The organism is Vibrio sp. Vb0937 (assembly GCF_033338855.1).
In genome coordinates this window covers 1-57671 of record NZ_JAWOTK010000005.1, presented here as the reverse complement: position 1 = coordinate 57671, position 57671 = coordinate 1, and the positions used below count along the sequence as shown (strand labels likewise).

Genomic DNA, 57671 nt, shown 5'->3' with positions numbered 1-57671 from the left:
CAGACATCGCGAAATACCTACATCCTGGCGCGATGAAAAACCCACAATCCGCCAAAGCAGCGCAAGACATGGGTTACGAATCAATGGTGCGCTTATCTGCCTCTCTAGAGCATCTAGAAGTCGAAGACAAGGTTCTATTGGCAACGTGGTTCTTGAGCAAAGCCATCAACCATAACCAGTTCGAACAAGCGCACTGGTGGGCTATGGGTCGCTTGGCATCGCGTACGCCTTTATATGGCAGTCAGCATAACGTTGTTCCTCGTGAACAAGCGGAACAATGGTTGCCTAAGCTGTTAGAGCAGAACTGGCAGAAAGAGCCAATGATCGCTTTCGCAGCCGTAATGATTTGTCGTAAGACGGGCGACCGACTATTCGATATCTCAGACGACTACCGTGAGCAGGTATTGGCTAAGTTGAAGCAAAGCAAGGTACCTGAATCTTGGGTATCACTGGTTGAAGAAGTCAAAGAGCTATCTGAGAGCGAATCGAAGCGTATCTTCGGTGATGCACTGCCAAGCGGTCTGACGCTGGTAAATAACTAGGCTCTCACACTTATAAACGCAACAAAGCCCTTCTCGTGAAGGGCTTTGTTTTATCTGATTCTAATAGCTGACGAAAGACGACTCGTTAGTTCATTTCCGTATTGATCACCACATCACGCGTTTCATTATCCATATCACTGATGCCAACAACTGAGATTTCACGGTCAGATAAATTCTCAATCATGCTGTCTTCTAACCCACCGTCCGTCATCCACGCATAGAATTTTTCCGCAATACGATCCGAACCTTCTCCGACAAACGTTAATGTGACCTTCTTCATTTGTGACACTCCATCAATTTACGATTCAGCCACTTAAGCGTAGTATGTTTCGCAAATATCGACATAAACTAGGACTAACTTCTTTTATGAGTATCGAAAAATTTGACGCGATTTATCAGCGCGCTGCCGAGCGTAAAGGTGGTGAAGATCAACTTGAAGCGCTTTTGTCTCATCCACTAAGCAAAGAAGAGCTGGCAGCGATTCCCGACGACCGTTGGCTGGCCGCTTTTTCGATGAAAGTATTCCAAAGTGGGATTTCGTGGAGCGTGGTTCGCAACAAGTGGCCGAACTTCGAAGAAGTGTTCTTCGGATTTAAGGTTGAGCCGCTGTTGATGCTGTCAGACGAGCAATGGGAAACCAAAGCAACCGACAAACGCATCATTCGCCACCTCACTAAAGTCATGTCGATTCCAGCCAACGCTCGTATGATCCACGAAGCAAAAATCGAATACGGTTCGTTTGGCAAAATGGTTGCCGATTGGCCGCAAGAGAAAATCACCGACCTATGGGCGTATTTGAAGAAACGCGGTAATCGCCTAGGCGGAAATACAGGCCCTTACACACTGCGTCAAATGGGCGTTGATACCTTCATCTTGTCTAGCGACGTTGAAGCTTACCTGCGCAATTGCAAGATCATTGAAGGTGGCAAAGATACGAAGAAATCGCTCGATGCTACCAACAAAGCGTTTGTTCAATGGCAGCAAGAAAGTGGCAGAAGCCTGTCTGAGATAAGCCAAATCATTGCGTTCAGTACCGGCGATAATCGCATTTAATCCAGACTGAACACAAAATAGAAACGGCGCACTAAATAATGTATTTAGTGCGCCGTTTTTATGTTCATTGGTTCAAGTACACATTTACTTTGAAGCCAGTGATTCCCACTCAGTCAGTAGCTGCATAATACGGTGAGAGTCTTCCCATGTTGCACAAGGGTTTTCTAGCGAGGTACGCCCAGCTTCAACCGCTTGGCGGATATTGCGCACTTGATAGTAAAAAGCGTCCCCAGCTGCCGGAACCGACACTTCACGCTTCGACGTCTCGTAAATTTCTACACTAAACTGGTTTTCTTGCGTTGGTAGCCATGGATTTGAATCTAACGTAATACAGCCTTTGCTACCCAGGATGGTGAATTGGTGTTTCAATCCGTGATCTTCGGCAGTGTGTACGATCGCCGTTTGTTGCTCACCGAATTGCATCATCAAACTCGATTCACAGATGTTCCCATCGTTACCTCGTCGACCAATCGCTGTCATTGAACGGTTCTCAAAGGTTTGTTCACCCAACATGGTTTTCACCACCAAATGCACCAATGACATTGGATAACAACCTAAGTTATACAAAGCACCTTTACTGTCTGGATTCACAAACTGTGCAATCGATGCAATATAAGACGTATGGATGGAGCGAAGTTCACCAATCTCTCCCGATTTAAGCACCGAAACCAACTCGCTGATCAACGGGTGATGCAAGTACATTAAGCCTTCAGCAAAGAATACCTTGTGCTTTTCGACTGCTTTTAGTGCCAACTCGGTTTTTCCCATATCTACCGACAGTGACTTTTCACACAGGATCGCTTTGCCCTGCTCAGCCGCTTTAACGATAAAGTCATGATGAAGGTGATTTGGCAATGCTATGTAAATAATGTCGACTTGCTCATCGGCAATCAACGCATCGTAATCGTTGAACGTATTCTCGATGCCATATTGCTCAGCGAATGTCTTTAAGTTCTGCTCCGAACGCCCAGCAACCGCGTACAGTTCACTCTTGTCATCGCCTTGGATTGCCTCAGCCATGACACCTGAGATAAAGCTTGTGCCTAAAATACCCCATTTCATGTTCGCCTCTCCTATTGAGCTTGGGTTTCGAATGCTTGAACTAACTCTGCCATTTCAGCCGCAATAAACGCTTGTGTATGCGGCATAGCAAAATGCGCTTCAATCGCGGCGCGGTTTTCATATCGCTCCCAAAGAATCACACGTTGTGGATCTTTAGAATCGTAGGTCGCATTCGCTTGCAAGCACCCCGCTTCGCTTTGCATATCAAGGCAAAATTGTTCAATGGCTTCAACCACTTGTTGTCTTGGCTTATCGGCATTCATTTTCAGTTCGGCGGTAACAAAAATCGTCTCGCTCATGATGGATCTCTTTCTCCATTCTTAATCATACGCCCACTGTAATTAACCTCATTTGATTGATAAACTCTGCTTTAGTTATTTCTTTATTAACTCTGGGTGTGCAATGGATAAATTAACAAGCATGAAAGTTTTCGCTTACGTGGTCGAACACGGCAGCTTTCGTAATGCTGCACACCATTTTGATATTTCACCGACCATGGTTGGCAAGCACGTGAGCTTTCTTGAGCAAAGCTTAGGTACACAGTTGATTCATCGCACCACGCGTAAACAGTCCCTGACCGAAGCTGGCAGACTCTACTACCAAGAGTGCCACCGCATTATTGAAGACATCACCAACGCAGAGAACCTGATCCAGACGCTGATCAACCGTCCAACCGGAACTGTAAAAGTTAACTGCCCTGTCACGTATGGCAAAAAGGTCATTGCTCCTATCGTGGCTGACTTCTTAGCTGAATTTCCCGATTTGAACGTTGAGCTGATGTTGGACAACAATTTGATTGACCCATATCGAAGCGAAGCTGACGTGATTATTCGAATCGGTGAATTGGTCGATTCGTCGTTAGTCGCGAGAAAATTGGGTGAATACCACATGACTTACTGCGCCTCACCCTCTTACCTTGAGCAACATGCCCCTATCCAATCGCTTGATGACCTTGAACATCATCATTGTTTGGGGTTTCAGTATCACCAAGGAGAAAGCCAACAAGTGGTGAACATGCCATCTAATACCTTTGTAAACAGCAACACCCGATTAACGTCTAATAATGGCGATGTACTTAAGTTTGCCGCGTTAAAAGGCTCTGGTGTTCTTCTGCAACCAAAGATCTTAGTTGAACAGGAAGTCCAATCTGGCGCCTTGGTAGAAATTCTCCATTCACACATTCCCAAGCCAAAACCGATCCACCTGCTTTACCGTTCAAAACAGCTTTCCCTTAAAAATCGCACCTTAGTCGATTTTGTTCTTTCGCATGTGAATCCGTAACGCCCCACATAAAGCGGCGACAATTTAACCATTTAATTAACTTTTATTGTCGATATGACAAATATTATTACTTGTTAATTGTCTTTATTTTTCATGTTGTTAGTCAGAAACACCCATAACTAGGCATAATTTATTGATTCACACCAATTGCATTGCTCTGACAAAGTGACTAGGATTGCCGCCTTTCCTGAGTGAACTATCAAAAAAATATCGAGAAATTTAATCTAATTTCTCTTCCTGTTCGTGTGCAATCACAACATTTACACTCATTTCAAATTGCATAAGCACATTCCTTTGCTTATGAAAACGACATTGATTTCTCAACGCTGTTAGTCACGTATGTGGCTTTTTGGCTTGAGAGAGATTTTTATTCAAGGTAGGTCACAAGGACGCTACCCCTTGACTGCATTTACTGGAGGATAAGATGCCTAAAGGTCTAATGCTGACTGACTTAGCCATCGCTGGCTTACTATTAATTTTGGCAAAAGTCATTCGCGTTCACGCGCCATTATTACAGCGTATGTACATTCCATCGGCGGTTCTCGCAGGATTATTCGGTCTAATTTTTGGACCAGCCCTGTTAGACGTACTGCCTTGGACCGATACGTTTACCGCTAACGCAAGCCTATTAACTGCTGCACTTTTTTCTGCGTTAGGTCTGGCAACGGATGTTCCATCACCTAAAACCGTCGCACAGCGTGCTGGCTCATTGTGGGCGTTTAACCAAATCGCTTCTGTTTCTCAGTGGTTGTTTGCAGCAATGTTTGGTCTAGTTCTCACAACCTTCTTCTGGCCAGAGATTAATCCTGGCTTTGGTGTGACAATGTCTGCGGGCTTTATGGGCGGACATGGCTCTGCATCTGTTGTTGGTGAAATCTTCACGGGGCTTGGCTGGGAAGATGGCTTCACACTTGGCTTAACGTTCGCAACCGTGGGTATTTTCATCTCGATTTCTGTCGGCATGCTCATGCTGCAATTCGCATTGAAGATGGGTTGGATTCGTAGCTTTACGACCTTCGACAGCATGGATGAACACGAACGCAAAGGCCTTGTTAAGCCTGTTGATCAAGAACCGGTAATGAAAGACACCATGTCTTCCCTGTCAGTCGATTCTTTCGCGATTCACGCGGCGTTGGTTGTAGTGGTAACGGCTTTCTCGTATGTAGCGGCTAACTACTTATCTTCTTTCCACGATAAGGTACAAATTCCTACGTTCGTAACTGGCTTCCTTGGCGGCATGCTCGTGCGAATCGTCGCGAAACAAACGAAAGCTTCACGCTATCTTTGTGACGGTGCATTCAAACATGCTGCGGGCATCAGTACCGATTATTTGATTATCTTTGGTATCTCAGCCATCAAGATTACCGTCTTAGCCCAGTATTTAATGCCGATGGTAGTGCTTGCAATCGGCGGTATCGCCTTCACACTATGGCTAATCTTCTGGGTTGCCCCACGTATCATGGGAGAAGATTGGTTCGAGAAAGGCATTTTCTCTTGGGGTTGGTTAACCGGTACAGTTGCCATGGGTATTGCGTTGCTTCGCATTGTTGATCCAAAAATGCGTAGCAAGGTGCTTGATGATTACGCCATCGCTTATGTCCCTGGCTCAATCACTGACATCTTCATCATCTCTTTGATGCCAATCGCGATGTATAACGGCATGCACTGGCAAGCGCTTGGTGTAGGATTAGGTTACATCGCAATTGTCTTATTTATTTGGCGATTCATTTTTAAACGTAACAGCAGTGCTCTGACACACGAATCATAGTCGCTTTACTCGGGAGGATTTTGTCCTCTCGAGTTCATTCCTTGGTTTTTCTCAAAATCACTCCCTACCTCAAAAATAAGCAACTTGTTTTATATTTGAGATTTGCAATCCCGATCTCTTACTATCATTCTTTTTTAATACTTGACCTGAAAGTTTCTATATCAGAATAGCCGCCTATTCGTTTCTAAAACATGGAGAAAGGCTGTGCGTCGCTCTCAAGGATTTACTCTTATTGAACTCATTGTGTGCATCATCATTCTTGGTATTGTAAGCGTCGTTGCATTTCCTAAATTTCTTGGCTTACAAAAAGATGCCAGGGTGTCGGTTCTATATGGAGCCAGAGAAGCACTCATGACCGCCAACAACTTTGTCTACACCAAAGCAGTGATTCAATCTCAAGAGACAGTAGATAGCGGCATACAATATAACATTGATCTAGATAATGACGGCCATAACGACCTAATTGGTTACTTTGGATTTATCAAAAATGTTATTCCAGCAAAAGAGCTAGCAGGCTTTGATCCGCAACTCACTATCAACACTTGGTATGGGGTAGACAGCCCAGACGAGCCCTACTTCCTTATTGGTTTTGCAAACAAGCCTGTTGGTCCAGAACATATGTGTTATGTCGAAGTTTACTACCCAGAAACTCCTGGTGGCCAAGTGAAATACAAAATACAAACTGACGATTGCTAATTCCCATAGAGAGTGGCAGTAACACTTTTACTTTTGGTGTCTTCATCGTTATTGCAAGGTAATGGCTCCAAAACCATCATTAACAACTATTTCACATAATGTCGTCGCACAATGAGCTCATAGAGATAAACCCAGTAATTTGCGCCGACACATGGCTATAATTGAAACAATCTATCGTTTTTAAACCCGCCTATAAGTTGTGCTTGTAAACTCATCATTTCGCTCAATAATAGTTCTATAACAAATTCAATAATTTAAAGCGGGAGGCGTAATGAGAATATTCTGGCAGCTACGTTGGTATTTCCAACAAAAGTGGAGGCACTATGTCGGATCCATTCTGCTTTTCGCTGTGATATCAGCATTACAGCTTGTTCCGCCCAAAGCAGTTGGCATCATAGTTGACGGCGTCGTAGACAACACTTTAGATACAAATACGCTGATTCTATGGCTCTCAGGGTTAACTGTACTGATCTTTACTATTTATGGGTGTCGCATCTTATGGCGAATTTGGCTTTTCGGCGCAAGCTGGGAGCTCGGGACCATTCTACGTAACCGTCTATATAGGCATTTATCGACACAGCCACCTCGTTTTTTTGAACGTTACAAGACGGGGGATCTGATGGCTCGTGGCACTAATGATGTGCGTAATATCGTTATGACAGCCGGCGAAGGGGTTTTAACCGCCGCAGACTCTTTGATCACTGGTATTGCGGTTTTAATCATTATGGTAACGCAAGTAAGCTGGAAGCTCACCGTAATGGCGCTTCTTCCAATGCCATTTCTTGCCATCATCATCTTCTTTATTGTGCGTATCCTACATCAACGCTTTCGTGTCGCTCAGGAAGCCTTTTCTACCATGTCAGACATGACACAAGAGTCACTTAATGGCGTGCGAATGCTGCGTGCTTTCGGATTAGAAAACCAAGAGCAGCAACGTTTTGAAGAGGTTGTGGATGATACTGGCGAAAAGAACATCGCTGTCGCAAGAGTCGATGCTAGATTTGACCCGGCAATTCAGTTAACCATCGGTCTTTCTTTCCTTCTTAGTGTCGCTGCTGGTGCTTACCTTGTTGATAAAGGTGAGATCACGCTTGGTGATCTGACCGCATTTACGATGTATTTAGGGTTGATGATATGGCCGATGTTGGCATTCGCATTCCTATTTAACATTTTAGAAAGAGGCTCTGCTGCATGGAACCGATTACAAGAGATCTTTGATGAAAAGCCAGAAATTATCAGTGGCAATAAGCCAATAGAAAATAAACCACTTCCGTTAAAAATTGATATCGACGATTTCCATTGGTCTAGTGATTTACCGCCCGCTTTGACGGAAGTAAACATCGAACTGGAACCCGGAAAAATGTTGGGAGTTGCAGGGCCGGTAGGAAGCGGAAAATCGACCCTGTTAACACTACTTTTGCGTCAACATGATTTAGAAAACGGCTCAATTAAATTCGGTGATGTCAAGATCAAGGATGCCCTACTTCCACAATGGCGCAACCGTTTTGCTGTAGTTAATCAAAGTCCGTTTCTATTCTCCAAATCTATCTTCGACAATATTGCCTTAGGCAACCCTAATGCAGAGAAAGAAGAAGTCTATAGAGCAGCAAAGTTAGCCTGTATACATGACGATATTGAAAAGTTTCCTGAAGGCTACCAAACAGAAGTTGGTGAAAAAGGCATTACACTCTCCGGCGGGCAAAAACAACGTATTGCGATAGCACGCGCTATGCTGCTGAATGCCCAAGTGTTGGTTTTGGACGATGCACTTTCCGCTGTTGATGGACGGACCGAACATCAAATCCTTAAGAATTTGGAAACACACTACCGTGATCAAGCCCTAATCGTTATTGCGCACCGCCTCACCGCATTGGAAGCAGCAGACGAGATCATTGTCTTGAATCACGGCCACATTACTGAACGTGGGCAACATAGCGCTTTATTAGCGCATCAGGGATGGTACGCCGAAATGTTCGAGTACCAAAAACTAGAACAGGCGATGGAGGAATAATGAATGAACCAGACCAGCACGTTTAAACGGTTAATGTCTTACCCATTATCTCAACCAAAGCCAATGATTAAAGGACTCGCCTTGCTGTTTATTGCAGCGTTAGCTAGCGCCGGCGGCCCTTGGTTGATTCAATATTTCATTGATGAGCACATCGCTAAAGGTGACTATTCACAAAATGTTCTGATTTCGCTAGCAGTAGGTTATATCGCTCTTCAGATCGTATCGGCAACATTCCAGTATTTTCAGTCATTGCAATTTAGCATTGTCGCGGCTAACACGATCAAAGCGATTCGTAAGCAAGTATTTTCTGGCGTGATTAAGCAGCCGTTATCTGCGTTTGATTACACTCCTGCTGGAAAATTGGTGTCGCGAATCACCAACGATACGGAATCTTTACAGCAATTTTATGAGCTTTTGATCGCGACCGTGGTGAAAAACGTGGTCATGATTGTCGTAATGCTTGGCGTTATGTTTTTCATGAGTTGGAAGCTCACACTCGTTGTGCTTGTATTGCTGCCGATCGTCATCGGCTTTATGTACTTGTTTAAGCAGCTAAGTACAGAAAGCTACCGAAAGATGCGTGACCTATTGACCGATATAAATGCGAATCTGAGTGAATCCATTCAAGGGATGAGTGTCATTCAATTAATGCAACAAGAAGAGCGTTTTAATAAACAGTTCAACGAGCTAACCGCAGAGCATCTGGTGGCATCTAAACGAGTGATTCGGCTAAACGGCTATCTGCTAAGACCATTAATGGACTTACTCGCTGGTCTTGCGTTGCTTTGCTTGGTTGCGATCTTTGGTTTTAATGGTATTGAGTTGATTGGTGTGGGGGTACTGTATGCATTTATCAGTTATCTTGCGCGAGTTACTGAACCACTAATTGAGATGACTCAGCAACTTGCTCTACTTCAGCAGGCGTTAGTATCAAGCGAACGTGTTTTTGAATTAATTGACGCGAAAGAACAAACTTACGGGGACAATCATCAACCATTAAGGTCAGGTGCTATCGAACTTAGAGATCTCACATTTAGCTACGATGGTAAACAGGACGTCCTAAAAGACATTTCGTTGAAGGCCAACCACCAAGACTTTATCGCGCTTGTCGGGCATACAGGAAGCGGTAAAAGCACATTAGCGTCACTGTTAATGGGCTTTTATCCAACGCAATGTGGCGAACTGCTCATAGATGGTCGTCCACTTAAAACATTAGGGAAAGACGTACTTCGCAAAGATGTGGCAATGGTCCAACAAGATCCACATATTCTCCCTGCTTCAGTCAGAGAAAACATCTCTCTCAGTCGGGCGGTTGATGACAATCAAATATGGGATGCGTTAGACAAGGTAGGTTTGGCAGAACAAATTCATCGTTACCCTAACGGGCTAGACACGCAGTTAGGTCAAGGCGAAACTAATTTATCTGCGGGTCAGAAACAGCTTTTGGCGTTAGCACGTGTGCTTGTGGTAAAACCTAAGATATTGATATTAGATGAAGCAACCGCAAATATTGACTCAGGAACAGAGGCTTTAATCCAAAAGAGCTTGGCGGTACTCAGACAAGACATGACGCTCGTTGTTATTGCTCATCGGCTTTCAACTATCCTAGATGCAGACCAAATCATTGTTCTTCATCATGGGGAGTTAGTTGAGAAAGGCACACACAAAGCACTCTTAACGCAAAATGGTCGTTATGCTCAAATGTATCAGTTACAGCAAGCAAACCGACATCTACAACAGATTGAAGAAGACACCAAGCAACTCGAAGAAGCGGTGTGATTTTATGCCCGTGCCTTCTTTTTATTTAGTTGGTATGGGCATAATTGGTGTAACTTCAAAATTTAGCCTTGTTAGCTTCCAATTTCTTCATAATGTGAACTAATTTTCTATTTCTTACCTATTATTGACATAACCCCTCGCTATATCACGCAAGGTCGTTGTAAAATCGTACGGTACTTAAGTCTACTGCCTGTGGCATTGGGCTGAATTCCGCTTTCTAATTATGCACATTAATCTCATGACACAAGTCCATGGACAAAGATAAGTTTACTAACATCTATCGCTTGCCTGGTTCGATTCAAATTCGTATCGGTAAATGGCAAAAGACGTTCCGCGGCACCTCTGATTTAGTTTTACATCAGGCGCTAATGGAGCGTAATAAGCAATTTAAGAAGCCAGACTTTTTACCTAAAGGCTGGTGTGTCACTCCTATTGATGAAAACGACATTACCATTACGCATCACGGTAAATATATCCAAACCGTTATGCGCACAATGCTGGACAGAAAGGTCTCATACAAGCGACTGTTCCTATCTCGGATGAGTCTCGAAGATGGTGAAAAAGTGCTCCACAATTACAAGCTGGAGTGGGTAAGAAAACATAACCAGATCGCCAAAAAGTACAATCAAATTAAAAAGAAACAATATATGAACTTTGCAAGAGAAGAAGAGGAAACCCTCTACCCTTCGATTCCAAAGGGTGAGTTTGACAAAACATTATGGAACAAACTTGTCGTATCATCGTTTGGTCCGCAGAAAAAGTACAAAAACCCGCACTTTGTCCGTAAAGCCGATTTCTAAATAAACACCCCTAAAGTTAGGGGTGTTTATTTATACGTTAACTCACCAGTCGTAAGTTAAACTTGCAATAACATTTTGTCGGTCGCCATACCAACAAAAGCCATCACATGTCGCTATGTACTTTTTATCCGCGATGTTTTTAGCTGCGACTTGTAACTTGTAATCGCCGATTCGATAACTGACCGTCGCATCCATTAAGAAATAACTTGGTACTTTTAGTCCCTCTTCATTGTCTCCGTATGACTCACCTGTATAGCGCGCGCCTAAGCCAACAGCAAAGCCATCAAGAGGTCCATCAAAGAAACGATAATGTGCCCAAGCTGATGATACGGTATTCGCCACTTGGGAAGGTGTTTTGCCAACCCATGCCTTATTGATGTCTTCTTTTATCTCTGCATCAACGTACGCAATGTTCCCGATCAATGTTAAGGATGGTGTCACATTAGCTACAGCTTCAAACTCAACGCCGTTATTTTCTATTTTTCCTATTTGCGTTAATTCACTCAAGTAGATACGAGCCAAGTTTTCTTTTGTTGCCCGATACGTTGCAATATTGAAATAACCATCAAATGAATCCGGTTGGTATTTCATACCGATTTCAAATTGATCACCGCTTTCAGGCTTCGCTGGCTTACCATTGCTGTCTTCTTGAATAATTGGATCAAAGTACTGAGAGTAACTAAAGTATGGCGTGAAGCCAGAATCAGAAATATAAGCCGTTCCCACGCTAAACGTCCACTCTCCATTATCGACTTTCGTGCGAGCACCCGTGGTAACATTATGTACTTCATTACTTGTATCGTCGTAACGTGCGCCCAATAACATCGCCCATTTATCGTTGATCAGCATATGATCTTGAAAGTAGACGCCGAGCTGCTGATTATCGATTTTCGTTCTTTGCTTATCGGTTTCGCTCAATGGTTGTAGCGTATTCGGATCGAGTAACATTATGTTATCCGAATAAGTAGGATTAAATACATTAAACCTAGGATCGGGCAAAGCTCCCATTGGTGTGTTTAATAATGCATTACCATTAGCAACGATAGGGTCATTGGCAAAATCTTTACCATCGATACTGATCATTTGAAAATCTATGCCCAACATCAAGTTATGCTCAACACTTCCCCAATTTACTTGGTGCATCAAACGATTATCGATATTAAAAGCATCAGATGACCCATCTTCTGTTGAAGCACCCCGAAGTATGGTTTTGCGTTCATTTGATGGGTCCAAAGCCGGCCCCAACGCAGGCACGTCAGCCGAGTAAACGTACGAATACATTTGTCTTAGCTTAACATCCATTTCGCTGTAACGAGCTGCTTGAACAAATGAAGTGGTATCATTAAATGCATGAGAAAACTCATAGCCTAAAGACACCTGCTCACGCTCAAACGTCTCCCAGTTAGGATTGCCTATCGCTAAACTATCACTGATCTTTCCATTTTTGTTTGGCGTTAACGTTCCTTCAACTGGCAAAAATTGCAGATAAGGATCTGAGTCGTCTTTTTGATAGCTCGTTAGAAAGGTAATTTCAGACGCCTCATTAAATTTGTACGTCATCGATGGAGAGAGAAGAATGCGCTCTGCTTCTACCCCACTAATTCTCGTCCCATTTTTTCTCGCTAACCCTTGAAAGCGGAAAGCTAGCTGCTCACTCACCTCAGAGTTTACGTCAAGAGAAAGTTGTTTACGGTCTTCAGAACCGTACTCCAAAGATACAAGTCCTGACCCCCCATCAAATTGAGGTCGCTTACTGACAACATTGATGACCCCACCAGGAGGGTTTTGCCCATAAAGAACAGACGCTGCACCACGTAAAACTTCAACCCTTTCCAAAGCAAACGGATCTATTTGCCAACTATAAAAACCAGAAGAATATAAACGGGTACCATCTTGATACAGCCCGCTGTTCGCCTGTTTAAAACCACGAATAATAAACCAATCTTGCTTGTTATCTTCGCCGAAATAATTAGTTTGAATACTTGGTGTGTACTGTAGCGCGTCAGAAATGCTAATAGAGGCACGATCATCCATTTGTTCTCGCGTAACAACAGATACCGCTCTTGGGGTTTCATTGATGGCAATATCAGTTTTCGTCGCTGCCCGACTCTTCGCTCCGAGATAACTAAAATCTGGACCAACTGCACTGTCTTGCTGCTGTCCAATCACAACTATATTTTCATCTTCCTGAGCCAAGACATTTGGCGTTGATAAAGCTAATACAACCGCCATCGACGTTGGTGTTAGCATAAACTGCCGAGTCATATTCTTCTCCTTTTTGTCGGCAGCCAAACCAACCCTTCATGACTTCAGCGGTCGCTGAAAGAAAAGCGAGTTACGGCATCGCCAGTTGTTTCCGTAAAAGACAAACCAGAGGTTTTGCATAAAGCACTCGCATAGGTTACGAATGCCACTACGAGTGCTTATTTGTATAAGTACTTTCTTGGTTGAGGCTTAGCTCATCTCTATAAGCGGCGTAAACCCCACATTAAATACAAACCGCCAATGAGAGACGCCATAAGCCCTGTTGGTATTTCTTGCGGGTAAAGGACCTGTCGTCCCAACCAATCAGCCAACAACATCACCCCTGCCCCCAGTATCGCGGCGCATAACATGTGTTGTGACGCTTTGTTAAAACCAAATAAGCGAGCTAAATGCGGAGCCAACAACCCAACAAAGCTAATCGGACCAACAACCAATGTCGCACTGACCGTGAGACAAGCAACTAAAAGAAGCAGTATTGCGCGTGAGCGATCAACTCGAACTCCAAGTGCTTTAGAGGAAGCGGCACCGACAGGAAGAATATCTAGCCATCTTACGCAGAGAAAACTCAACCCTATAAAGACAAGCGCAGATAAAGACAATGGGAGTAACGTTTCAACCGAGACATAGTAGGTAGACCCAGACAACCAAGCTAATGCTTGATAACTTCTTGGGTCACCAGTGGCTAGAATAAAGCTCTGTATTGCATTCATCAGTGCGGTAATCGCAATACCAGTCAACAAAATACGCTCCGGCTGAAAGCCTGACTTACGGTTTAGCAGCACAATGACTGATACCGTCGCTAATGCACCTACGAGCCCGCCTAGAGAAAGAGTGAAAATTGACGAACCAAACCCAGTAAACATCGCGATGATCAATCCCATTGCTGTCCCTGAACTGATACCGATCACTTCAGGACTTGCCATTGGGTTTCCACTTAGGCGTTGAATCATGGTTCCAGCAATCGCTAACATTGCCCCCGCAATTGCTGCTGCAAATAATCTAGGTGCGCGCCACTCCAAAAAAATCCAATTTTGGCTAGCAAATAAGTTTGCCCACCCTTCATTTTGCACAGCAACCGTGGCAAAAAGAACAACAGAAATTAACGTGCCGATCAACGCCAATGAGATCGCTTTAGGGTTTAGCTTGTAAACATTTTCACGATGTCGAGTTAACACTGTTTGAGTATGGCCCTGCGTCTTTTGTGATAAGCGAGGTAACAGCCATAACAGTAGCGGAGCGCCCAGTGCAGCGGTTGCAGCTCCCGTTGGTATAAAACTCGCCATTAGCCCTGGCAGTTGCTGAATAACCAAATCGGTTAAAGTCAATAACATGGCACCAATCAGCATTGATACCCAAAGCTTATGCTGGATTTTATTGATACCTATCAATCGAGTAATCGCTGGCGCCGCTAACCCGATGAAACCGATGATTCCTACCGCAGAAACCACCCAAGAAGTGATTAACACCGCAAGCCCAAGACAGACAAAACGCAACTTAGCTAACGAGACACCTAAACTCTTGGCACCTTGCTCGGAGAGTTCCAACAGACTTAACGGCTTTGCAATCACAAATGCAATGATCGTAGCAAGTGCGATTCGAGGGGCAAGATACGAGAAATCTCCCCATCCACTCTGAACAAGCGAACCCGCTCCCCATATCATTAACCCATTCAGCTTTTCGGTATTCATCATCAGAATAACCGTACTTAATGATGCAAAGTACAGGTTTATCACTAACCCAGAAACGACGACAACCGTTGGAGATAACGCTCGTCGCCATGACAACAGCATCACCAACCCCATCGATATCACACCGCCGATGAGAGCAACCAAATTAGGCGCGATATCCAACATCCAAGGTGCGAATAGCGTAGCTAACATCAAAGCAAAACTTGAACCGCTCGCCACACCAAGTGTCGTGGGTGAAGCGAGAGGGTTACGCAGCACTTGCTGCATCAATACCCCAGCAACCGCTAATCCAGCACCAGATATAATCGTGGTGAAGACTCGAGGCCACCAGCTAAAGTGAAGTAAAACAGAATCGATAGATTGAAAGTTAGGCTCCCATAAACTGATTAGAGCCAACGAAAATGAGCTTACTTGGTACAATTGGAAAGCACCAATAGAAAAGGTAAATGCCGAAAGTAACACCACAAAGCTTAAAGGCATCGTTTTCATTGTGTTAACTCCTCGACCTTACTCGCCGTAACTAACTCTGCGAAACGGAGAGCTGAAGGCATAGAACCAAAACTCCAAACGGGTGCGACTTGCATGACCTTTTCACCAGATTGTTGAACAACATATTGCCAAAATGGGTCTTGAGAGAGCTGCTCCGCTCCACCGTAAGGTAATGGCTCTACGATAACAATTTGAGCTTTTATGCCAGCTAACTTGTCGATGCCAACTAGGCTAAAGCCCCAGCTATTCGTCTTTTCATTCCATGCATTACTCAGCCCAATCTTTTCGATAGCCTGAGAGTAAAGACTATTTTGACCAAAAACACGAACGTGCTTCGTATCCATAAACTGAATAATTAAAAGCGGCGGCTGGTCTTTGTTTATGCGCTGTTTTAATAAAGAGAAACGTTTTTCATATTGTTGGATAAGCGCCTCTGCTTCCGCTTCTCTTCCCAGCTCTTCACCAAACCTCCGAGTGAAACGAGTAAGTACCGACCAATCTGTGATCCCGCTTTCATATAAGTCAATCGTGGTAACGGGGGCAATATCGACTAAACGATGCTTCATTGAGGAGAAGTACGGGGCAATAAAAATACGGTCAGGTCTGAGCTCGTAAATACGCTCTATATTGGGTTGAGTTCTTAACCCTACATCCTTAGTTTGAGGTGGTAACGGTGGCGATTTTACCCAAGCATCGTAATCTTGCCCTTGAGCGACGCCTACGGGCACAACCCCTAACGCCAACATCGTTTCAGTTTGTGTCCAATCAACCGACATCACCCGAGGTGATGCGTCAGCTAGTGCTTGAAAAGAACTGACCAAAAGCGCACTAAGTGAGAGAGCGAAAGAGAAATGTTTAAGTCGAGTGTTTGTACTGCTCATTATTCCAACCTTTAGCTTGGCATCGCCACCGGGTAACCCGCAGGGTGGTCAGAGATCATCATCTCTATCCCATATATGTCCCTCAACTTAGGTTCAGTAAACACCTGTTCAACATTGCCTTGTGCAATCAAATCACCTTGATGTAATGCAACGATGTAGTCGCAAAATCGTGCAGCCAAGTTGATGTCGTGTAATACGATAATAACGCCCAAGCCCAGTTCTTGACTGAGTTTAGAGATAAGCTTCAACATATCGACTTGATGGCTGATATCTAGCGCAGACAAAGGCTCATCAAGAAGCAAATACTCGGTTTTTTGGGCTAACAGCATAGCTAGCCACACACGTTGACGCTCTCCTCCAGATAACGTGTCCACTAAGCGATCTGCGTATTTTAGTGTGCCTGTCATCGCCATTGCTTCTTCAACAATGTCGTGATCTTTCTTACTCAAACGTCCAAGTAAACCATGCCATGGATAACGACCAAAACCGACTAAATCTCGACCTAAAATACTGTCGGTCACTGGAAGATGCTGAGGCAAGTAGGCAATGTGTTGGGCGAATTTTTTCGCTGAGAGATCGTTAATGCTCGTTCCATGCAGAACCACGTCACCAGCGGTGTATGGCTGTTGCTGTGCCAGCAACTTTAACAATGTGGATTTTCCTGAACCATTGTGTCCAACAAGAGCGTATGTTTTTCCGGGTTCAAATGTCACATCAAACGCTTTTAGCAATGACTTGCCTTCAATCTCAAACTGGAGTGCTTTAGCTTCCAACATCCCTACTTCACCTAATAGCCATTTACGAATAACAGTTATTCAGAGCTCTCATTCGTTGATCACGTTTGCCGTTCTTATTCAACAGAACGATTAATAAGGGAGGTTTTATATAACAACAAAGATACAAATGCAAACCGTTGTCATTATCATTACATCAACAAGATCATTGAGAGAATTGCTAAGTGTTAGTGATAATTTGCTCTGCTGAACTTCATTAGTAAATTATAGGCAGGTCAACGAGAGCAGCGGTCTCCCACTGCTCTCGCATAAATTTGAACGAATACTGCAGCGTATGAAGAAATGAAAAATGCCGCAGTGAATACATTAATGACGAGCGTCAGCGCCAAACTCTACTTCTTTATAGATATCGGCCAGCGACTTTTTACCTTGTTTGTCTTTGGCTGAACGCTTTTTCTTAGTTTGATAATGGTATTCTTGCTCCTGAAGTGCTTGTTCGTGCTCTTTTGCTGACTCAACAAACTCAGGATTTGCAAGTGCTTGTTGGCGTAAGCGGTTTACTCTTTCAAGGGTTTCCCACAACATACTTCACCTCCAAACTTATTACTGTATATAAAAACAGTATTGTTTAAATATTCCTCCTCGTCAACATTTCAACTTTGTTACTGCTCTTCACATTAACCCCAAGCCTGTATAGTGCTCGGGATATTTGTGGATGATTTGCTTTATATAACCTTGATGCTCTCGCAGAGCATCAACACATTCTCGAGATAACCATCCCTGATATACCCATTTTTCAAGTTCTAACAATGCGTATGGGATGGACCACGCTTGTCTATACGGATGGTGCGTTGTCATAAAATCAAAGGCATTTGCGGCAGCCGTAATTTGGGCGGCTATTGGTATATCATCACTGGTTAAACCATACGGATAACCAGTGCCATTTAAATTTTCGTACTGATAAATAATCATCTGCAAAAACAAAGTCACACTCGGGTGAACCGGATTTCCGATACGGGCAACTATGTCATCCGCTGAATCGATACAACGCTCAATATGTTGAATCAATATCGCCTCTTGTTCTTGAGAGTAATTTGTTCGGCGGCTAGCAATTTCAACTGGCAGCTGACTATCACCGAGCGCATGGAACTGAGCAAAAATACCAATATCTTCGACCATTTCGTCATTCAGGTGATAACGATCCGCTAACTGCGTTGCGATAATTTGACTGTAGTACTTCATGCGTTTGGTATGCGCGTAATACTCAGGTGAATAGCCTGGCATCATACATTGCATTCGGTTAGCTAGCGTTTCTATCGCATTGACTACTTGAGTTTCTGATTCAACCGCAAATCGAATCATTTCGAAATAAGGTTTAAGACCATTCAGCGCTTCTAAACTAAACGCATCACGTTGAGTGGAGTTCAAAAATACAAAACCAGTAAAAGCTTTATTGTTATAACAAGGAATAGCAGCCGACGACTGATATCCGTGTTTGAGTAAAATTTGAACCCGAGGACAGTGCTTAATATCATGAAGGTCTTCGACGATACGAGGAACCGCGTTTTTAGAGGCAATATTGAGGTGGTGGAGTTTACGGAATGCTGATTCGTGATGGGCTAAACACCAAGTGTCGAACTCACTTTCTGCAAATGATTTGAGCACATCTTGGTCTGGGTGATATTTTGCAAATGACACCCTATCAATACATGGCAAGTGCGCCTGCATCCTGCCTTTTAGCGTTTGCAGTTGCTCGTTAAGCGGTTTTGCAAACGGGTAAAAACTCCGGTGCGCCATGCTTCACCTCCACACCAAAGCAGAGAAACAAGAAAAGCTCATTGTGTTGCAAATTCAATGGTATTTTGAGCGGTTTTCTCCACTTAAATTATCGATATACCACAACTTAAGTGTACGAAATAAAAGCACATTTCTACCAATTTTTTCACCGGATATCTTACGGTAATTTGATCCAGATTAAAAAAGCCAACGAGCGAAACTCGTTGGCCTAACAATACTGATTGATTACGATGGATTCAGTAACTAGAAGTTATTCAAAGAACGTTCTAAACAACTAGCCTAGAGCAGGAAGCACACCCAGCGTAATTAACACCTGAGCGAATACGATGCCAGTGCCAGCGATGCCCGTTATCACTAACGCACCTTGACCACCTGCGACGCGGTACTCCCCAGTAAAATCATCCGATTTACGAACCTTGATCACCATAACCAAAGGCAAAAAGATGGCTAAAATCGCTAAGGCAATCGCTGCATAGCCCAAAGCCATAATAAAGCCTTGAGGATAGAAAAGTGCGAAGCCTAGCGGTGGAGTAAACGTCACTAGTGCCGCAATCAAACGATTAGGCTTATCGTTACTTCCTTTGATGGTATCACCCAAAAATTCGAATAGACCCAAACTCACGCCAAGGAACGATGTCAACAATGCCAAGTCAGCAAACACACCAACAATGCTACCCAAATTTGATTGGTGTACTGTCTGAGATAGTTGACCAATCAGTGCGCTCAACCCTCCGTTCTCAACAAGCGTACTTTGGCTAACCACACCCAACGTCACGATTTGCCAAAAGATATAAATAACGAGTGGAATCGTCGAACCAATAATAACGGCTTTGCGTAAAGAAGAAGTGTCACCGTCTAAGTAATTCACAATTGCAGGTATACTTCCGTGGAAACCAAACGAAGTAAAGATCACCGGAATCGCCGCTACAACAAGGCCTTGTTCGATTGGCATACTTAACAAGTAAGATTCCGTAACGTTTGGAGCAAGAAAAGAAAGCACCGCAACCATCGCAATGAGCTTCATCGCGAACAGAACTCGGTTTACTTTATCGACCGTACCGGTACCCACTGTCACAACTAAAGTCACAATCAAGGTAAAGATTATCGTTGATGTAGGCCCTGAAATATCGAGGTCAAACCATTGTGCAAGGCGGTCTCCGAACTGAGCACCACCGCCAGCGATATACGCTGCACATAATGAGTAGAAAAGAAACAACATCGCAAAACTTGCCACCCACTTGCCTTTTTGACCTAGGATCTGTTTCGCCAAAGTATGAAGTGTAGCACTACTCTCCGCATGTTGATGAAGCTCAAGCATAAGCAAGGCAGTGAAAGCCATCAGAGCCCATAAGCCTAGCATGATGATAATAGAAGTTGAAAAACCAATGCCGGCAGAGGCAAGTGGAAGCGCTAGCATACCAGCGCCTATTGTAGTGCCCGCAATAATTAGCGTACTACCGAATACTTTAGAACGACTCATTGTATATTAATCTTTACACTTTATTAGAAATTATCAGTATTAGATCGGGCAACGGCGGACCGAAACCAACACCATATTTGTATTGCCGTCGATATTGTAGGATCTTTAGCAGAAGATCAAGCAAAGTGTAAGGATAAAAAACCACACATGTAAACTATAATTTACACCTTACTGATATTTAACAATAACTGTGTGCACTCTTCCCTGTTCATGAACTTGGGAACAGGGTAATTCCAGTGCGCCTCTTTCAGAATTAAATCAACAAGCGCATCAGCATCTTCACGTTGAATGAGCGCACTGGTTTGCTCAATATCAATAGTTGAAAACAAGGACTCCAGATTCGCCAAAAAATGCTGAGCACTTGCGTTACCTAACTGCCCCTCGGCCGTCAACTCATCGAGCTTTCTTAGTTGAGGCTCAATCTCTGATAATGAAAAGCGCAGCACAGGCAACAAGGCTAATCCGTTTGCCATACCATGAGGTATTCCATATCTCGCACCGAATGTGTGAGCAAAGGCATGAACATAACCCAAACTCGCTTTGGTAAATGCTAAACCCGCGTAATAGGATGCCATAGCCATTTTATGACGAGCTTCGACATCATCCCCTTGCATCACAGCCCTAGGAAGATATTTAAAAATGAGTTTAATAGCGGCAACCGAATAAGCCATCGTTTCTTGAGTAGCGTTTTTCGATACATAGGCCTCAATAGCGTGGGTTAATGCATCAACGCCAGTATCAGCCGTGATCTTAGGAGGTAAACCAATCATTAAATTCGCATCTAAAGCTGCCATTAGTGGCACCAACTTTGGATCCATTAAAGGGGTTTTAATGTGTGAGGAGGGATCTGACACGACCGCAGCTATAGTAACTTCACTTCCGGTTCCAGCCGTTGTTGGAATAGCAAAAAGCGGCGCTGGCATTCGCCATACCTTCAATAGTCCAGCTAATTTTTTGATTGGCCGTTTATTGGTAACTTTCGCAGCGATGACTTTTGCACAATCCATTGCAGAGCCGCCACCCAAAGCTAATATGCCCTCACAATGAAAACGATGATAAGCCTCTAGACCGCTCTCTACCTGATCATAGGTAGGATCGGGCTTAACTTGCGAGAAAACATCTAACTGTAAATCGAGTTTTGCTGCAGCCTCAAGCACCTTATCTACAATACCGACTTGGACTAACCCTTCGTCGGTAACTAACAAAACGCGTTTAAATCCCAGCTCGGTTATCGATTCTAATAGCTCATTCATCGAACCAGGGCCGGAAAACAAGGTTGGTCTCGGCATAGGAAGGATATGGGCTGCAATTTTTAACCCAGCGGTGTAACTCCGGTATAAACGATGCTTCAACATACGAAATCCTTTTCATTTAGAGCTATCATTCTAGCTACTTTTACTACCTATGCTTACTTTGCAATCACACATTTTCAATAAACTTATCTCACTAAAAGGGCTAGCATCGCTGGGAAACCGTACCATTTCATTATCTTTCCTCAACGACATGAGCTACAGAGAAAATGTTTTCAACGACGCTCTATTGTCATGTAGTTAACAAGCTTCTTTCCCTATTACTCTGTTAGTTACAGAGCGAGCCTCGAAGAAGTCTTCTTATTTTTTGCCAAAAGCAACAATATGAATTCTGTTAATCACACATCAATACCGTGTGTCTCTGGTTGAGCCCGAGCACGATTTACAAAAATAAAAATAAGAATGCGTTACATCATGATTTATTGTCGTTTTCAAATAAGTCAACAAGAGCAACAATAATCTTTCAAAACTTATACTTAGTTCAAATATCTGACTCTTAACCATGAGCTTCAGGTGATATTATTATGCAACTAGGATTATTATCCCGCCCATAATCAAAACTATGTCTAAACGCCCACCTTTTTGGGGTCTATTCGCTGTCGTACCCAATTTTTCCTATCACCTTCTGATTTGGGTTTAGCGTGGGCTAATTAGCAATGTCGGTATAAACCATGAATCATTCTTGCCATTCCCATACGGACATGGGCTTTGAAGTCGATCTGAAACAAGCACTTATCTGGGTTGCTCGAGCACTCGACTATGTAGGTGTTGATGATACGCACCATAGCCATCGTGTCGCTTACATCGCTTACCAATGTGCTCGGGTCATGAACTGGGAACCAGAAAAAGCGGAGTTTTGCTACTTCGCAGGGATGATCCACGATTGTGGAGTCTCCGAAACACAAGAACATAAAATGTTACTTGAGGAGTTGGTGCCACAAGATGTAAAAACACATTGCTTAAGAGGATACCGAAGCCTCAAGCAGTGTCGTTTGTTGCGTCAGTTTGCTACACCTGTTCTTTACCACCATACACATTGGAGTGAACTAAAATATCTTGATTTACCGCCTTTTGAAAAAGAGGTCGCTGCCCTACTTTATTTAGCCGACCGTCTCGATTTTATGCGTTCCAAATACGTCATGAACTGCCACTGTGACATTGTCACACTTCATGAAGAACTAATTGCAGAATGCATCATGGCAAACGCTGGAACTTTGTTTAATCCAGACATGGCTAAGGCAATGATTAAGCTCGTTATGACCGACGCGTTTTGGTTCGCGATGGAGTCTGAAAATATAGAAACCATCGGATTAAACTTTAAAAGCATTGATTGGCTTCAAAAACAGCTCACCATCCAAGATATGAATAGTTTGGGCATGTTTATCGCTCGAATTGTTGACGCAAAAAGCCCATTTACTTATCAACATTCGCAAAAAGTGGCGGAGTTATCTCGGTATCTAGCCATCAAGCTTGGGTTCTGTGAGAACGACCAAGAGATGTTATTTATTGCTGGGTTGGTGCATGATATCGGAAAGTTAAAAACACCAGATGAGATTCTTCATAAAGAAGGATCTCTTAATAAACAAGAGTATACGCGTATCAAACGCCATACAATTGATACTCAGCTCGCATTGCATAAGGTCTTCCCTAACGCGAAAATAGCGGAGTGGGCTTCCAATCATCATGAACGTTTAGACGGGTCGGGCTATCCCTATCACAAAACAGGCGCCGAGCTCGATGTTCCATCGCGTATCATTGCTGTCGCGGATGTCTTCCAAGCTCTGTCTCAGGACCGTCCCTACCGAGGACGAATGGCTCAAGCGCAAATCGCCGCGATTATGGGCGAGCAAGTCGCTAATCAAGAACTTTGTTCTGACGTCTATGCAGTGCTAGAGCGAAACATGACCGAGTGTTACGAGCTATCAACTAATGTTTAATCGATAAAGGGCGTATCTACGCCCTTTGCTGATTTTGTACAGGTTGCAAACCAATCATTTTGCAATATCAAGTACATTGTCTCGCACACCATTGATTCTGAACCAACCTGCAATGCTGAACCGCTCTGCGTTGGTCGGTAAAACCTCATGCGGGAATTGCTCAGATAAGAATAAAAGTAAGCGTCCTGATTGAGGAGGGATGGTTGCTATCTTATTATCATTTAGATCGTAAACCACCAATTCACCTGCATCCTTTTCCGTCCAAGATTCGTTCATGTAAAAAACGGTTGTCAATCGACGGTTTTCATTGCCCTTAAAACAATCTAGATGCTTTTGGTAGAAATCCCCTTCCTCGTACTTGGCAAAGTGAGCTTCATACTCAAAAAGCCCCAGAAACAAGTGACGGTTCACTTCTTGGCGTATTTCTTCCATCTTATCTAAGTAAGAAGTAACCGCGTGCCCCATATTGGGCGATAACCATTGAATTTTGTCACTTCGAATTGACTCAATACGTGTCACATCGTCATTACGACCAATACGCGCTTTTTTCCAGTTACTTGGAATGCAGTCTCGTAATTGAGCCACTTCTTGTTCAGAAAGAAAATCATCCCAGATGTAGTAGCCATGGGTTGCTAACGCATCGATCATTTTATCCATTATTGTCGTTCACTCATATTAGTTGGGCGGTCTATATAAAAAATCTTCAACCCCACAACAAATGCGATTTTTTGTCGAAACGACAACAAAATAAAAGAGAGTAAAAATAGGTGATGACGAATATAAAAATGCCGCTCATATGAGCGGCATTTTTATATTATTGACGAGCTTCTAATCTGGTTGGATGAACTCGCAACGGACTAAGACGTTTAATAGTCGGGCGTTGTTTGTTTTTTAACTGGATATGGCAAAGTTCCAGAATTAAGCCGAATGCCATCGCAAAGTACACATAACCTTTGTTGATATGAATTTCGAAGCCTTCTGCCATCAATAAACCACCTAACAAAACGAGGAATAACAAAGCAAGTGTCTTAAAACCAGGGTAACACGACACCAGGTTATTGATTTTTTCTGCTGTCATGACCATCACGATAGCAGAAGAAACAATCGCTGCGACCATAAGTGGGACATCACTTGTTAAACCAACGGCGGTTATCACCGAGTCCATCGAGAATACAGCATCCACGGCAACAATCTGCAACAGAACTACCGCTAAACCAGTACGGGCGTGAGTTGAGTGAGCAGACTCGTTGTGATTTAACCAACTCCACAACTCTTTCAGGCTTTTAGCCAAGAGGAATGCACCACCCGCAATCATGATGACGTCTCTTCCGGTAAACGCTTGGTTCGCCAAAGAAAATAGCGGTTGAGTCAGTTGCATGATCCAAGAGATTGAAAACACTAAACCAATACGAGCAATAACAGCAAGACCAATACCAAGGTTTCTTGCCAGCTTACGTTGGTGCAGCGGCAGTCTTTCACATAAGACAGAGATAAAAACGACGTTATCAACGCCTAAGACAACTTCAAGCGCAAACAAAGTGGCGAAAATAGCCCAAGCTTCTGGTTGCATAAAAAGTTCTAGCATGAGCATGTCTCCAATAATAAGAAGACATATGGTGAAGGGTTTTGCCGACTAAAGGGGTCGTCCATTAATTATTTATACCTTTGTTACTGAGGGATCATGAGTAAATCACCAAACAATCAACAAAACAATATCTATTTTAATTAACAAGGAACAAGTTTAATTCGTGTACAAATCAATCAACTCCTCCAAATTGATTAAAATTACATAGAAGCTTTAGAATTGAATAAATGAAAGCATTAAAGTCCAACAAAACTAAGATAAATTTCTAGACTTATAAGCACCATCAACCCTTATGCAACCCATTAAATGCATTGAGCTCAAAGAGAAACAGGCGTGTTTCCGAGATAAACAATAGTAAAAATTTGTTTCATGCTGATATACTGCCAAAAATCATAAGAAACCATGCTATTTATGGACTACATTGCTCTTTCGCGTATAAGCCTTAAACATCTAACTGTTTTACATATGTTGTTAACCACTCACAGCGTCACACTTGCGGCAGAACGCTTGTGTGTAACACCATCGAGCGTCAGTAAAACGCTCGGACAGTTGCGCGAAACGCTAAAGGATGACCTTTTTTACCGTGATGGCACTCGCTTAGTGCCGACAGCATTTGCGCTGCATATAGGCCCATCAATCCATGGCATACTCTCCAGTATGAATGGATTATTACATCAAGGCTCTTTCAATCCGGCTTACTATCAAGGTAGTTTTTCATTAGCAATGCGTGAAAGTTCATTTGAGCTCTTTGCGCCAGTTCTACAGCACTTGTCCCAACAACTGAGCAACCACGCGCACTTGAATGTCCATGCGAAAGAGGAAATGAGCTTCGATGCATTAGCAAGAGGTCAAGTGGATTTTTTGTTGCTTCCTCACGATCTCAGCCAACCACCCACACAAAATAAAGACTTGGTCTGGAAAACCATTTTGAAAGACGAAATGGTTTGCTTAATGAGAGCATCGAACCCACTCGCTGAGCAACCCTTATCTGTTGAAAGTTACCTTTGTGCAAGACACATCGGTATTCATGATAAAGATCTGTCACAACCTTATTTTGAGCAAAATCTCACCCAAAGGCATTCAAAGCGAAACTTGGCCATGCGTGTAGCCGACTTTGGTTCAGCTGCGGTGATGTGTCAGCACTCGGATTACTTGTTCACATGCTCCAAGCTTTGGGCAAGAGCGGCAATGCAAGCAAAAGGTTTGGTTGAACAAGCTCTTCCATTCGATTACGGACAGGTAGCCTACAGCCTCGTTTGGAACAAAGCGAGCTTAAACGATCCCGCTTTAAAATGGTTGCAGCAACAATTACTCGACGCCTGCGCCATGTTAGATGCCTGTGATGCGTAAGCATAGATAAACAACGGTACTACGTGAGTACTGTCGGCACTGTGATAGGGTTACTCACGTAGCATCGAAGCTCTGATTTTAAGCGTTCGATATCATGATGAGAGCACATATCCCAAGTTAACGCCTCCCCCACTACTCCGTGATGCTGAAAGGCATTTAAACGTATAATCACCGATTCAGGAAGAGTACTCAAGTAACGTCCAATTGCTACGATTTCTATATCTAAATCACTTTTTTGGGGAATATGCAGTAAGCGGACCTCGTACAATTTTTCGTGCTCAACAAGGTACTGAAGGGTTTTAAATACACGATGATTATCACGCCCAGTTAGCCACTGATGCGTCTCCGTCTGCCACGCTTTCAAATCGATCATTGCGCCATCCAGAAAAGGTAGAATACGCTGCCAGCCAGCAACCGCTAAAGAACCGTTACTGTCGATGAAACAAGAGAGGTGCCGTAATTCAGGATCTTGTTTTATCCCTTTAAACAGCTCAATAATGAAAGGAAGTTGTAAGGTAGATTCCCCACCGGATACAGTAACACCACTGATGAAAAAGCGATGTTTGCGTATCAAATCGAGCATTGTTACTACAGAGTAGTCAGTAATTTTTGGATTAGATTGGTTCTGACATATCTCTATACAATGATCGCAGTGGGTGCACTCCTCTTTAAGCCAAACAACGTTGTTGTTTTCGTCGAACTTCAATGCGCCTGCTGAACATTCACTCACACACTCACCACAATGATTACAATGGTTTATCGTGTGAGGATTGTGGCAGTTCAAACACTGATAGTTACAACCCTGTAGAAAGATGACTAGACGATTTCCTGGCCCATCAACACAAGAGAAAGGAAGGATACGAGTGACTTTTGCCAAAAGGCTTCCACTTCGTCTAGACATCTTGTTCTTTCCTAAACCGAACTTATGCCTGCGTGTAAGTCGGTGTTACTTCATGACTCACCACACGTGGCGAGCGTTCTAAAATTTTGGTATTTTTTGCTGCTTCTGCACCTAGAAACGTCGTGTTGGTTCTCGAACCTTCTTTATCATATTTCGCGACATCTGAAAGTTTGATCATGTAGCCTGTCACGCGAATTAAGTCATTTGAAGTGACATTCGCGGTAAACTCACGATAACCAGCATTTAGTGCCCCTTTACATAAATTGAACATCGCTTCTGGGTTAGATTTCACCGTTTCATCAATCGTCAAAATATCGCTGATACCCGCACGATAATACTGATGATGCTTCGCCGTTGCTTGTACATAAGTGACAGGGTCTGGCTCTGCACCATAAGGCAGACGTACACCTGGCGTAACATCATGATCTAAGCTAATGCCGCCTTGTGCATGTAAGAGCGCTTTGCCATCTAAACCATATTTCACCGGGGTTGAGTCCACCAGTTTAGCCAGTGTTGCTGAAACATCATGAGCAAAAGTATTTGCTCGATCATTTTTTCCGTATCGCCCTATTTGCCCTTCTTTTTCAAATAGAAGGTTTACCGCTTCGGCCATGCCGTAAACGCCATACATTGGCGCGAAATAGGACTCTTTTATCAACCCTTCTTGCGTCAAAAAGCCTTGAAAGAAGTTCGATTTTTCATGCAAGTGCGTGCTTCTTGCGTTTATGAGCTCGACCATTAATCGATGGTAAGAAGGCAACGCACTGTTTAAGAAGTCGTTACAGTCTGATGCTCGTTTTGCAACTTCTTTTAAATTCATTCGCACCAATGTGTTCGAGCCACCTGCTAATGGAAGCGAGTTGTAGCAACTTACAATACCAAAGCGTGAGCCGTTGTAGGCTTTCGTGTGCATTGGGTAATTGGCGATATGCGGTTTACTGCATTCACAAATGTTCTGTGTCGCTTGACGAAGTAAATCATCAGGTGTAACTGTCTCGTCGTACATAAAGGTGAGATTCGGTGCGATCTGCTTGAGCTCCGCATCTACTTTTAAAACAGTGCGACAAATAATGTTGTCTGTCGGTCCGACATTCACATGCATAAACGCATCTGGCAATGTGCGATCCAGCATGATCCAAAAATGTTTTAACTTTTTGTAAATCTGGCTCTCTGTTAGGTCGCCTATGTAAGGCAACAAGACATCATCTAACTGGCCTAAGTAAACCGGAATGTTCGTTACCGAAGGAACATGATGGTAAATGATGGTCAGCATGTTCAACGCATCATCGAAATCATCAGCCGGAGACAACTCTAAATAGTCTGAGCCTTGCGATAGAAATTTAGCGTAATCAGGCAACACATAGCGAGGTTTAAACGGTGCATGACCTTCAAACATATCGCAGATGATGCCTTCATCCATTGCTTGTCTCAGTGATGGAGATACGGTCATGTAAGGAATGCACGCTTCAGCCTCTAAAGCTAAAAAACTCGACTTCTGTTTTGGAGAAAGACGGACGTCGGTCGCGATATCTAGAAAACGTTGTTGTAGTTTAGAAAGGCTTGTCATCTAAGATATTCCTACAAAGTAACCACAAGCCCACAAGACAAAATACGAGCTCTACCCCTAAAGAGTAACGTGATTTTACTCCTGCTTGGCTGTTGCCACTAATGAAAATAAACAAAACGTCTATTTCCATTCTGGAAATAAGACAAAGCTAAATTAGCGCATTCCAACTTACTATATGGGAAAACCTAACTGCGTACCGAAGTCTGTCTTATTTATCGGTTTGCCGTCGACAACATCACGCCTGCACCAATAAATACTCCCCCAGTCAAACGATTAAACAACTTCGCTCTTCCAGCGACAAACAACCAATCGGAGGCTTTTACCCCTAACAATGCATAAAATGTTAGCCAGCTAAGCTCAAAAACCACAAATGTAGACGCGAAAATCGCGTATTGAGACAGTAGCGGTGCGGAAGGTTCTATGAATTGAGGAAACAAAGCGGTGAAAAAGACTATCGCTTTGGGATTACTAGCGCCAACAATGAAACCACTAGTGAACGCGCTAAACGCTGTCGCGGAACTTTGAGTCGTTGCCGTTTTATTAAAATCTGTCTGAGATGAGCGCAACGCTTGAATACCTAACCAGATTAAATAAGCGGCGCCACACCATTTGATAATATTAAAAACTAACTCAGATGAAGCAATGACAACTCCCAGCCCGGTAAATGAGAGCGTAAGGATGATCGTAATCGCAGACAAACTGCCAAGCGCAGTCATGAAAGCAATACGAAACCCACTACTCACTCCTTTACTTAAACACAACAGTGAGCTTGGTCCTGGTGAAGCTGTGAGCACGAGAATAGCAAGAGTGTAAAAAATCCATGTATCTATTTGCATTGGCATCCCTTCCAGCAAAATGAGGTTTATAGCCCATTGTGTATAGAACTATTTTATCGCCCGGTTTCTATCCATGAAGCCGAGGTCTTAATAACCATCTTGCATCTAAACAACTTAGAAAAAATTAATAGATAGTTATGCAAATAAAATACGATCTACATGCAAGGATGTAAAGCCTGTTGTATAAGCTTATCTATTTCTCTTAATCATAAAAAGGCTTAGGATCGATCTCTAACGATGAAGGCGCTATCGCTCTTTCAATTTTGTACGCACTCGTTTTTAAATCCACCATCGTGACATCAATGTATCGTTTATACTTGCGGGAGTAGAAACATTTCACTTCTGGCTTTAATGCTTGAGATTCATTTGAAGACCAAACAATACCAACACGCCCATCGTTCAACTCGACAATAGAGCCTACGGGGTACATCCCAATGCAATTAATGAATTTGTAAACTAAGTCGGCGTCTAAATGAAATGGCGTTAGACTCAACAAGATTTTAAACGCTTCGGCAGAACTCATGCCTTTTTTGTAACAGCGATCAGCCGTTAGCGCATCGTAGATATCTACAATACAGCTCATACGGCCGTGAATTGGAATCTCCTCCCCCTTCAAGCCTCTAGGATAACCATTGCCATCTAACTTCTCGTGGTGCATCAAACAAACATCACGGCTTACGTCACTAAGTCCTTTTACGTGAAGGATAATCTCACCTGCGAACACTTGATGTAGCTTCATATGTTCAAATTCTTCAGGCGTTAGCTTCGCTGGCTTGTGCAAGATCTTATCATCGACTTTAATTTTACCTACATCATGAATAATGCCACCTACAGCAAGCTGTTTTAGCGTTGGCTTATCCAAGCCCAAGTACTTACCGAATGACACTAAAAGACAAGCGACATTGACGGAGTGTTCCAATAAGTAAGAGTCTTTTTTTCGGAGTGCAGAGACACACTGCAACGCATCTGAGTCAATCAAAACACTTTCAATGACATCGTCAGCCCAAGCTTCTACTTCATCAACTTCAATGATTTTTCCTTCAAAAGTTTGATTCAATAGTTTCTGCGCCAAATCTTTTGCTTCGGCGATCAGCTTTTTGGCTCGCTTGTGTTGGATGTCTCTCGAACGATAAGTTCGTTGACCCCTCTTAAAATCTGAGTGTTTCTGCTCTCTCGTCTCTTTAGTGGCATCAGTTGATTCATCTACAGGCTTGAAGACACACTGCTGCGAAGATAATGTTTGATCTACCCAAACATACTTTACGCCACTTGTAGCAAGCTTCTTAATGCCTTCAGGGCTAGATATCCGCCCTGCATTGGCTAAATTGACGCGCTTGTTGTGCTCTATCGCGGTAACAAACATACCAACGCCGATATCAGCGAGCGCAATTTTGATTGAATTTTTCGGATCGTACTGCATATAAAGAAGGCTTACTCGATATTAACGTCCGCATTATAAGAGATTTGATTACTTGGCGTGATAATAAATTTGAATTGATTACAATTAATGAGCATCCTGTCAATTAATAATCGGTCGCGCTCATTAAGTCCTTTTTGTTATTATGGTTTTATCCAAGATAACATATATACAAATGACGTTAGAAAACAGCACATTGATACCGACACAACTGAAAATAACTTTAGGATAATTATTCATAAATATTTATAGATTGCGGACGGCATCAATAACTGTATTTTATAAATGATTTTTACTGTTGACTATTTTTTATAAATGTCGATGATTAGCCGCCTAATCTTAGTATGTTATTAACCTAGTAGCGCATAAAATGATAGCCAAACAATTTGAACTGACACTTTTGTGATTGTAATGTACGCCAGCAGATCAACTCTATGTTATCAACCCCAACACTCATCTCTGATGCTAAAAGGCTCGAGGAGGAAATATCTTGACCACCATATTTGACCAACAAGTCTCAGATAGTGACCGAGAGTTCCTAAAAATCGTCGAAGAACGATTCATTCATATCTTCGATGTATTTAACGAAGGCCTCTTTTACATGGATGAGTTTGGCACCATGGTATTTTATAACAAGGGCTTTTATGAGCAGCTTGGTATCAACGCTGGTCGAATCAGCTTAGAGCAATGGTTAGACCTTGTTCACCCTCTCGATCGAGAAAGACTCTCCACTCGGGTCGATGCTCACATCATTACCAACAACACGAGGGTCACAACGACCTACCGCGTGCGTAAACCCAATGGACAGTACGTCTGGATTGAAGGTGTAGCCATGACCAAAGAAACAGAACATGGTCATTATATGGTTGGTAGCCACCGTGATATTTCTGAACGCAAGCTGATGGAAAGCTACATTCATCAAGTCGCATTTCATGACAATGCGTCAGGTATGGCTAATCGCGCCCATCTCTTGCTGGATATTGAAGATAGTGTGCGAGCCACTGATTCTTGTGCATCTATCTGTTACATTCAGATAGAAGAGATTAAATCTTACTTAAATCAATATGGCAGCGAGTTGGTCGATGGGTTAGTGGAAAAATTGCTACAAACTCTCAGTCACCTACCTTCTCCAAATAGTTCTGTATATCGCGTACATGATGATGACTTTGCGATTTTGATTCACGATGAATGCTCGGTAGAAACGCTGCAAAGTTATGCCGAAAGTTTAAAGGAAACCTACCACGAGGCAGTGATTGAAGAGGGCCAATACTTAGGAAGTAACATTAGTATTGGTTTGTATCCTTGCATAGATCCAAGTCACTCAGCAGAGGAAATATTACGTAAAGCAGCACGAACTTGTCAGTACGCAAGCGAGCAGAATAAAGACCGTGTTGCGGTTTACAGTGAGAAAACTCAGCATGCCGTAGACCGTTATTTCTTTATTGAGCAAGGTCTAAAAAGTGCACTTGAAAAACAGACATTAAGCGTTAAGTTTCAGCCAATTATTGACGCCAAAAGCTCAAAAGTAGTGAGCTTCGAATCTCTGGTTCGCTGGCGTAGCAAAGAGTTTGGCGAAATTTATCCAGACGAATTCATCCCCGTGGCAGAGAACAAAGGTTTGATTGTCGAACTCGGATATCAAGTCTTTGCCAAAGCGTGTGAATTTATCAAAAACTACCGTGAGCGTTACCAAAACCAAGTTCGTGTAAACGTGAATGTTTCTGTACTTCAGTTAATGAATAGTGAATTCCCTGCGCGAATTAAAGCCATGGCGGATGAGGTTGGTGTCGATCCTGAGTCTATTGTGTTGGAACTAACAGAAACGTTTATTTTGGATAATAATCAGACAGCCATTGCCCCTCTGAATACCCTCAGGGAACTAGGATTTGCACTCTCTCTGGATGACTTTGGATCCGGTTACAGTTCATTAAATAGCTTCTTCGACCTCCCGATGACACAAATCAAAATTGATAGGTCGATGGCGTGGAAAACACTAACCAACCGCTCTTCACAAGAATATCTGAAGTTTCTTATCACTATGTGCCAGGAAAATAATATTGAAGTAGTGATTGAGGGAATTGAAGACGCCAAAATGTGTGAATTTTTTACCGAAATGGGCGTCGATTATCTGCAAGGTTATTGGTTCTCTAAGCCACTTTCTGTTGCCAGTGCAAGCCGCTATTCGTTGAGTTAAACATACTAGAGCAATATTCCGCACGGCCACGTTAAACATGCTGAACTATTCACTATAGATTTCAGACACTAACTGGCCGTGACGAAAACAAGCTTAATGTCCCCCGATTAACGTAGACGTTCAAACACCACACTCTGATCTAAATGTTCGTGATACTGAGTGTAATCTAAGCCCACATCAAAGATATATTGGGTCACCAGGTTTCTAACGCACTCTATTAATTGGCTTGCTTGCCATGGTTTTTCAAAGTAGCGATCAATGCCTGCGGAGTTGATCGCATTAATCGTATCGGTGTGCGTCGCTTGCCCGGTAAGAAGCACTTTCCTCGTAAAGCCAAAACGACCGTCCCTTGATACATCGGTCAGCAGCTCTACTCCCGTTTTACCTGGCATCACATGATCGGAAATAATCAATGCGATCATCTCGCCTTCTGCATCAAATTCATCCATCAGTTCTTGAGCCTCACCCGCTGATTCGCAGTCTTCGACATTCAACCACTGATTTAACGGCTCTAAATCTTGTAGAACCGCGCTTAGTACCTCTCGTTGGTCATCAACGCAAATTACATTAAGCTTCTCCATGTTCACCCTCTACTGGTAACTTGATTCTAAAAATCGTTTTTTCACTGTCGCTCTTTACTACAATAGAGCCGTTATATCCGGCGATAATGCGCTTCACAATCGACAGACCTAACCCTAAACCAAACGACAATCCCCCCTTTTTAGTGGTGAAGTTTGGCCGGAAAATTTTTCTACGTGTCGCTTCATCAATTTCTGGTCCGTTGTTAGCAATCGTGACCAAAATTTTACCCTTACTCTCCCGAGTATGTATTTCGATACCGGGTTTCTCCGTTTCACCAAGTGCATCGCACGCATTCTTTAAGATATTTACCCAAACTTGGACGAGTTCGGTTTGAGAACCAATAAAAGCAGGTAAATCCGCAGGGCTAAAACGAACACTCACTCGTCTTAAGTCACTTTGCAATAGAGCCAAGGCGCGATTGATTGAATCATTGATGTTAATCGCTTCATCCAAGTCGATATCCGTGCGCCCCAATTGTTTTACGGATCGCACAATGCCAACGGTATGTTTAGAAGCGATGCGTAAGTCATGGAGATCTCGCCCCATTTGCCAGAAACGTATCGCTTCTTCTGGTCTTTTTAGCCAATGTTCTGAAAGGAAGTTATTTGGAACGGCTCGCGCAAGATCACGAGCAACCTCCTTGGTTAAACCGTAGTATTTTTCGAAGTGGCGCCCCCGCTTTCTCGCTTCGCTAGAAGAGACTTTCTGCCCTTGCATTAAACCAAAATCAAAAAATTGACTCGCTTCCGGATGAACTTCTTCAAGCAGTTCCATGATAACTGTCTCTAGCCGTTCTGATTTACTGCTTACAACGCCTATCGCATTGTTCAACTCATGAGCAATACCCGCTGCAAGCTGCCCCAACGTTGTCATTTGCTCTGCGGTATGAAGCTTTTGTAGCGCTTTTTCTTTAGCTAATGCCTCTTGCATTGCACGCCGTTGACGACGAGATAATTCGTTAACCATCACAGGCATAAATTGTGTCGTCAATGGTCCGTATGTCGCCTCTTCCACGGCGGGCGTATCACGCTGTATCCAAGCCAATTCAACATCGGTTTGAGCAATCACTGTCGAAGAGGCAGTCCACGTACCAGAAAAGAAACTGTGTACGCCAATAAACGCACCTTGAGACGCAGAAAATACCTGAATCGGTTTCTTGTCATCTTCCGCGTAATACCCCGCCAGTTCTCCCGACAGCACATAGTACAAGCGATCGTTGTAGCCAGCTTGCTCAATAAGCACCGACCCGGATAAAACCGTTAATCGGCGTTCAAGGTGATTAAAGTAGCGTTGTACTAACGCGTCTAACTTCGTTTCGTACATGGGTTATCCAATATGCCCAACAGTATGTAAAATCCACACCATCACAAAACTGAGTAATACGCCAATCACGCCTAGCACGGCACCGATACGAGCCATTTGGCCACTCTCGACATGCCCTGTTGCATGAGCTAACGCGTTTGGTGGCGTACTGATTGGTAACGACATACCGAGTGAAGCAGCAAATGTCACGACTAAGATCAGAGTAACTTCACCGCCGAGAGGCGTTAGCGAAGCCATAGAAGCACCCAGCGCAGCCATAATCGGCATCAGCAAGTTTGCGGTGGCTGTATGCGACATAAAGTTTGCCATTAACAAGCACAAGAAAGCCGCACCAAACAAGACAACATATGGCGAGAACTGATCAAACGGAATGCTGTGTACCACCAGCTTCGCAAGCCCGGTTTTATCTAGAGCAAGGCCCAGAGCAATACCGCCTGACACCAACCAAAGCACATCCCAAGAGATTTTCTTCAAGTCTTCTTTGTTGATGATGCCCGTCAATGAGAACACTGCGACCGGAATTAATGCTACTGTGTAAGAATTCATTCCATGTGCAGAACCCATCAACCAAAGAATAATCGTGCCGGCAAAGGTGACGTAAACCATTATTGCTTTGGGTGTTTTCAAAAACTTGCTTTTAATGTTCAGATCGATGGTGGTTTGTTCGGCTTTATATAAAAAGCCAATCAGAAACCAAGCTAACGCCATCATCACAATAACGAATGGCACACCAAATACCATCCATTCACCAAACGTAATTAAGTTGTCACCAACCAAATATTTTAGGGCGATGGCATTCGGTGGCGTGCCGATTGGAGTACCAATGCCACCAATGTTGGCTGCAACAGGAATACACAAGGCGAATGCAATTCGACCTGGGTCTTTAGGCCCGAAAACCGCTATCACAGGGGTTAAAATGGACAACATCATCGCTGTTGTTGCGGTGTTTGACATAAACATGGAAAAAACAGCGGTGATCAGCATCAACCCCAGCATAACGAACTTTGGTTTTTGTCCAAATGGTTTGAGTAACACTCGGGCTAAGTTGACATCTAACCTGTACTTTGTCGCCGCCATAGCCAAAAAGAAACCGCCGAGGAAGAGCATGATAATCGGACTAGCGAAGGTCGCCATTATCTCGTTGTATTGTAATAGCTCACCAAAATGTGGCTGCCCTTCTTGCAAACGAAAGAGCACAATACCTTTATTTGATACAAGCAATAGCTCTAGGACAATGATCACAACCGAAGTGGCGTAGATTGGAATTGGCTCGAATACCCAGCAAAGTGCGGCAAGCAAGAAGATTGCAATCACTCTTTGCTGGACGATAGTAATGCCATCAAATGGGAACGCAGAGAGAGGCATCAACCAAACAAGCAATGGTATCAATGTTGGAACAACGTATTTGAGATAAGGGCGCATAGTACTACTTCTCTTCCTGAGATGGTTAGCCAGACACATTTGGCGTTTGGAACGCTATTACCCGCCGCAAAACCAAAACTTTCAGACTGTTTTTAAGCCTTCAGAGACGAAATGCGGTAATGGCGTTCCAGAGAAGATTATGTACACTGTTTTCAAACAAAACGTTGGTGCGAGATCAATGAACTCGTTTTCACATTGGAAAACATTTTATATCTGTGTTCAAGCTCACTAAATGCTCACTATTTAAGTTAAATATACTTTTCCATCATAAAGTTAGTTAAGGTTTCTCCCCTAACCTCAACATGTTGTCGAGACTTAACTGTGAAACCCATTTTCTCGTAAAAAGGTCGGGCGGTAATACTCACTTCAGAATACAGTCGTTTTATCCCCTGTACTTTCGCCTGTGAAAAAAGAAAAGACATCAAATCACGACCAACACCTTGTCCTTGGTATTCATGATGGCAAAAGAAATGATCAATCAAGCCGTCGCCTTGCAAATCACAATAGCCAACGACCTGCCCTTCTATCTCCGCGACGTATGGTTGAATATCGTCCATTTTTCGTTGCCACACATCGAGGTCAAAATCTGATGGTGCCCAAGCGGAAACTTGTGATTCCGTATAATCGCGACGATTAATGATTCGCACAGTATGGTAAAAGAGTGCCCACAGTGTTGGGGCATCCTCGGTGCGATAGCAGCGTATTGAGAGCATCAATTTCCTCATTCCTATTCAATAAATACTAAGCATTAACGCAAAGTGATACTAGTGAACTCATCATTTTCAATGCCAATCACTAAAGGCTTCCCAATCTGATCACTGTTCATCAATACGGTTGTATTCAGCTCTCGGCTTGATCTGCGTATATTGCTTTTTCTTATGATATGAATATTCACAATATAATCGGAATACTCCTTTGTGATTCCGCCGGAGAATTCTACGTGCTCACTTTCATTGTCTCGGACAATATGAAATTTTCGATTGGCTTGAATATCAGTACTGATGGAGGAGTCACCATAGTTCAGCACAACGGACGTTGGTTCGCTATCTTGATTGGCAAAACAGCCAAATGCGAACACGCTTAATGCGAGTATACTTTTTGATTTAAACATTAATTATTCTATTTCTAGTTATTTTTCTGCTATTTGCATGACCAAACAGCACTTGTTCTGTGAGCGCCTATTGTGCCATAGCTGAACGCTGACTCTAAACGCGCAAAAAGATGAGCGATGAAAATTCCGCCCAAAACAAGCAAATGTGAGACAATGTGAGGGCCCCAAACTCACTCAATCAGTCAAAATCCACTGTAAACCTCTGTTTTTTTAATGTTTTTAATTCATGTGGCCGTGTAAGGAATACATACAACCTCTTACTTTTTCATACGCAACTAGACGAATCGTTCGAGAAATACGGCATCGTCTATGCCACATGTTACAAATCGGCTTACCTTATTATTGCGTATGAACTGGAATTATGGCACTAACTTCCCTCTCTCTTTTAATAAGGAGAGGATTTCAACTATCAGACTTGCCACGTTTTTATAGCTAAAATCAATAGAGCGTTACCAGCATCGGTTGGTCTAGGAGCAATAAATGAAAGACCCTCTCAACTTTACTCACCTTGTAAAAATTTGGCTCATGTCAATCGCGGTTATGCTGGGTGGATGCACTCAAGGAGATTGGCGTACCGCAAGCAGAGAACCTGCGGGTATCGCACCCGATCCTTCCAATGTCAAGCATGCTGTGATTGAGTTTTACGCCGCAGACGCGTTTGGTTGGCGAGGCTGGTTTGCCGTTCATACATGGTTTGCAATAAAGCCTGAAAATGCGAACGAATATACAGTGTATGAAGTAGTCGGCTGGAGAGTGAATCGCGGACAACCCGCTCTATATCAGTACCAAACTGGGACGCCAGATCGATATTGGTATGGTGCAAAACCAGAAAAGATCCTCTCCATACAAGGTGAAAAGGCCCGCCAGCTTATCCCTAAAATACAAAGTGTGATTAACCAATACCCTTGGGCTGAAGAATATACGCTGTTTCCAGGGCCAAATAGCAATACATTTCCGGCTTGGGTGGGTAAACAAATTCCAGAATTAGAGCTGAACTTGCCGTTTCGCGCAATTGGTAGCGGTTACGCCAGCGATTAACAGCAAAGGTTAGTCACTGGCTCGTTTTATGTTCAGCCTAAAGCGCAATATCTATTGTGCGTCGTCACCCAACTCCGTTCTATTTCTTCCATTATGTTTCGCTTTATACAGTGCATTATCGGCGTCTTTCATTACCGCTTCAATTGGTGTGTCATTGCCTTTCCAGTGAGAAACGCCCAACGAAACCGTGACCTTACCAACCACCTGAAAGTCATGTTGTTCCACGTTGTGTCTAATACGCTCTGCAACATCCATAGCGTGGTTTACGTCTGTTTTTTCCAAAAACATCATAAACTCTTCACCGCCAGAACGACACAGGTGATCATTAGAGCGAGCTTGGTCTTTCATTAACTGCGCAAACTCTCTAAGTAAGTTGTCACCCACGTCATGGCCATAGTTATCGTTTACGCTCTTAAAGTGGTCAATATCTAGCGCCAAAACAGAGAACGCGGTATTTTCCTGCTTAAACAAACCAAGAACTTTATCTAATCCACGTCGATTCAATAATCCAGTCATCGAATCTGTTAATGTATCCAGTTGCAGCTTATCAATGGTTTTTGACACGATACCAAATGCTTTAAGAAAGCTAAGCTTCAAATGTGAGACCTCAAAATACCAAGACTTAACCAGTTTGAGATCATCGATAGAGGATGAATGTTCTTCGACACCTCGCACAGCACCCGCTAACTGCCAAAGTGGTCTAGAAATAAGAAGGGACAAGAACCAAATTAGCAACAAAGTTAATAAACCAATTGGAATCGACTTAAGGAAAACATTCCACATCTGTTCATCTAGCACAGATAACGTCATCGATTTCGGGCGCTGAGCAACAATTCCCCATCCTGATGACTTTACTGGTGCATAACCAGCAAGCATTTCGACGCCGCGAGAGTTAACAATTTCTTTGTTACCGCTCTGCCCCATCGTCACCGCTTTGATTGCCTCATTATCGTCGATTACTTCACCAACTCTCGATTGATCTGGGTGATAAATCAGAGTGTTACTCTCATCGACAACGTAAAGGAAAGAACCATCTTTGTATGCGTGCTGGCTGAGTAACTCTGCGAGAATATTTTCTTTTTCTAGATAAATAGTGCCGCCGATATAACCTAAATATTCATTAGATTGAGAAAATATAGGGTATGAGATGGTTAACAAGTAATTTCCAGCGGGCGATATAAATGGTTCAGTAACAACTGGTGCTTGAGCGTTTAAAGATTGGCGTTTTCTTTCACCCACTAACCTTACACCTTTCACCTGAAGTGTTTCAGGGGATACAGAAATAATAACCCCTTTTGCATTAACGACAACCACAGAGTTAAATGATTTGGTTTGCGTTCTTAATCTCTCAGCCTCTTTATCAAGAAGCTGAGCGTCATGCATCTTGTCTTTTAGCACGTTCGCACTGTATTTTAGCTGCGACATTGAGCTTTCTATGAAAGAGTCTGTCATTTCAGACATTTTTTGGGCGTAAACACGGTTTGATTCTAACGTGTTATTGATGATGAGATCCCTTTGAACACGATAAATCGAGTAGAATGCGTTGATCAAAGTGACAAGCACACTGAACACACATAGGGTGACAATAAGATTTCTAAGATTGAGTTTTTCTTTTCTTCTAAAAGACATTGCCAATGGCCAACTTTGAAGGCTTTCTATATGAATGAGCGTATAGGTTATATGAAATTGATTTGATTTTCAGGTAGTAAGTTGGGATCAATGTTAATATTTGCTCACATTAAAGAACACTTTATGAGCTAAAAAGAGAATTCAGTAGCACGATAAAGAACCGTGCTACTTTCATATTTGGCGTTTAAGAGGGTTTTGTCTCTGTCATCGTTTTTAATATATCCACAACTAGCTGATGATCATCTAACTGCGGTAAACCCGATACCGTCACAACCCCAACCAAACCAGGCCCAGAAAGCCGAATTGGGAACGCGCCACCATGAGCACAGTACTCACGAGCATCGAGATGAGGCTGATTTTCGAAATCACGTTGCTTTTGCTTGTTGTACAGAGAAAGATAGTAAGAGCTGTGGCCATACCTCAATACTGAGTTTCGCTTCCTACGGACCCAATCTAAATGATCAGCACAGGTTCCTGCCATCGCGTATTGAAATAGCGTTTGTCCAAAGCCGTAAACCTCAATAGCAACAGCCGCGCCGCGAGCTTCAGCCTCTTCTTTTAGAGCGAGGCCGATAGACCACGCAATATGGTGATTAAATTCCGCCAACTGAAGTTCATGCTCTTGCAGGGCCACGAGTTCAAGCGTCAAACTCATGGTTTCACCTGAATCGTTTTACCCGTTTTACTGCTTTCCAATGCCATCTCAATCAGAGCGATATTCTGTACTGCTTGAGCGGCAGGAACCGGGTTATCAGTGCCCAAACGAATGGCGTCTGCCACACCAACAAAGTAAGCTTGGTACGCGCCTCTCTCCGTTTTGATAGTTTGCGCACCGTCTTCGTCGTAACGGACGCCGTATAACGCCTCATCTTCTTCCGACCAAGCATCGTTTTCCGGCAAACGGCCTTCTTTTAAGTAGCCCTCTTGAGGATCTAATCCGAACTTTTCATATTTAGCTTCCGTACCCAATACTTTGTAGCGGAGATTCGGCTCTGGGCTATACAAGTTTGAATGCAAGTGCACAATATGCTCAGGGTAATGAAGTATCAAGTTGTAATAATCAATCGTTGTCGCACCCGGGCGCATCATTCGACATTGTGCGTCTATCGCATCTGGCAAGCCAAACAACACCAATGCTTGATCGAGAAGATGAGGAGCAAGGTCGAATAGAATACCACCACCATCTTGAGCTAGCTCTCGCCAGCGTTGACGAACTTCAGGGCGGTAACGGTCAAAGTGTGACTCGAACAGCTTTATATCACCTAACTTACCTTGTTCGATAAGAGATTTAACCGTGAGAAAGTCTCCATCCCAACGTCTATTGTGAAAAACGCTCAGCACCAGACCTTTCTCTTCCGCCAAGGCGATAAGTTCATTACCATCTTCTATCCGAGTAACAAACGGTTTTTCGACGATGACGTGTTTCCCATTGTTCAACGCACGCTTTGCAAGTTCGTAATGTACGTCATTTGGCGCAGTAATGATTACGAGCTCTGCATCACTATCATCGAGTAAAGTATTCGCATCAGAAAACCACTTAGCATCTGGCCAATCATTTTGAACCGCCTCCTGTTGACGCGAGCTTATCGCGCTCAGCGTTAAATTTGGTAGCGCTTTAATGAAGGGTAAATGAAACGTTTTTGCTGAATATCCGTAACCAATCACAGCGGTTTTTACGGGATCGTAAGCCATTCTAAGATTCCTTATTTCGGTGACACAACAATACATTCAATATCATTGTGATCGAGGAGTTGTTGAAAATCTGATTGAGGAGGATGATCGGTAATAATGATGTCGATCTTTGACAAATCACATACGTGGTGGAAATTGTCGCTACCAATTTTTCGGGATTCACAAACGACGATGACCTGCTGAGCTTGAGCAATCATCGCTTGTTTCATTGTTGCTTCTAACAAACTATTTGTTGTCAGCCCTCGGGATGACAACGCACACACGCCAATGAACGCTTTGTTCACGTGATAATGCTGCATTTGCTGCTCTGCTTGCGCCCCTAAAACTGCTCTGGCATAAGGGTCAAAGTGTCCGCCTAAGAAATAAACGTCCATTGTGTCGTTTGTCTCAGCAGCGGTCAGCACATCAATGCTGTTAGTAACGACGTTGAGCTTGTTTTCTCCACAACGCGCTTTTCCTGCATAGAGTGGGAGCAGAGATAAAATGGTGCTGGTATCAATAACAAGATGGTCGCGCTCATCCAACAACGCTGCGGCAGATTGAGCCAGTCGATGTTTAACGTCACTCACGGGTCGACTCGCGTATGCCTCGGTATGGGAAGAGATCGGCGCAAGCATGACACCACCTCGTATTCTTTGTAAACCAGGTTGCTGACTCAACTTAACTAAGTCTCGACGAGCTGAATCTCGCGAGATACCAAAGTACTCACAAACTTCAGACAACGTTACTTTATTTTGCTGATCCAGCTTCGCTCTGAGCGCTACGAGTCTTTCTTCTTGTGTCATGACTTAAATTCACTTAAGTGGTTTTAAGCAAACTTGCCACAATAATAGAAAAATTACCAACAAAACCACTTACAACCAACTCAATTGACCAAAGGTTAACCAAAGATAAATGAGCAGCAAGGCAAAACTTCCTAGGACGGTACGTTCACTCAAGCCCACATAGTTAGGCGTATGAAGTTTATTTATACCCGTTTAAAACAACTGGCTCATCTAGCCCTAACTTCACTCTATTTCTTTTAATAAGCGCTTTTGGTAGTGGAATAAACCCAGCATTTCGTACCTGTTGTGTATTGTGGTCGGTTGTAAGGAGTTCAAATAGCTTTGATTTTTTGATCTTCTGATTAGTGTCGAATTGTTTATTTATATAAACGTAATAGACCACGGAAAATGGATAGCGAAGAGAATAGATGCAATCTGTGCTCAAAGAGCATGAGTCATCGTTATGATGAACAGAGAGAGCCTTGTAGCTCGACCACTGTTCTGAGTATTTAAAATCGGAGTATCGCATATAAGCTTTGGCTGAAAAGTCGTCGCTTAAAGCCCGTTTCAATCGGTCTTCATCAAGCATTTGAATCGATGATTGACAACCATTAGAGCTCACATCTGGGTTACTTAAACGCATCTCCCCGAAAGCATACGTATTTGCATCACAGCGTTTCAATTCACTAACGGAAACACTATCTACCGTACTCTTTTGACTATTGATTACGACAATAGCGTTTGCCATTAAAAACAAACGTGTAGGCCTGTGGCCTCTTTCTCGTTGAAATCGGGAGATGTTTTCATCTGACCATTTCTTAGATGTGATCGCAATAGAGGCTCCGTCATTTAGCATGTCGTTAAAACCACCAGACTGAGATGCAAGCGCTACATTTACACTTGGCTCATCTATCAATGTTTCTATCGTTTCTAGTATCTCTGGTTCGACAAAAATCGATGTTCGAGCCTCAGAGTCAGCAAATGCCAGCGGTGAAATCAAACATGAAGCTAGAGCAAAGAAAGGCAAGACTTTAATTTTCATAATTCAACTCCAACTTCGAATTAGGTGTCAACTCGCTGTCCGAACTAAATATAGTCCACGCTTGTTCAGTACTTTCAGCTTTCGTGTTTACAACAGCAATTGTGCGCCTTTCCCGTTTTTTTAGTTGTACCGTCAATGCCGTATTCTGATAAAACTCTTGCTCTTCAATTCGATTATCTTGAATGCCGTTTCTCACTAGCAATTTTCGTATAGCTGCCGTTCTTTTCTTTGCCAACGCTTTGTTGTATTCGAGTGACGCTTCAGGGCTTGTGTCTCCTATCAGTATGACTTGCGCATTTGGGTTACTCTGAAGCAATGCTTTCAACTCGCTTAGCGGCATATCATGAGATGACGTTACCTGATGCTCATCCATCGCAAAGAAAAAACTGATCAGGTGTGTCTGCGAGTCGTTGACCCAATTCGCACAACCCTCACTGTCAACAACCACACCTTTGGGCGTATCTGCGCAGTTATCTCGTTGGTTTATCACGCCATCACTATCATTGTCTTTAAGGTCGTTGTACTGGTAAGTGGTCAACATCGTATCCGGTGATTCAGCACAGCCTGCTAACATGAAAACTAGAAGACTCGCCACTGCGAATTTATCCATTATTGTTCTCCTTCCAGTTCTCTGGATACTCAACTCGCAACGCATAAGTCAGAATCCCCATCGAGTTGAATAAACGGTAAGTGGCAACCAAATGATCGTACTTTGTTCGGGTATAGTTCCGTCTCGCAACAAACGTTTCAACTTTGGCATCTAATACATCTAACAAACTGCGTCGCCCTACATTGAACTGCTGGATGTACCCTAATTCAGTTACTTTCGCCGCATCAACGTTGACTTTTAAATACTCCATTTGCTGTTGAAGCAATGTATGTGCGTCCCATGCTAGCCTTACACCTTCATTCGCATCTAGTTCTGCATTTGCTCGAATAGCCCTCGCCTCCTCAACTCTCCAGGCGGATGACTCCACTCGGGAGTCTGTAGAAAAGCCGTTAAAAAGATCGTAGTTGACCGTCAGCATAACCTTTGCATCTTCGTTAATGCCTTCAATATTATCCACGTTGTCTGTTTTGTTGGCTGACAGCTCAAGCTTGAGCTCTGGGTAGTAATCCCCCTTTTCTCTTTTTACTTCATGTCGAGCCGCCTCTAAATCTTTCATCGCTGACTGTATGGATGGGTGCAACCTAACCGCTTGTTTGAGTGCTTCGTCAAGCTTATTCGGAAGCAACTCCTGCGGGTAAACAGGTTCAACTAAGTTTTGCGGCGCTCGACCAACCAAACGTACAAATCTTGTTCTAGCATCGGAAAGATTGTTTTGGGCGGCAATCAATGAGGACTGTGTTGTCGCGACACGCGAAGAAACCTGCGCTAAGTCGGAGTTGCTGGTTAAACCTTTTTCTTTTTTATCTAGAATGAAACGGTAGATCTCTTGGTGTTCACTTAGGTTTCTTTCTGTCAGTTTCATCAACTCTCGGGCATGTAAAACATCCACATACGCTCTGACAGTATCTAATGCGACATTTTCCGCAGATGCCAATAAGCCCAAGCGTTCAGCTTCAGCCTCGTAAGATAAGCGATCAACGTCAGCACTTGTTTTAAATCCATCAAATAACAGTTGGGAGATTCTTACGCCCATCTCCGTTCTTTCTAATGTTCTATCTTCACTGTCGATGTAGTTTCCGTTGTTATATCGAGTACCTTCGTACCCTGCTGCTGCATACAAATTAACCTGAGGAAGAAATGAACCATTTATGGCATTTCGGTCTCGTACCATCGACTCATAGCGAGAATAGCGAGCAAGCAAACTTGGGGAGCTATCGAGAGATAACGTAACTGACTCTTCTAAAGTCAAAGCGTTTGGCGACGATGATACTGCAAACAAGACCAATAACGTTGATTTAAGCCGCATCTTATATCCTTATGTCTATCTTTCTCTGAGCGAATTCTCTTTCGCACGTAATATAGGTTTTAACCAATAATTCAGTACTGTTTTTTCTCCTGTAAGAATGTCTACCACAACCTGCATTCCCGGGATGATCGTAAACTTATCATCAACCTTGAAAGTAACGTTGGCACGGTAGTAGGCATTGCCCTCTTCATTTTGAAGTGCATCGGCGCTTACGTAGGTCACTTCTCCTTCTAGGCCTCCGTAAATGACAAAGTCATAGGCAGACAACTTTACCGTTGCCGGCAGGCCAGGCCTTATGAAGGCGATATTCTGAGGAGAAATTCTCGCTTCAACGATTAACGTGCTATTACGAGGGACTATTTCTAAAATAGGCTCACCCGGCTTAACCACACCTCCGATGGTTCTGACAAAAACATCTTTGATGGTTCCATCGACCGGAGAAAGTAACTGCGTTCGATTCAACTGATCCGCAATCGCCTGACGACTTTCATTGAGCTGCGCTAGTTGCGTCACAACTTCATTGAGCTGCCCTTGTGCCTCTGCCCTAAAAGCAAGCGCAGTACCACGATAATCTGCGATGGATTCAGAATACACAGCCCTTTGCTTTTGGGCAGCAGCTTGTGAACTCGCGATGTCTCCTTTGAGCTTTATAACGTCTCTATTCAGTTTTAATAATTCCACTTCAGCCACCGCGCCACTAGAAACCACCTCTCTCAACATATCTCGCTCTCTCGAGACAATAACCAGACTGCTTTTTAGTGTTTGAATGGTATTCAAGGTATCTAGATAAGCTTGCGATTGTTGCTCAATTCGCAATTTAGCCTCCTCCAGCTCAGACTCCAGTTGGCTCAACCGCTCAAGATAGTTTGCTTTGGCATTCAGATAGGCAGAGTGGCCGGTCATCGAAATATCAAATGGCTGAGGCTCGATACTCACTTGTTGTTTCCAATCCAGTTGGAGGCTATTCACTTTTACCGTTTCTAATTCAATTTGAAGCCTCTGCTTTCTGGCGAGCAAAGATTCAACTTGTTCAGAGGTCTCCGAATAGGTCGACTTAAACCTTGTATCATCCAGAATGGCGATGGTTTGCCCCTTAGTGACGCTTTCACCAGGCATGACAAGTAACTCCTTTAGAATGCCTCCCTCTAAGCTCTGAATCGTCTGAACAGACAAAGTAGGAACAACTTTTCCTTCGCCGACAACCACTTCGTCTAACCTCGCCCACGAGGCCCAAATAATCACACTCAGCACTAACGCGGCAGACAACCAAATCAACGTTCTCGAACGGTTTGCTAAATGAGCATTACTCCAACGAACTGTGCTCATCATTGACCTCCTTCGCATACAATTGATACTGCGCGTACTCTGTTCGTCTTCGCGTTAGACTGTTGTTTAGCAAAAATTTCTTGGGGCGCTCCTTCCCTCAAAATTGTGCCTTTATCAAGCACAACAATTCGATCACAAAGCGATAATAAGGAATGTTTATGAGAGCTAATAATCATCGTCGTCGAGTGCGGCAACGATTTGAGAGCATTAAACAATGCATTCTCAGCAGGCTGGTCTAAGGAACTGGTTGGCTCGTCTAAAATTAATGCTGCTGGGTTTCGATAAAAAGCTCTTGAAATCGCTACAGCTTGCCTTTGCCCCCCCGACAAATAACGCCCTCCTTCTCCGACTTGCGTTTCTAGACCATGAGGAAGGCGACTCATGTACTGGTTCAAACCCGATAATTCTATCGCACGGCGTAATCGTTCTTGATCAATAACATGATGTCCTAATACTATGTTTTCCATAATGCTGCCGTATATAAGATGCGAATCTTGGCCAACCCAACCCGTTTTCTCTCTTATCAATTCGGCGGGCCAAAGCTGACTGTCAATGTCATCAAAATAAACGCTACCCTGTAAGGCACTGAGTTGATTGGTAATAATAGAAAGGAGTGTAGACTTTCCTGCTCCTGCACTACCAATAACGCCAACGCGTTCGCCTTGCTTGATAGTAAGATTAATATCTCTCAAACATGGCATATCAACATCTGGGTATTGGAAGCTCACGTTTTCTAAACGTATATTCCCTGTAAATTCGGCAGACGTAATGACCTGACTGCGTTGCGCCTCCTGAGGTAAAGACATGATAGAATTTAAGCCTTCAACCGCTGTTTTTGTCTGTTGATAGCGAAGTAACAACATAGCTAACTGGTTAATCGCCCCTGCAGCACGACCGCTAAGCATGACAATAGCAATGAGCCCCCCCATGCTGAGCAATCCCTCAGAAATTCTGTACACGCCTGTTACAAGTAACATTACGGTAATTATCTGCTGGCTAGATTGAATGGAGTAAGCAACGATATTCGAATAGTTTCGCGATTGATTTTGCCAATCAGAAAGCATGGATACCGTTTGCTCCCAACGCTTTTGTGCTTCTCCCGTAGCGTTATTTTGCTTAATCTCTTTTAAAGAGGACAATGAATCAAACAAGTGAGCTTGTCGCTTCATGGATAGTGCAGCACTTTCCGTATGTGATTGTTCTATTTTTGCTTTTACCGCAAAGCCAAGGATCAGCAGGGTAAACATGACGGCAATAGGTATGAACATCATTGCCCCACCTAGCCAACCTATTAAGACTAAAAATAACAACGTAAATGGGAGATCAACTAAGGTCACAAGAGATGCAGAAGTAAAAAAATCGCGAACACTATCAAAATCTTGTAGTTGTCGAGCGAATGCACCGACTGATGCAGGACGGTGTTCAAGTTTCATCCCCATAACTTTAGAAAAAAGTATCGAAGAAAGCTTGTTATCGATGTACTTACCCGCGGTATCAGTGACAACTCCCCTTGCTTTACGCAATAGCCAATCAAAAATAATGATGACGGAGACACCAGCGACCAAAACCCATAATGTACTGAAAGCTTGATTAGGCACTACACGATCGTAAACGTTCATAGTGAAAAGCGGAATAACTAGCGCTAGCGTATTGATAAGGAAAGAGGCAATCAAAAGATCTCGATACCACGGAGACATTTCTTTCACTACGGCGAAAAGCCAATGTTCATTATAATCCGCTTGAATAGAACTTATCCGTTTGTCCAGCTCTGGACGCATAGAAACTTGCCATGCTTGAGGCTGGAATTGATTATGCAGTTCCTCGCTCGTGACGTATTGCGTTTCACCTTGATCTTCACTAAATAACGTGACTTGATAATCGCTGTTATGTCGCTCAGATATAATAGCGGGTTGTAACGTCTTCCTATTGATTACCACCAATGGAAAGCTCAACATTGCGGTGGATTTTAAATCGATTAATGTGAGTTCAAGATCGGCTCGCTCAGCGGCTCTGATGAATAAGTCACTATCCAATCTACCCTCAACAAGAGGTAATCCAGAAAGCACCTTTTTTGTATGGTGTCTAACCTCAAAATAACGCATCAACCAAGTTAACGATTGCCCCCAAGGATCGTTAGTCAGCTCACTTGATGAGGATGAGTGATGCTTCATGACATACCACCTACTAGCAAGTTGTTGTCATCAATCATCTTCTGTAAGACATTTTCTTCGGCTACGCCAGTCGAGTCACCTTTGTAAAGCTGATCGAGAGTGACGCCCTGCATAAGAATCTGTTGTTTTGTCCCCGTCTCTTCTGGTTTTATGTGAAGCGTTACGCCATCATCATTCTCTGTTAAATCGAGCTTATTATCGACTTCTGTTATCGAGGTAGCGGTGATTATCGAGGCGATGTCAATTGTGTCATTATCATCACCAATAACGGATATTTGGAAATCGTTGATCACATCGTACGAGGGCTTTAACTCGTTACCGAGCCCTGAACTGTCAAACTGGAATACATCGCTGCCACTTCCTCCAATAAGCAAATCATTAGCATCTGTCGCAAGTAATGTTTGGCCCCCTTCTTCCACTAAGGTAACATTGACTGTCTGAGCAGCACCTTCTGCGACTGTAGCACCCAGTGTTGCAATCGGTTTTATCGACAACGTAAAATCACTTGCACCGCTAAACCCGCCAACGATGGAAAGATCAGCGACATCCTCTTGATCAACAGTATAAATGCCGTTCAATCTTTCACCATGACTCAACTCTAGATCTGTTGGTAATCCGCGAATCTCCACACTTCCAAACTCTTCGGGTGCAGGATTGACTAAATTCATGCTCAACCCCAAAGGAATACTCCCAGACGCTTCAGACACAATAGACTGATAATCGGCCGTTAGTGTTGGCTCATCAGTTTCAGGGGTAACAACAATGGTTAGATCGGTAGTTTGCACATCTCCAAAATCGGTTTCGAGTGTCTCTGACACTATCGCTTGATCAAACGTTCTAACATTGAGAGCAACATCCATCGTTCCAAATGCATCCTTCGGAATGAACTCCAAACCTGACACTTCATTTGCTCGCACTAATACCGTCGCCACGGCATTGCCCGCGTCATCGAAGGTAAAGGATGAGAATTGAGTCCCGATACGAATCCTACCTAAGCCTTCCAATGCAGAGGGTTCAGAGCTTGCTTTGATCAACATCGACACTTCTATATATTCGTTGCTATTTGTTTCAAAACCGCTCGCTAAAAAGTCAATCGAAATGGAATCACCTTCATCTCCAGTGAACGTGTTAGAGGTTGTATTCAACGATACATCATCGCCAATCGGTTTTACGCCGACGTTGAACTGAGAAGTGGTATAGTTATAGTCGTTTGATCCAGACTCTTGGGTAATAGCTTGCAGTGTTAATGAAATATCCCCACTAAAATCTAGTGGCGGTAGAAAGTAAACCTTATCAAGTTGTGCTTGAGTTAGCTGCCACTCCTTGCTCTCACCATCCGTTGAACCGTTATCAGGGAGTAATTCGAACGTCTCATTATTGTCCCAAACCAACACGGCTCCGTTTGGCACTCCTGTCATGACCAAAGACATCGACTCAGAACCATCTTGATCGACTAATGATGCAGATAAGTTTCCTAAATAAATATAATTATCTTCATCACCAACTACGTCTTCTGTTTCCAGAACCGCTTTATCAACCACTGGGGCAATGGTAACGGTAACTTCTGTTGATTTAGTTTGAGTATCTTTCGCACTGTCAGTACTTAAACAACTTCCCGTGACTTCATCAGTAATGTTTGCGTCAACGGAAATAACAAGCTCTCCACTGTAGTTTTCAGGTGGGATTAACTGAATTTCGTTTAGACGCGTAACATCTGTCACTACCCATGTTCCATCACCGTTGTCAATGAGTAGGCTCGGGTCCACGGCAGTAAACCGCGCATTCTCGTCAGACACCGATAAAGAAACCCAATTGACACTTTCAAGGCCAGTCGCTGCGTCACCTTCTCCAGTAATGGACTGCATTGGTCCTTCACTATCGCCCAATACAAGAGCAAGATTCAGGTTGGTTATAGTATCTTCTTGAACCGTAACTTGGCTTGGTGCTATCGCGATATCATCGACAACAGGAGAGATTTGTACCGTAATGGTCTGAGCGGTTGTTTTCGAGTCACCATCGCATGGGGCCGTTTCTGTCACTTCTAAATTGAAAGTAATGCAACCAGCAAAGTCCTCATCCACGCCAGTAAGCGTCAAGGAAGACAATCCAGCGCTAGAAATTGAATAACCCAACAGATTGCCCGCATTATCATAAGCAGGTATCACACCTTCGCCAGTAAGCTCGACTCCTTCAGGTAAAGAATCTGCGGCGACAAAGAAGGAAACTAAGTTACCATCACTACTCGCCACATCAGGGTTTAAAAACGCCCCAATTGAGACATCTTCACCTTCTTTACCTACAATATCCCCACTTTGAACGCTTCCCGGTTCACCAGGATCAGCACACTGGTCTCCATCTCCTTCATGGCCAGTAATTTGAATTTGGAACTGACCTGTGATGTATTGAGCATCCGTTCCATCTCGAACATACGCTAACACATTCACATCAAGTATCTCTGTGTTAGATGGGCTATAAATCGATGCGCTAGCAAGCAAATCTTGAGCGGTTTCCAACACGCTATCACTTGTGATTCCTTCCATTGGAATCAGCCAGTTCCCATCGGCATCTTGAGAAGCACCGTTCGGATGAGTAACAATGAGGTCTTGACCCTGCGGTATCTGTAAAACGATGTAATCGAGATACTCTGAACCATCAATATCCGCTTCTGTAAATGTAATGCCTCCACTCACGTCGACAGCAGACCCATCGGTACTTGTGAATACTTCAGTCGCACCTTCTAAACGTGTTTTGTCAATATCTTCATTACCAATATCCACTTTGCCAGAAACCACGACGCTCAAAGAGCCATTGATTGCCTTTACATCAGTCTCCATCGTCGGAGACGTGTCTGTCACTTCGTACTGAACTTTCAGGCTAAACGTCCCACTTAGGTCTTCATTAGCTTTTACAGTGATTCGTCCACTGTTTAACAACTCAGATAATGTTGCCGAGCTACCATCGAGTAGTTCATTGAGTTCTAACGGTAAATTACTTTCCTCTACTGCATTACCATCAAAGTAAAGTGTTAAGCCATCTGGAATGGATACAATGGTGTATCCTGTCAAGGACTCACTAGAATCTATATCTTGATTAACGACAGGCTCAAGATTTAGTGTGATGAAATTGTCCTCAATACCATTGCTTTGTAATTCTTGGCCGTCAGTTTGATCAACAATAGGTGAGATTTCCATTTCCACTTTAAGAGGGGTTTCAGCAGAATCACCATCCGGCTCTGTTGAAACGACGATAACATCCATGCTCAGTGTTCCACTAAAATCTTGCTCTGTTTTGAGGTAAGTGTTTTCAAGAACAGCGTTTGAGACCTGATAAACTGGCCCCGTTATCGGGTCCACGTAAGCAATTGGAAGAACAATAGGGTCACCATTTACATCTGTCAGTTGTGTTCCCAAAGGGATGTTCTGAAGCAAGATATTAATTTCTTCTGATAGATCGTCGTCTGATGTCTGGATGATAAAATCCAGTTGTATCAGGTTATCTTCGTCTAACGTAGAGAGATTACTAATTACTTTAGTCGCTTGATCATATTGCCAATTCCCCTGTCCACCATCTAGGACAATTGGTTCATCGACCACGCCTTTTAGCTTAATGTCAATGGTTGCAGATTGGCTCTCGGCGGTTTCATTAAGAGGTGCTAAGCCATCAATAGTCGACTCTGTTGAAATAGCAGTTACTTGAAGGGATAGAGGTTCAGTAAATGAGCTGATATCCGATTTTGGTTGAAGTAACGCCTCTGAATTGGCTAGAGCATTGGAGGTCACTAGGTAGGTATTAATACCGATAAGCGTAATCCCAGATCCGACAGGCAATGTCCAACCATCTTGAACTTCTATGCGATAAGACAGAGACTCCGAGCCATCTGTGTCAGTGAGCCGTCCTAAGATGTACTCTTTTAAGTCAATCGCTTGGTCTTCAAGCCCCTGAATGTTTTTAACGGTCAGCGTAGGCACATCGGCATCTGGAGATATATCGATAACAACTTGTTCAGTGATCTCCGCTGTTTTATCTTGCTCATCGGCAAACACACTACCCGACTCAGTCGTTACTGCCGTTACATCAAAAGCAAATCTTCCGGCTAAGTTTTCGTTAGATGTGATTTCAATTTGATCTAACTCGGATTGGCTATACGCTTTCCCTTCCTCAATAGCACTTCCGTTAAGTGTTAATATAAGCCCATCTGGAATATTCGAAATTTGGTAGTGGAGCGTTTCAGAACCGTCTTGGTCAAACTTTTCAGCAACAATATTGAGTGAAAGTGATTCAGCGGAATCTTCAACACTTTGATAAGAAAAGTCCGAATCATTAGACCACTCTGGCAAATCTGCAACCGGTAAAACGTTAACATTTAACGTGTTATTGCCTTGTAATACAAAACCATCTGGTTCGACATCAGATACGATTAATGCAGACACTGCTAACGAAACTTTGATAGTGTTGCCCGACAGGTTTAGCGCTGGTTGATAAGTGAGATCACCATTTGGAACGGTGAATATACCCACCCCCATTAGCTCTGTACCAGAAAGACTAATAAATCCGTCATTATCATCATCTTCAAGGCGCACTCCGTCTAAAAACAGAGCCCCTCCTTGTAGAGATTCAACAGAGATCCTTATCGCTTCAACACGCTCATTATTCTCCGTATCCCCAGGAGAAACTCTAATCGGTAACGCGACTGGCGTGGGGTCTCCACTATTATTCGCGCCATTATCTTCTAACGTATCTACATTAACGGTTCGAATAAAGCCCCTAGCATCATCAAGAATTAATTGAGCTTCACTGCTTGCTTGGTCACCGTCTGCATCCGTCACAGTTATCGTTAGATCATCAAGCAAACCACCTACAGGCGTATTAACAATAAGCTCGGTAGTTAGCGTAAATGTCCCATCTTGAGCAATAGTCAGCGTTCCATATTTTAAGTTACCATCACTACTATTGATTAAATCGATGGTCCAAGCATCATTGCTAAATACCGAACTCGCCGTATCGTATGTTTCACCTGCATAGGTCAAACTTGATATCAACGTGCCATCTGAACTGATTAAGTCGGCATTATTGCTAAACCAGTTTCCCGAAAACTCATCCCCCTCGGTAAGTTCAATTTCTATTGGTGAGCTTGTGTCTTCAGGGATATCATCTACTACACTAACGGTATATGTCTCAGCTTCAGACTGGTCGCCATCCTTATCAACGGCATAAATTGAAAAACTGAGTTCTAATGTGTTCTCGTCCGCTGGAACACCGTCAGGTTCATCGTGTTCAAGTGCACGGTATAGATCAAACTCGACAGTCCCATCGGTATTAAATCTAATTCTAAAGACGTCTTGCTCGCTTTCATCTCTTGCATATAACCAACCATTCGAGTCCGGTGAATCAAGCGAAACCAGGCTACCACTACTTGTTTTATAGCCGAGCGCATTGAACATATCGATATTCACGCTCACACTGGCGATAGAGTCTGAACCTTGTAATAGCGTAATGGATGGTGACGAGCCCTCGATGCCAGAATCAAGCGAATCATCATTCAACCCGTTTTCATTGACTGTGATTCCCTCTGTAATTACTAGTTCCGGAAACAAGCCATCATAGACCAGTATGTTGGACTCCGTAGAGATCTCGCTTCCATCAGAATCTCTCGCCACGATGGGCATAGAGATCGACAATTGCGTCCCATCACCTAAAACATGGTCAAGCGAGTGATAAAGCTCTACAGTTACATTAACGGTAGACGTATCATTTGATGGCAAAGAGAAGTCACTAGGTAACGTGACCCTAAATACAACGTCTCCAGTGTCTGAAATTGCGTCAAAGCTTCCATCATTGTTATCGTACCAAGTGACAGCCTCTCCGTTATAAGTAACAGCATCACCAAGCGTAGTTTTGACAGTATCTCCATCATTTATGTCAACACCCAGATACACAATCGGATCGAATGATGACGTAACTATCACATCCGTATTCGCTATGGCTGAACCCCCATCAGGAGCAATGTTTGTATCGACAGGTGTTTCGGTCAACTCGACATTGCCACTATTGATTAGCGCTTGTCCATTGTCGTTATCTATCACATTAATGTCTAAAACGACCGACGTGTTATCTTGGTCTGAGTCCATTGCAGTAACAACGAGAGGTACGTTTGGATCAGTATTTTCTTGTTGGTCGAGAGCCTGAAAAAGCTCAAAGGAGTAGGTAATGTCGCTATTTGCATCAATAGGTAATGAAGCACTGAGGGTAGCTTGAAAGATGGGAATCTGAGTTTGCCCATCTTCGTCAAGAATATAACCATCAAGTGTTTTGCCATCCGCAGAGACTTGATAAAGCACAACTTGTTCACCACTCGTCAACAAGGGTTGTTCAGAGACGATGAACGACAAAGATTCGAGGTAATCACTGCCAACCTCAACTTGAAAATTCCCTGAGCTCAACACACTTCCATTTGCGAGATCAGATTCTTTTACTTCTACCCCATTCAAATTATTTAAAGTTGGGTCTGCGCCATCCTTTAGAACATAGTCAATTTCATTCTCTACAAGCGGTGTGGCATCTAAATCTACGCCACCAATGGTCAACGGGAAAGTGACCGTATCACTGCTATTGAATTGATCGATAGGGTGCTCAAGAGTAAGCGAAATTGAAGCTAATACATCGTTACCCGACTCAACGCTACTCAACGTTAACGTAAATACAGTGACACCATTCGCAAATGCTGTAATTTGCTTTCCACTGGAACTTAACGTGTAGCTAAGCTCATTATCAGAGACTGAGCTTGTAAGCCCTAATGCTTCTAACTTAGTAATAGATGACCCACCGAAATACAAACTACTCGGATCAGGGTTGTCAGATCCCGCGACAATATTGACAGTTCCTTCAAAGTTCAATATCGGGCCATCCAAAGGGACTTCTGTTACGTCTATAGTCGCATTGCCTACGTAACCTGCTTGTCCATCAGTAATCTCAATGGTTGCGTTAGCCAAGCCATAGTCTTGGGAGTCATCTGCAGCTAAATAGCTGAAAGAAACACTTTGCTCGACCGAATGATCTAGGTTTCGACCTGCATCAAACTGCCAAGAGCCATCAGAAAATACGGTTAATTCGCCTTTTTCTAAACTAAAACTTACGGATCCCCCCTCTAGAATTGACTTCTGCTCCCCGCCAGCCTCTACAAATTTCACATAAAGTGTTCCATCAAGATCAATATCATTTTCAAGTAGATTGCCCGTAATTGTTTGATCTTCTACGACTGAGTATGTGTCATCTCTAATCACCGGATCAGAGTCATAAATAGTAATCGTTAACGGTGCCACAACCGTCTCTTGTGTGCCGTCAGCATCACTTTGAGTGCTTTCAACCAATACGTTAGTCACCAGCTCATCTTGACCTACATCATGATCAATCGCTTCATAAAAAGTAATTTGAACTGTACCATCATCATTGACTTCTGCTGAAAAAACTAATCGGTCGTCGGTCGATGTTCCTTGTAAGCTCAACCCATCTTCTGCAACAACAACATTAATAGATTGACCGACCGATGTAAGCGCGCTCAAACTTGGCTGCTCTGCATGCAGTGCTGGCACACCATTTTCTATGTTGATGGCTGCCGAGCTGCTTTGCTCACCAAAAAATCCAACGATATTTTCAGAAAATACCGTTGAACCGGGTAGCACTATTGTCGGCATGGTATCTACCGCGTGGTTGCCGGCGGCATCCAACACTTCTGCTTCAATGGTCCACGTGTTGTTTAGATTGAGAGTGTTTACGTCAATTCCGGTTACTGTCCACGAACCTGATGCATCAACAAGGCCAGTAAAATTCAGCGTGCTGTCTCCGTCACTTACCCGAATCGTCACTGCCAGACCTTGCTCTACACCACTGGTTGTCCCTCTCATTTCCGTGACTATACCCTCACGGAAATTATCAATGGCAAGACCACCGCTAATATAAAAATCCGTATCGATATCAATGGTGGGAGCTGTGGCATCTATGGTCGTAGCCTCATCCATCGCTTTCGCTTGGTTGCCCGCTACATCATTCACGGAGGCAGATACGGTTAACGCCCCATCGGCTAACGTGGATAAGTTCACCCCTTCGACTTGCCACATACCATCAACGACAACGGCATTGAACGAGAGCATCACCCCTGAGCTGTCTTGAACCGTGACAGAAACCGTCTGACCATTTTCAACATCACTGACTTGCCCTGACAAAGTGACAGATTGG

Annotated in this window: 44 protein-coding genes (1 of these 44 running past the window's edge); 12 read left to right on the top strand and 32 right to left on the bottom strand. The window is 43.4% G+C overall.

What is annotated here, in order from left to right:
- Positions 1-542, top strand: the 3' end of a protein-coding gene (locus R7P67_RS09990; protein WP_262653724.1) for an Hsp70 family protein. 2269 nt of this gene lie to the left of the window's left edge; 542 of the gene's 2811 nt are visible here — the last part of the coding sequence; its start codon lies beyond the left edge, outside the window; its stop codon occupies positions 540-542.
- Positions 543-627: 85 nt separating this feature from the next.
- On the opposite strand, the gene R7P67_RS09985 is transcribed toward R7P67_RS09990, so the two are convergent.
- Positions 628-822, bottom strand: a complete 195-nt coding sequence (locus R7P67_RS09985; protein WP_005377692.1) for a hypothetical protein — start codon at positions 820-822, stop codon at positions 628-630.
- Positions 823-908: 86 nt separating this feature from the next.
- Here R7P67_RS09985 and R7P67_RS09980 point away from each other — a divergent pair, with 86 nt between their 5' ends.
- A complete protein-coding gene (locus R7P67_RS09980) occupies positions 909-1595 on the top strand; it encodes a DNA-3-methyladenine glycosylase I (protein WP_213893828.1) in 687 nt (228 codons plus the stop codon).
- An 84-nt stretch (positions 1596-1679) separates the two neighbouring features.
- Here R7P67_RS09980 and R7P67_RS09975 read toward each other — a convergent pair whose 3' ends face one another.
- A complete protein-coding gene (locus tag R7P67_RS09975; protein ID WP_213893827.1) occupies positions 1680-2657 on the bottom strand; it encodes a Gfo/Idh/MocA family protein in 978 nt (325 codons plus the stop codon).
- An 11-nt stretch (positions 2658-2668) separates the two neighbouring features.
- Positions 2669-2956 (bottom strand): putative quinol monooxygenase, encoded by a 288-nt coding sequence (locus R7P67_RS09970; RefSeq protein ID WP_005389066.1) that lies wholly within the window; start codon positions 2954-2956, stop codon positions 2669-2671.
- A gap of 103 nt (positions 2957-3059) precedes the next feature.
- Between R7P67_RS09970 and R7P67_RS09965 the strand changes: the two genes are divergently transcribed.
- The 6 genes from R7P67_RS09965 (at position 3060) to R7P67_RS09940 (ending at position 10992) form a co-directional block, all read left to right on the top strand.
- Complete coding sequence (locus tag R7P67_RS09965) at positions 3060-3938, top strand: LysR family transcriptional regulator (protein ID WP_262653722.1); 879 nt, start codon at positions 3060-3062, stop codon at positions 3936-3938.
- A 424-nt stretch (positions 3939-4362) separates the two neighbouring features.
- Complete coding sequence (locus R7P67_RS09960; protein ID WP_136977073.1) at positions 4363-5706, top strand: sodium/glutamate symporter; 1344 nt, start codon at positions 4363-4365, stop codon at positions 5704-5706.
- Between the two features lie 204 nt (positions 5707-5910).
- Entirely contained in the window at positions 5911-6402 is a 492-nt protein-coding gene (locus tag R7P67_RS09955) for a type II secretion system GspH family protein (RefSeq protein ID WP_262653720.1), read from the top strand.
- Between the two features lie 271 nt (positions 6403-6673).
- On the top strand, positions 6674-8413 hold the full coding sequence (locus R7P67_RS09950) for an ABC transporter transmembrane domain-containing protein (RefSeq protein ID WP_115385956.1): 1740 nt from the start codon (positions 6674-6676) through the stop codon (positions 8411-8413).
- Between the two features lie 3 nt (positions 8414-8416).
- Positions 8417-10192 carry an ABC transporter transmembrane domain-containing protein gene (locus R7P67_RS09945; RefSeq protein ID WP_042522895.1) on the top strand — a complete coding sequence of 592 codons (1776 nt, stop codon included), beginning with the start codon at positions 8417-8419 and terminating at the stop codon, positions 10190-10192.
- Positions 10193-10443: 251 nt separating this feature from the next.
- A complete protein-coding gene (locus R7P67_RS09940) occupies positions 10444-10992 on the top strand; it encodes a hypothetical protein (protein WP_005377712.1) in 549 nt (182 codons plus the stop codon).
- A 42-nt stretch (positions 10993-11034) separates the two neighbouring features.
- On the opposite strand, the gene R7P67_RS09935 is transcribed toward R7P67_RS09940, so the two are convergent.
- The 8 genes from R7P67_RS09935 to R7P67_RS09900 form a co-directional block, all read right to left on the bottom strand.
- Positions 11035-13257 (bottom strand): TonB-dependent siderophore receptor, encoded by a 2223-nt coding sequence (locus tag R7P67_RS09935; RefSeq protein ID WP_262653717.1) that lies wholly within the window; start codon positions 13255-13257, stop codon positions 11035-11037.
- A gap of 200 nt (positions 13258-13457) precedes the next feature.
- Positions 13458-15434 (bottom strand): Fe(3+)-hydroxamate ABC transporter permease FhuB, encoded by a 1977-nt coding sequence (fhuB, locus tag R7P67_RS09930; protein WP_137281960.1) that lies wholly within the window; start codon positions 15432-15434, stop codon positions 13458-13460.
- Positions 15431-16315 (bottom strand): iron-siderophore ABC transporter substrate-binding protein, encoded by an 885-nt coding sequence (locus tag R7P67_RS09925; RefSeq protein WP_085569858.1) that lies wholly within the window; start codon positions 16313-16315, stop codon positions 15431-15433. The genes fhuB and R7P67_RS09925 overlap by 4 nt, the downstream gene beginning before the upstream one ends.
- An 11-nt stretch (positions 16316-16326) precedes the next feature.
- Positions 16327-17091 carry an ABC transporter ATP-binding protein gene (locus R7P67_RS09920; protein ID WP_005377721.1) on the bottom strand — a complete coding sequence of 255 codons (765 nt, stop codon included), beginning with the start codon at positions 17089-17091 and terminating at the stop codon, positions 16327-16329.
- A gap of 324 nt (positions 17092-17415) precedes the next feature.
- Positions 17416-17634: a hypothetical protein gene (locus tag R7P67_RS09915; protein WP_005377723.1), complete on the bottom strand. Its 219-nt coding sequence runs from the start codon at positions 17632-17634 to the stop codon at positions 17416-17418.
- Positions 17635-17721: 87 nt separating this feature from the next.
- Positions 17722-18846, bottom strand: a complete 1125-nt coding sequence (locus R7P67_RS09910) for an HD-GYP domain-containing protein (RefSeq protein ID WP_137281959.1) — start codon at positions 18844-18846, stop codon at positions 17722-17724.
- 274 nt (positions 18847-19120) lie between these two features.
- Positions 19121-20326 carry an aromatic amino acid transport family protein gene (locus R7P67_RS09905; RefSeq protein ID WP_033905238.1) on the bottom strand — a complete coding sequence of 402 codons (1206 nt, stop codon included), beginning with the start codon at positions 20324-20326 and terminating at the stop codon, positions 19121-19123.
- Between the two features lie 161 nt (positions 20327-20487).
- On the bottom strand, positions 20488-21681 hold the full coding sequence (locus R7P67_RS09900; protein WP_047102205.1) for an iron-containing alcohol dehydrogenase: 1194 nt from the start codon (positions 21679-21681) through the stop codon (positions 20488-20490).
- Positions 21682-22307: 626 nt separating this feature from the next.
- Here R7P67_RS09900 and R7P67_RS09895 point away from each other — a divergent pair.
- Positions 22308-23573 carry an HD domain-containing phosphohydrolase gene (locus tag R7P67_RS09895; RefSeq protein ID WP_262653715.1) on the top strand — a complete coding sequence of 422 codons (1266 nt, stop codon included), beginning with the start codon at positions 22308-22310 and terminating at the stop codon, positions 23571-23573.
- A 54-nt stretch (positions 23574-23627) separates the two neighbouring features.
- Here R7P67_RS09895 and R7P67_RS09890 read toward each other — a convergent pair whose 3' ends face one another.
- Positions 23628-24230: a 2OG-Fe(II) oxygenase gene (locus tag R7P67_RS09890; protein WP_005377733.1), complete on the bottom strand. Its 603-nt coding sequence runs from the start codon at positions 24228-24230 to the stop codon at positions 23628-23630.
- 157 nt (positions 24231-24387) lie between these two features.
- Entirely contained in the window at positions 24388-25158 is a 771-nt protein-coding gene (locus R7P67_RS09885; RefSeq protein WP_005377734.1) for a TerC family protein, read from the bottom strand.
- A gap of 411 nt (positions 25159-25569) precedes the next feature.
- Between R7P67_RS09885 and R7P67_RS09880 the strand changes: the two genes are divergently transcribed.
- Positions 25570-26508 (top strand): LysR family transcriptional regulator, encoded by a 939-nt coding sequence (locus tag R7P67_RS09880; protein ID WP_005377737.1) that lies wholly within the window; start codon positions 25570-25572, stop codon positions 26506-26508.
- Between the two features lie 19 nt (positions 26509-26527).
- On the opposite strand, the gene R7P67_RS09875 is transcribed toward R7P67_RS09880, so the two are convergent.
- The 4 genes from R7P67_RS09875 to R7P67_RS09860 all read right to left on the bottom strand — a co-directional run bounded on the left by R7P67_RS09875 (position 26528) and on the right by R7P67_RS09860 (position 31232).
- On the bottom strand, positions 26528-27409 hold the full coding sequence (locus R7P67_RS09875; RefSeq protein WP_031778972.1) for a YjjW family glycine radical enzyme activase: 882 nt from the start codon (positions 27407-27409) through the stop codon (positions 26528-26530).
- Positions 27410-27431: 22 nt separating this feature from the next.
- On the bottom strand, positions 27432-28976 hold the full coding sequence (locus tag R7P67_RS09870) for a YjjI family glycine radical enzyme (protein WP_053350580.1): 1545 nt from the start codon (positions 28974-28976) through the stop codon (positions 27432-27434).
- Positions 28977-29188: 212 nt separating this feature from the next.
- Positions 29189-29812: a LysE family translocator gene (locus R7P67_RS09865; protein WP_025766704.1), complete on the bottom strand. Its 624-nt coding sequence runs from the start codon at positions 29810-29812 to the stop codon at positions 29189-29191.
- A gap of 202 nt (positions 29813-30014) precedes the next feature.
- The gene (locus tag R7P67_RS09860) at positions 30015-31232 is read right to left on the bottom strand and encodes an HD-GYP domain-containing protein (RefSeq protein ID WP_025766705.1); all 1218 of its coding nucleotides are present in this window, start codon (positions 31230-31232) and stop codon (positions 30015-30017) included.
- A gap of 487 nt (positions 31233-31719) precedes the next feature.
- Between R7P67_RS09860 and R7P67_RS09855 the strand changes: the two genes are divergently transcribed.
- A complete protein-coding gene (locus tag R7P67_RS09855) occupies positions 31720-33423 on the top strand; it encodes a putative bifunctional diguanylate cyclase/phosphodiesterase (protein WP_005377743.1) in 1704 nt (567 codons plus the stop codon).
- Between the two features lie 107 nt (positions 33424-33530).
- Here the strand turns inward: R7P67_RS09855 and R7P67_RS09850 are convergent, their stop codons facing one another.
- The 5 genes from R7P67_RS09850 to R7P67_RS09830 all read right to left on the bottom strand — a co-directional run bounded on the left by R7P67_RS09850 (position 33531) and on the right by R7P67_RS09830 (position 37861).
- The gene (locus tag R7P67_RS09850) at positions 33531-34004 is read right to left on the bottom strand and encodes a response regulator (RefSeq protein ID WP_262653713.1); all 474 of its coding nucleotides are present in this window, start codon (positions 34002-34004) and stop codon (positions 33531-33533) included.
- Positions 33991-35328: an ATP-binding protein gene (locus R7P67_RS09845; protein WP_005389108.1), complete on the bottom strand. Its 1338-nt coding sequence runs from the start codon at positions 35326-35328 to the stop codon at positions 33991-33993. The genes R7P67_RS09850 and R7P67_RS09845 overlap by 14 nt, the downstream gene beginning before the upstream one ends.
- A 3-nt stretch (positions 35329-35331) precedes the next feature.
- The gene (locus R7P67_RS09840; RefSeq protein WP_262653712.1) at positions 35332-36750 is read right to left on the bottom strand and encodes an SLC13 family permease; all 1419 of its coding nucleotides are present in this window, start codon (positions 36748-36750) and stop codon (positions 35332-35334) included.
- 248 nt (positions 36751-36998) lie between these two features.
- Positions 36999-37463: a GNAT family N-acetyltransferase gene (locus tag R7P67_RS09835; protein ID WP_005389117.1), complete on the bottom strand. Its 465-nt coding sequence runs from the start codon at positions 37461-37463 to the stop codon at positions 36999-37001.
- 35 nt (positions 37464-37498) lie between these two features.
- The gene (locus R7P67_RS09830; RefSeq protein ID WP_132936635.1) at positions 37499-37861 is read right to left on the bottom strand and encodes a hypothetical protein; all 363 of its coding nucleotides are present in this window, start codon (positions 37859-37861) and stop codon (positions 37499-37501) included.
- Positions 37862-38341: 480 nt separating this feature from the next.
- Between R7P67_RS09830 and R7P67_RS09825 the strand changes: the two genes are divergently transcribed.
- On the top strand, positions 38342-38899 hold the full coding sequence (locus R7P67_RS09825; RefSeq protein ID WP_064353879.1) for a DUF3750 domain-containing protein: 558 nt from the start codon (positions 38342-38344) through the stop codon (positions 38897-38899).
- 51 nt (positions 38900-38950) lie between these two features.
- Here the strand turns inward: R7P67_RS09825 and R7P67_RS09820 are convergent, their stop codons facing one another.
- The 10 genes from R7P67_RS09820 to R7P67_RS09775 all read right to left on the bottom strand — a co-directional run bounded on the left by R7P67_RS09820 (position 38951) and on the right by R7P67_RS09775 (position 57658).
- The gene (locus R7P67_RS09820) at positions 38951-40528 is read right to left on the bottom strand and encodes a sensor domain-containing diguanylate cyclase (protein ID WP_005389121.1); all 1578 of its coding nucleotides are present in this window, start codon (positions 40526-40528) and stop codon (positions 38951-38953) included.
- A gap of 184 nt (positions 40529-40712) precedes the next feature.
- Entirely contained in the window at positions 40713-41183 is a 471-nt protein-coding gene (locus R7P67_RS09815; protein WP_170893814.1) for a heme-degrading domain-containing protein, read from the bottom strand.
- The gene (locus tag R7P67_RS09810; protein WP_005377752.1) at positions 41180-42220 is read right to left on the bottom strand and encodes an oxidoreductase; all 1041 of its coding nucleotides are present in this window, start codon (positions 42218-42220) and stop codon (positions 41180-41182) included. Before R7P67_RS09810 ends, R7P67_RS09815 begins: the two co-directional genes overlap by 4 nt.
- Positions 42221-42231: 11 nt before the next feature.
- Positions 42232-43005, bottom strand: a complete 774-nt coding sequence (locus R7P67_RS09805) for a DeoR/GlpR family DNA-binding transcription regulator (RefSeq protein ID WP_167415180.1) — start codon at positions 43003-43005, stop codon at positions 42232-42234.
- Positions 43006-43183: 178 nt separating this feature from the next.
- A complete protein-coding gene (locus R7P67_RS09800) occupies positions 43184-44026 on the bottom strand; it encodes a hypothetical protein (protein ID WP_005390219.1) in 843 nt (280 codons plus the stop codon).
- The gene (locus tag R7P67_RS09795; protein WP_031781401.1) at positions 44016-44636 is read right to left on the bottom strand and encodes an OmpA family protein; all 621 of its coding nucleotides are present in this window, start codon (positions 44634-44636) and stop codon (positions 44016-44018) included. Before R7P67_RS09795 ends, R7P67_RS09800 begins: the two co-directional genes overlap by 11 nt.
- Entirely contained in the window at positions 44629-45942 is a 1314-nt protein-coding gene (locus R7P67_RS09790) for a TolC family outer membrane protein (protein WP_054579453.1), read from the bottom strand. The genes R7P67_RS09795 and R7P67_RS09790 overlap by 8 nt, the downstream gene beginning before the upstream one ends.
- 15 nt (positions 45943-45957) lie before the next feature.
- The gene (locus R7P67_RS09785) at positions 45958-47271 is read right to left on the bottom strand and encodes an HlyD family type I secretion periplasmic adaptor subunit (RefSeq protein ID WP_318085944.1); all 1314 of its coding nucleotides are present in this window, start codon (positions 47269-47271) and stop codon (positions 45958-45960) included.
- Positions 47268-49439, bottom strand: coding sequence for a type I secretion system permease/ATPase (locus R7P67_RS09780; RefSeq protein WP_262653709.1), 2172 nt, complete (start codon positions 49437-49439; stop codon positions 47268-47270). The genes R7P67_RS09785 and R7P67_RS09780 overlap by 4 nt, the downstream gene beginning before the upstream one ends.
- Positions 49436-57658, bottom strand: a complete 8223-nt coding sequence (locus R7P67_RS09775; protein WP_318085943.1) for an Ig-like domain-containing protein — start codon at positions 57656-57658, stop codon at positions 49436-49438. Before R7P67_RS09775 ends, R7P67_RS09780 begins: the two co-directional genes overlap by 4 nt.
- Positions 57659-57671: the final 13 nt, after the last annotated feature.

Excerpts from the sequence above, each read along its gene's own strand:
- R7P67_RS09880 (WP_005377737.1), top strand. The coding sequence starts at position 25,570 with ATGGACTACATTGCTCTTTCGCGTATAAGCCTTAAACATCTAACTGTT.
- R7P67_RS09935 (WP_262653717.1), bottom strand. The coding sequence starts at position 13,257 with ATGACTCGGCAGTTTATGCTAACACCAACGTCGATGGCGGTTGTATTA.
- R7P67_RS09800 (WP_005390219.1), bottom strand. The coding sequence starts at position 44,026 with ATGAAAATTAAAGTCTTGCCTTTCTTTGCTCTAGCTTCATGTTTGATT.
- R7P67_RS09790 (WP_054579453.1), bottom strand. The coding sequence starts at position 45,942 with ATGCGGCTTAAATCAACGTTATTGGTCTTGTTTGCAGTATCATCGTCG.
- R7P67_RS09830 (WP_132936635.1), bottom strand. The coding sequence starts at position 37,861 with ATGTTTAAATCAAAAAGTATACTCGCATTAAGCGTGTTCGCATTTGGC.
- R7P67_RS09910 (WP_137281959.1), bottom strand. The coding sequence starts at position 18,846 with ATGGCGCACCGGAGTTTTTACCCGTTTGCAAAACCGCTTAACGAGCAA.
- R7P67_RS09925 (WP_085569858.1), bottom strand. The coding sequence starts at position 16,315 with ATGAGCAGTACAAACACTCGACTTAAACATTTCTCTTTCGCTCTCTCA.
- R7P67_RS09815 (WP_170893814.1), bottom strand. The coding sequence starts at position 41,183 with ATGAGTTTGACGCTTGAACTCGTGGCCCTGCAAGAGCATGAACTTCAG.
- R7P67_RS09900 (WP_047102205.1), bottom strand. The coding sequence starts at position 21,681 with ATGTTGAAGCATCGTTTATACCGGAGTTACACCGCTGGGTTAAAAATT.
- fhuB (WP_137281960.1), bottom strand. The coding sequence starts at position 15,434 with ATGAAAACGATGCCTTTAAGCTTTGTGGTGTTACTTTCGGCATTTACC.
- R7P67_RS09785 (WP_318085944.1), bottom strand. The coding sequence starts at position 47,271 with ATGATGAGCACAGTTCGTTGGAGTAATGCTCATTTAGCAAACCGTTCG.
- R7P67_RS09915 (WP_005377723.1), bottom strand. The coding sequence starts at position 17,634 with ATGTTGTGGGAAACCCTTGAAAGAGTAAACCGCTTACGCCAACAAGCA.
- R7P67_RS09810 (WP_005377752.1), bottom strand. The coding sequence starts at position 42,220 with ATGGCTTACGATCCCGTAAAAACCGCTGTGATTGGTTACGGATATTCA.
- R7P67_RS09850 (WP_262653713.1), bottom strand. The coding sequence starts at position 34,004 with ATGGAGAAGCTTAATGTAATTTGCGTTGATGACCAACGAGAGGTACTA.
- R7P67_RS09860 (WP_025766705.1), bottom strand. The coding sequence starts at position 31,232 with ATGCAGTACGATCCGAAAAATTCAATCAAAATTGCGCTCGCTGATATC.
- R7P67_RS09980 (WP_213893828.1), top strand. The coding sequence starts at position 909 with ATGAGTATCGAAAAATTTGACGCGATTTATCAGCGCGCTGCCGAGCGT.
- R7P67_RS09835 (WP_005389117.1), bottom strand. The coding sequence starts at position 37,463 with ATGCTCTCAATACGCTGCTATCGCACCGAGGATGCCCCAACACTGTGG.
- R7P67_RS09890 (WP_005377733.1), bottom strand. The coding sequence starts at position 24,230 with ATGGATAAAATGATCGATGCGTTAGCAACCCATGGCTACTACATCTGG.
- R7P67_RS09825 (WP_064353879.1), top strand. The coding sequence starts at position 38,342 with ATGAAAGACCCTCTCAACTTTACTCACCTTGTAAAAATTTGGCTCATG.
- R7P67_RS09985 (WP_005377692.1), bottom strand. The coding sequence starts at position 822 with ATGAAGAAGGTCACATTAACGTTTGTCGGAGAAGGTTCGGATCGTATT.
- R7P67_RS09885 (WP_005377734.1), bottom strand. The coding sequence starts at position 25,158 with ATGCTAGAACTTTTTATGCAACCAGAAGCTTGGGCTATTTTCGCCACT.
- R7P67_RS09840 (WP_262653712.1), bottom strand. The coding sequence starts at position 36,750 with ATGCGCCCTTATCTCAAATACGTTGTTCCAACATTGATACCATTGCTT.
- R7P67_RS09950 (WP_115385956.1), top strand. The coding sequence starts at position 6,674 with ATGAGAATATTCTGGCAGCTACGTTGGTATTTCCAACAAAAGTGGAGG.
- R7P67_RS09870 (WP_053350580.1), bottom strand. The coding sequence starts at position 28,976 with ATGACAAGCCTTTCTAAACTACAACAACGTTTTCTAGATATCGCGACC.
- R7P67_RS09820 (WP_005389121.1), bottom strand. The coding sequence starts at position 40,528 with ATGTCTTTTAGAAGAAAAGAAAAACTCAATCTTAGAAATCTTATTGTC.
- R7P67_RS09805 (WP_167415180.1), bottom strand. The coding sequence starts at position 43,005 with ATGACACAAGAAGAAAGACTCGTAGCGCTCAGAGCGAAGCTGGATCAG.
- R7P67_RS09780 (WP_262653709.1), bottom strand. The coding sequence starts at position 49,439 with ATGAAGCATCACTCATCCTCATCAAGTGAGCTGACTAACGATCCTTGG.
- R7P67_RS09975 (WP_213893827.1), bottom strand. The coding sequence starts at position 2,657 with ATGAAATGGGGTATTTTAGGCACAAGCTTTATCTCAGGTGTCATGGCT.
- R7P67_RS09940 (WP_005377712.1), top strand. The coding sequence starts at position 10,444 with ATGGACAAAGATAAGTTTACTAACATCTATCGCTTGCCTGGTTCGATT.
- R7P67_RS09895 (WP_262653715.1), top strand. The coding sequence starts at position 22,308 with ATGAATCATTCTTGCCATTCCCATACGGACATGGGCTTTGAAGTCGAT.
- R7P67_RS09960 (WP_136977073.1), top strand. The coding sequence starts at position 4,363 with ATGCCTAAAGGTCTAATGCTGACTGACTTAGCCATCGCTGGCTTACTA.
- R7P67_RS09845 (WP_005389108.1), bottom strand. The coding sequence starts at position 35,328 with ATGTACGAAACGAAGTTAGACGCGTTAGTACAACGCTACTTTAATCAC.
- R7P67_RS09965 (WP_262653722.1), top strand. The coding sequence starts at position 3,060 with ATGGATAAATTAACAAGCATGAAAGTTTTCGCTTACGTGGTCGAACAC.
- R7P67_RS09795 (WP_031781401.1), bottom strand. The coding sequence starts at position 44,636 with ATGGATAAATTCGCAGTGGCGAGTCTTCTAGTTTTCATGTTAGCAGGC.
- R7P67_RS09905 (WP_033905238.1), bottom strand. The coding sequence starts at position 20,326 with ATGAGTCGTTCTAAAGTATTCGGTAGTACGCTAATTATTGCGGGCACT.
- R7P67_RS09970 (WP_005389066.1), bottom strand. The coding sequence starts at position 2,956 with ATGAGCGAGACGATTTTTGTTACCGCCGAACTGAAAATGAATGCCGAT.
- R7P67_RS09875 (WP_031778972.1), bottom strand. The coding sequence starts at position 27,409 with ATGTCTAGACGAAGTGGAAGCCTTTTGGCAAAAGTCACTCGTATCCTT.
- R7P67_RS09945 (WP_042522895.1), top strand. The coding sequence starts at position 8,417 with ATGAACCAGACCAGCACGTTTAAACGGTTAATGTCTTACCCATTATCT.
- R7P67_RS09920 (WP_005377721.1), bottom strand. The coding sequence starts at position 17,091 with ATGTTGGAAGCTAAAGCACTCCAGTTTGAGATTGAAGGCAAGTCATTG.
- R7P67_RS09865 (WP_025766704.1), bottom strand. The coding sequence starts at position 29,812 with ATGCAAATAGATACATGGATTTTTTACACTCTTGCTATTCTCGTGCTC.